50 protein-coding genes (2 of these 50 only partly in view) are annotated in these 57248 nt (G+C 70.4%); 15 read left to right on the forward strand and 35 right to left on the reverse strand.

Annotation, left to right across the window (positions count from 1 at the left end; genetic code table 11):
• Together ACZ7P3_RS30685 and ACZ7P3_RS30690 are read right to left on the reverse strand one after the other, a co-directional pair.
• Positions 1 to 1285 carry the 5' portion of an ABC transporter permease/substrate binding protein gene (locus ACZ7P3_RS30685; protein WP_472086580.1) on the reverse strand. The gene continues 530 nt to the left of window position 1, outside the view, so 1285 of the gene's 1815 nt are visible here — the first part of the coding sequence; it begins with the start codon at positions 1283 to 1285; the stop codon falls past the left edge of the window.
• Positions 1278 to 2354 carry a quaternary amine ABC transporter ATP-binding protein gene (locus ACZ7P3_RS30690; RefSeq protein ID WP_472086582.1) on the reverse strand — a complete coding sequence of 359 codons (1077 nt, stop codon included), beginning with the start codon at positions 2352 to 2354 and terminating at the stop codon, positions 1278 to 1280. The genes ACZ7P3_RS30685 and ACZ7P3_RS30690 overlap by 8 nt, the downstream gene beginning before the upstream one ends.
• Positions 2355 to 2493: 139 nt before the next feature.
• Here ACZ7P3_RS30690 and ACZ7P3_RS30695 point away from each other — a divergent pair, with 139 nt between their 5' ends.
• Positions 2494 to 3414 carry a 5'-3' exonuclease gene (locus tag ACZ7P3_RS30695; protein ID WP_472086584.1) on the forward strand — a complete coding sequence of 307 codons (921 nt, stop codon included), beginning with the start codon at positions 2494 to 2496 and terminating at the stop codon, positions 3412 to 3414.
• A gap of 112 nt (positions 3415 to 3526) precedes the next feature.
• Positions 3527 to 4375: a siderophore-interacting protein gene (locus ACZ7P3_RS30700; protein WP_472086586.1), complete on the forward strand. Its 849-nt coding sequence runs from the start codon at positions 3527 to 3529 to the stop codon at positions 4373 to 4375.
• A gap of 168 nt (positions 4376 to 4543) precedes the next feature.
• Here the strand turns inward: ACZ7P3_RS30700 and ACZ7P3_RS30705 are convergent, their stop codons facing one another.
• Positions 4544 to 5482, reverse strand: coding sequence for a 5'-nucleotidase (locus ACZ7P3_RS30705; protein WP_472086588.1), 939 nt, complete (start codon positions 5480 to 5482; stop codon positions 4544 to 4546).
• 102 nt (positions 5483 to 5584) lie between these two features.
• Positions 5585 to 6175 carry a GNAT family N-acetyltransferase gene (locus ACZ7P3_RS30710; protein ID WP_472086590.1) on the reverse strand — a complete coding sequence of 197 codons (591 nt, stop codon included), beginning with the start codon at positions 6173 to 6175 and terminating at the stop codon, positions 5585 to 5587.
• 45 nt (positions 6176 to 6220) lie between these two features.
• Here ACZ7P3_RS30710 and ACZ7P3_RS30715 point away from each other — a divergent pair, with 45 nt between their 5' ends.
• The gene (locus ACZ7P3_RS30715) at positions 6221 to 7174 is read left to right on the forward strand and encodes an RluA family pseudouridine synthase (RefSeq protein WP_472086592.1); all 954 of its coding nucleotides are present in this window, start codon (positions 6221 to 6223) and stop codon (positions 7172 to 7174) included.
• Between the two features lie 17 nt (positions 7175 to 7191).
• Here ACZ7P3_RS30715 and ACZ7P3_RS30720 read toward each other — a convergent pair whose 3' ends face one another.
• From ACZ7P3_RS30720 to ACZ7P3_RS30795, 16 genes are all read right to left on the reverse strand, one after another.
• Positions 7192 to 8667, reverse strand: coding sequence for a cytochrome P450 (locus ACZ7P3_RS30720; protein WP_472086594.1), 1476 nt, complete (start codon positions 8665 to 8667; stop codon positions 7192 to 7194).
• A 46-nt stretch (positions 8668 to 8713) separates the two neighbouring features.
• A complete protein-coding gene (locus tag ACZ7P3_RS30725; RefSeq protein ID WP_472086596.1) occupies positions 8714 to 9334 on the reverse strand; it encodes a GTP-binding protein in 621 nt (206 codons plus the stop codon).
• A complete protein-coding gene (locus tag ACZ7P3_RS30730; RefSeq protein WP_472086597.1) occupies positions 9315 to 9731 on the reverse strand; it encodes a DUF742 domain-containing protein in 417 nt (138 codons plus the stop codon). Before ACZ7P3_RS30730 ends, ACZ7P3_RS30725 begins: the two co-directional genes overlap by 20 nt.
• Entirely contained in the window at positions 9728 to 10132 is a 405-nt protein-coding gene (locus ACZ7P3_RS30735; protein ID WP_361124329.1) for a roadblock/LC7 domain-containing protein, read from the reverse strand. Before ACZ7P3_RS30735 ends, ACZ7P3_RS30730 begins: the two co-directional genes overlap by 4 nt.
• Positions 10129 to 11793 (reverse strand): ATP-binding protein, encoded by a 1665-nt coding sequence (locus ACZ7P3_RS30740; protein WP_472086599.1) that lies wholly within the window; start codon positions 11791 to 11793, stop codon positions 10129 to 10131. The genes ACZ7P3_RS30735 and ACZ7P3_RS30740 overlap by 4 nt, the downstream gene beginning before the upstream one ends.
• A gap of 412 nt (positions 11794 to 12205) precedes the next feature.
• Positions 12206 to 15058 (reverse strand): DEAD/DEAH box helicase, encoded by a 2853-nt coding sequence (locus ACZ7P3_RS30745; RefSeq protein WP_472086601.1) that lies wholly within the window; start codon positions 15056 to 15058, stop codon positions 12206 to 12208.
• A gap of 105 nt (positions 15059 to 15163) precedes the next feature.
• Positions 15164 to 16114 (reverse strand): twin-arginine translocase subunit TatC, encoded by a 951-nt coding sequence (gene tatC / locus ACZ7P3_RS30750; RefSeq protein ID WP_472086602.1) that lies wholly within the window; start codon positions 16112 to 16114, stop codon positions 15164 to 15166.
• Positions 16115 to 16161: 47 nt separating this feature from the next.
• A complete protein-coding gene (tatA, locus tag ACZ7P3_RS30755; protein WP_472086604.1) occupies positions 16162 to 16440 on the reverse strand; it encodes a Sec-independent protein translocase subunit TatA in 279 nt (92 codons plus the stop codon).
• 257 nt (positions 16441 to 16697) lie between these two features.
• A complete protein-coding gene (locus ACZ7P3_RS30760) occupies positions 16698 to 16892 on the reverse strand; it encodes a hypothetical protein (protein WP_472086605.1) in 195 nt (64 codons plus the stop codon).
• 20 nt (positions 16893 to 16912) lie between these two features.
• The gene (locus tag ACZ7P3_RS30765) at positions 16913 to 17173 is read right to left on the reverse strand and encodes a hypothetical protein (RefSeq protein ID WP_365717519.1); all 261 of its coding nucleotides are present in this window, start codon (positions 17171 to 17173) and stop codon (positions 16913 to 16915) included.
• Between the two features lie 242 nt (positions 17174 to 17415).
• Positions 17416 to 18447, reverse strand: coding sequence for a helix-turn-helix transcriptional regulator (locus ACZ7P3_RS30770; RefSeq protein WP_472086607.1), 1032 nt, complete (start codon positions 18445 to 18447; stop codon positions 17416 to 17418).
• Positions 18448 to 18465: 18 nt separating this feature from the next.
• On the reverse strand, positions 18466 to 19491 hold the full coding sequence (locus ACZ7P3_RS30775; RefSeq protein WP_472086609.1) for a helix-turn-helix transcriptional regulator: 1026 nt from the start codon (positions 19489 to 19491) through the stop codon (positions 18466 to 18468).
• Positions 19492 to 19653: 162 nt separating this feature from the next.
• Positions 19654 to 20037: an FKBP-type peptidyl-prolyl cis-trans isomerase gene (locus ACZ7P3_RS30780; protein WP_472086610.1), complete on the reverse strand. Its 384-nt coding sequence runs from the start codon at positions 20035 to 20037 to the stop codon at positions 19654 to 19656.
• Positions 20038 to 20129: 92 nt separating this feature from the next.
• Positions 20130 to 21140, reverse strand: coding sequence for an FKBP-type peptidyl-prolyl cis-trans isomerase (locus tag ACZ7P3_RS30785; RefSeq protein ID WP_472086611.1), 1011 nt, complete (start codon positions 21138 to 21140; stop codon positions 20130 to 20132).
• A gap of 142 nt (positions 21141 to 21282) precedes the next feature.
• A complete protein-coding gene (gene pafA, locus ACZ7P3_RS30790) occupies positions 21283 to 22644 on the reverse strand; it encodes a Pup--protein ligase (RefSeq protein ID WP_472086613.1) in 1362 nt (453 codons plus the stop codon).
• A 9-nt stretch (positions 22645 to 22653) separates the two neighbouring features.
• Positions 22654 to 23913, reverse strand: coding sequence for an MFS transporter (locus ACZ7P3_RS30795; RefSeq protein WP_472086614.1), 1260 nt, complete (start codon positions 23911 to 23913; stop codon positions 22654 to 22656).
• A 207-nt stretch (positions 23914 to 24120) separates the two neighbouring features.
• Here ACZ7P3_RS30795 and ACZ7P3_RS30800 point away from each other — a divergent pair, with 207 nt between their 5' ends.
• Complete coding sequence (locus tag ACZ7P3_RS30800) at positions 24121 to 25137, forward strand: LacI family DNA-binding transcriptional regulator (RefSeq protein ID WP_472086615.1); 1017 nt, start codon at positions 24121 to 24123, stop codon at positions 25135 to 25137.
• A gap of 119 nt (positions 25138 to 25256) precedes the next feature.
• On the opposite strand, the gene prcA is transcribed toward ACZ7P3_RS30800, so the two are convergent.
• From prcA to arc, 6 genes are all read right to left on the reverse strand, one after another.
• On the reverse strand, positions 25257 to 25997 hold the full coding sequence (gene prcA / locus ACZ7P3_RS30805; RefSeq protein ID WP_472086617.1) for a proteasome subunit alpha: 741 nt from the start codon (positions 25995 to 25997) through the stop codon (positions 25257 to 25259).
• A gap of 62 nt (positions 25998 to 26059) precedes the next feature.
• Positions 26060 to 26905 carry a proteasome subunit beta gene (prcB, locus tag ACZ7P3_RS30810; protein ID WP_472086619.1) on the reverse strand — a complete coding sequence of 282 codons (846 nt, stop codon included), beginning with the start codon at positions 26903 to 26905 and terminating at the stop codon, positions 26060 to 26062.
• Positions 26857 to 27462, reverse strand: coding sequence for an endonuclease VII domain-containing protein (locus tag ACZ7P3_RS30815; protein WP_472086621.1), 606 nt, complete (start codon positions 27460 to 27462; stop codon positions 26857 to 26859). Before ACZ7P3_RS30815 ends, prcB begins: the two co-directional genes overlap by 49 nt.
• A gap of 55 nt (positions 27463 to 27517) precedes the next feature.
• Positions 27518 to 27736, reverse strand: coding sequence for a ubiquitin-like protein Pup (locus tag ACZ7P3_RS30820; protein WP_020939002.1), 219 nt, complete (start codon positions 27734 to 27736; stop codon positions 27518 to 27520).
• A gap of 198 nt (positions 27737 to 27934) precedes the next feature.
• The gene (dop, locus tag ACZ7P3_RS30825; RefSeq protein ID WP_472086623.1) at positions 27935 to 29446 is read right to left on the reverse strand and encodes a depupylase/deamidase Dop; all 1512 of its coding nucleotides are present in this window, start codon (positions 29444 to 29446) and stop codon (positions 27935 to 27937) included.
• Positions 29447 to 29678: 232 nt separating this feature from the next.
• Entirely contained in the window at positions 29679 to 31445 is a 1767-nt protein-coding gene (arc, locus tag ACZ7P3_RS30830) for a proteasome ATPase (protein WP_472086624.1), read from the reverse strand.
• Between the two features lie 520 nt (positions 31446 to 31965).
• Between arc and ACZ7P3_RS30835 the strand changes: the two genes are divergently transcribed.
• The gene (locus ACZ7P3_RS30835) at positions 31966 to 32268 is read left to right on the forward strand and encodes a ferredoxin (RefSeq protein WP_472086626.1); all 303 of its coding nucleotides are present in this window, start codon (positions 31966 to 31968) and stop codon (positions 32266 to 32268) included.
• 22 nt (positions 32269 to 32290) lie between these two features.
• Here the strand turns inward: ACZ7P3_RS30835 and ACZ7P3_RS30840 are convergent, their stop codons facing one another.
• From ACZ7P3_RS30840 to ACZ7P3_RS30850, 3 genes are all read right to left on the reverse strand, one after another.
• Positions 32291 to 32869 carry a hypothetical protein gene (locus ACZ7P3_RS30840; protein ID WP_472086628.1) on the reverse strand — a complete coding sequence of 193 codons (579 nt, stop codon included), beginning with the start codon at positions 32867 to 32869 and terminating at the stop codon, positions 32291 to 32293.
• A 232-nt stretch (positions 32870 to 33101) separates the two neighbouring features.
• On the reverse strand, positions 33102 to 34004 hold the full coding sequence (locus tag ACZ7P3_RS30845; RefSeq protein WP_472086629.1) for a tRNA (adenine-N1)-methyltransferase: 903 nt from the start codon (positions 34002 to 34004) through the stop codon (positions 33102 to 33104).
• A 70-nt stretch (positions 34005 to 34074) separates the two neighbouring features.
• On the reverse strand, positions 34075 to 35868 hold the full coding sequence (locus ACZ7P3_RS30850) for a site-2 protease family protein (RefSeq protein WP_472086630.1): 1794 nt from the start codon (positions 35866 to 35868) through the stop codon (positions 34075 to 34077).
• A gap of 179 nt (positions 35869 to 36047) precedes the next feature.
• Here ACZ7P3_RS30850 and ACZ7P3_RS30855 point away from each other — a divergent pair, with 179 nt between their 5' ends.
• Together ACZ7P3_RS30855 and ACZ7P3_RS30860 are read left to right on the forward strand one after the other, a co-directional pair.
• A complete protein-coding gene (locus ACZ7P3_RS30855; RefSeq protein ID WP_472086631.1) occupies positions 36048 to 37085 on the forward strand; it encodes a RecB family exonuclease in 1038 nt (345 codons plus the stop codon).
• A 54-nt stretch (positions 37086 to 37139) separates the two neighbouring features.
• A complete protein-coding gene (locus ACZ7P3_RS30860) occupies positions 37140 to 37811 on the forward strand; it encodes a response regulator (protein WP_472086633.1) in 672 nt (223 codons plus the stop codon).
• A 107-nt stretch (positions 37812 to 37918) separates the two neighbouring features.
• On the opposite strand, the gene ACZ7P3_RS30865 is transcribed toward ACZ7P3_RS30860, so the two are convergent.
• The 4 genes from ACZ7P3_RS30865 to metH form a co-directional block, all read right to left on the reverse strand.
• Complete coding sequence (locus tag ACZ7P3_RS30865) at positions 37919 to 39499, reverse strand: ABC transporter substrate-binding protein (protein WP_472086634.1); 1581 nt, start codon at positions 39497 to 39499, stop codon at positions 37919 to 37921.
• Positions 39500 to 39670: 171 nt separating this feature from the next.
• Positions 39671 to 41275, reverse strand: a complete 1605-nt coding sequence (locus ACZ7P3_RS30870) for an ABC transporter substrate-binding protein (protein ID WP_472086636.1) — start codon at positions 41273 to 41275, stop codon at positions 39671 to 39673.
• A gap of 430 nt (positions 41276 to 41705) precedes the next feature.
• The gene (locus tag ACZ7P3_RS30875) at positions 41706 to 42407 is read right to left on the reverse strand and encodes an HAD family hydrolase (protein WP_472086638.1); all 702 of its coding nucleotides are present in this window, start codon (positions 42405 to 42407) and stop codon (positions 41706 to 41708) included.
• A gap of 141 nt (positions 42408 to 42548) precedes the next feature.
• Positions 42549 to 46064, reverse strand: a complete 3516-nt coding sequence (gene metH, locus ACZ7P3_RS30880; RefSeq protein WP_472086640.1) for a methionine synthase — start codon at positions 46062 to 46064, stop codon at positions 42549 to 42551.
• Positions 46065 to 46363: 299 nt separating this feature from the next.
• Between metH and ACZ7P3_RS30885 the strand changes: the two genes are divergently transcribed.
• The 8 genes from ACZ7P3_RS30885 to ACZ7P3_RS30920 all read left to right on the forward strand — a co-directional run bounded on the left by ACZ7P3_RS30885 (position 46364) and on the right by ACZ7P3_RS30920 (position 54950).
• On the forward strand, positions 46364 to 47128 hold the full coding sequence (locus ACZ7P3_RS30885) for an IclR family transcriptional regulator (RefSeq protein WP_472086642.1): 765 nt from the start codon (positions 46364 to 46366) through the stop codon (positions 47126 to 47128).
• A 368-nt stretch (positions 47129 to 47496) separates the two neighbouring features.
• A complete protein-coding gene (locus ACZ7P3_RS30890) occupies positions 47497 to 48291 on the forward strand; it encodes an MIP/aquaporin family protein (protein WP_472086644.1) in 795 nt (264 codons plus the stop codon).
• 78 nt (positions 48292 to 48369) lie between these two features.
• Positions 48370 to 49908: a glycerol kinase GlpK gene (gene glpK, locus ACZ7P3_RS30895; protein WP_472086646.1), complete on the forward strand. Its 1539-nt coding sequence runs from the start codon at positions 48370 to 48372 to the stop codon at positions 49906 to 49908.
• Positions 49909 to 49955: 47 nt separating this feature from the next.
• Positions 49956 to 51572: a glycerol-3-phosphate dehydrogenase/oxidase gene (locus ACZ7P3_RS30900; RefSeq protein WP_472086648.1), complete on the forward strand. Its 1617-nt coding sequence runs from the start codon at positions 49956 to 49958 to the stop codon at positions 51570 to 51572.
• Positions 51573 to 51729: 157 nt separating this feature from the next.
• Positions 51730 to 52269 carry an SMI1/KNR4 family protein gene (locus ACZ7P3_RS30905; protein ID WP_472086650.1) on the forward strand — a complete coding sequence of 180 codons (540 nt, stop codon included), beginning with the start codon at positions 51730 to 51732 and terminating at the stop codon, positions 52267 to 52269.
• Positions 52270 to 52378: 109 nt separating this feature from the next.
• The gene (locus ACZ7P3_RS30910) at positions 52379 to 52831 is read left to right on the forward strand and encodes a phospholipase (protein ID WP_472086651.1); all 453 of its coding nucleotides are present in this window, start codon (positions 52379 to 52381) and stop codon (positions 52829 to 52831) included.
• Between the two features lie 89 nt (positions 52832 to 52920).
• Positions 52921 to 53592, forward strand: coding sequence for a FadR/GntR family transcriptional regulator (locus tag ACZ7P3_RS30915; protein WP_472086653.1), 672 nt, complete (start codon positions 52921 to 52923; stop codon positions 53590 to 53592).
• Between the two features lie 176 nt (positions 53593 to 53768).
• A complete protein-coding gene (locus tag ACZ7P3_RS30920; protein ID WP_472086654.1) occupies positions 53769 to 54950 on the forward strand; it encodes a PAC2 family protein in 1182 nt (393 codons plus the stop codon).
• Positions 54951 to 55055: 105 nt separating this feature from the next.
• Here the strand turns inward: ACZ7P3_RS30920 and mshC are convergent, their stop codons facing one another.
• Positions 55056 to 56285 (reverse strand): cysteine--1-D-myo-inosityl 2-amino-2-deoxy-alpha-D-glucopyranoside ligase, encoded by a 1230-nt coding sequence (mshC, locus tag ACZ7P3_RS30925; RefSeq protein ID WP_472086656.1) that lies wholly within the window; start codon positions 56283 to 56285, stop codon positions 55056 to 55058.
• Between the two features lie 220 nt (positions 56286 to 56505).
• Positions 56506 to 57248: the 3' portion of an SCO1664 family protein gene (locus tag ACZ7P3_RS30930; RefSeq protein WP_472086658.1), read on the reverse strand. It continues 103 nt past the right edge of the window; the window shows 743 of its 846 coding nt (coding positions 104-846); its start codon lies beyond the right edge, outside the window; it ends in the stop codon at positions 56506 to 56508.

The raw sequence follows: 57248 nt of genomic DNA on the forward strand, positions 1-57248 counted from the left end.
TCACGTCCTTGACATAGGAGGGGACGGTCAGCTCCAGGGAGGTGGGGCCGAACCACTTGCCGAGGTCGTCGAGCTGCTTGCCGTACTTCTTCCAGTACTCGGCGTGCGTGGTGGGCAGCCAGGAGTCGGTCTCGAAGTCGAGCTGGCCGGTGGCGAGGCCGGTGTAGAGGGGGCCGGCGGCGTACTGGGTGGTGGTGACCTTGAAGCCGCGCCGCTCCAGCAGCTCCTTCCAGAGGAAGGTGGAGGCGATGCCCTCGTCCCAGGGGATGTAGCCGATCTTGATCTCCTTGCCCTTGCCGACGTTCGTGCCGGAGGCCTCGGAGGTGGAGGACGAGGAGCCGAAGATCCCCAGGCCGCCCGCGACGAGCGCGAGGACGACCACGCCGACGACGGCGACCGCCGGGCGGGGCCGGTACGACCAGGCGGTCGTCCGGGCCTTCGCCGCGGCCCTGCGGCCCAGCGGGGAGAGGTGGGTGCCGAGGGCTCCGGTCATCCGGTCCAGGTAGATGGCGAGGACGACGATGCCGACGCCGGCCTCGAAACCGAAGCCGATGTCGAGCTGGCCGATGGCCTCGTTGACGGCGCCGCCGAGGCCGCCGGTGCCGACCATGCCGGCGATGACGACCATGGACAGGCCCAGCATGATCACCTGGTTGACGCCGGCCATGATGGTCGGCAGGGCGAGCGGCAGCTGGAGGCGCAGCAGGATGTCGCGCGGGCTGGTGCCGAACGCCTCGGCGGCCTCGACCAGTTCGGGGTCGACCTGGCGGATGCCCAGCTCGGTCATGCGGACGCCGGGGGCGAGCGCGAAGATCAGGGTGGCGATGACACCGGCCGCGGTGCCCAGGCCGAAGAAGAGGATCGCCGGGATCAGCAGGACCATCGAGGGCATCGTCTGGAGCAGGTCCAGGACCGGCCGCACCGTGGCGCTGACCGCCCTGGAGCGGGCGGCCCAGATGCCCAGCGGGATCGAGATCACCAGGGCGATGACGGTGGCGACGAGGACCAGGGCCAGCGTGGACATGGCCCGGTCCCACAGGGCGAGCGAGTCGACGAGCGCGAACCCGGCGAAGGCGAGGACGCCCGCGCCCAGCCCGCGCAGCCACCAGGCGGCGACCGCGAGGATGCCGGCCAGCAGCAGCGGCGCGGGCGCGGTGAGGACCGCGTCGATGCCGTCGTACATGCCCTCCACGACCGCGCGGATCGCGTCGAACAGCCAGGACAGGTGGGCGACCAGCCAGTCGACACCGGAGTCGACCCAGTCGCCGAGGTGCAGCCTAGGCACGGTTGACCACCTTCTTCCCGCCGTTGTCGCACGCGGTGGGTTCGCCCTGTTCGTCGCCGAGGAGGCCGACGAGGCGCTGCCGGGGTACGACGCCGACGAGCGCGCGGTCGGCGTCCAGGACGGCGACCGGGTGGGTGAGGCGGGCGCTGATCGCGCACAGCTCGGCGAACGGCGTGCCGGGCGCGGCCGTCTCGCAGCCGCAGTCGGCCTCGTCGCCGCGGACCTCGGTGTCCATCACGGCGGCGGCGGTCAGCACGCGGGAGCGGTCGACGTCCTGGATGAAGGAGGCGACGTAGTCACCCGCCGGGCGCAGCAGGATGTCCTCGGCGGTGCCGGTCTGCACGATGCGCCCGTCGCGCATGACGGCGATGCGGTCGCCCAGGCGCATGGCCTCGTTGAGGTCGTGGGTGATGAAGACGATGGTCTTCTTCAGCGTCTTCTGCAGTTCCAGGAGCTGGTCCTGCATGTCGCGGCGGATCAGCGGGTCCAGGGCGCTGAAGGACTCGTCCATCAGGAGCAGGTCGGCGTCGGTGGCGAGGGCGCGGGCCAGGCCCACGCGCTGCTGCATGCCGCCGGACAGCTCGTCGGGCCAGGAGTCCTCCCAGCCGGCCAGACCGCACAGGGCGAGCGCCTCGTCGGCGCGGCGTTCGCGCTCGGCGCGGGGCACGCCCTGCACGGCCAGGCCGTAGGCCGCGTTGTCGCGGACACTGCGGTGCGGGAAGAGCGCGAAGTGCTGGAAGACCATGCTGATCTTCTTCGAGCGCAGCTCACGCAGCGCACGGTCGGTGAGCGCGGTCAGGTCCTGGCCGTCGAAGCGGACCTGGCCCGCGGTCGGCTCCAGCAGACCGTTGAGCATGCGCAGCAAGGTGGACTTGCCGGAGCCCGACAGGCCCATGACCACGAAGATCTCGCCGGCCTCGACGGCGAAGGACGCGTCGATCACGGCGGCCGTGGTGCCGTCGGCGCGCAGCTCCTCACGGTCGGCGCCCTGCCGCAGCCGTTCCACTGCCTGGTGCGGTCGTCTGCCGAACACCTTGAACAGATGCTCGGCCTCAAGCCTGGATGACACGCGTACCTCTCGTCGGACGGGACAGGACAGAGGCCGCGCCTTTCCAGAACCTTCTTGGTCAAACTTTTAAGTGGCCCACCTCACAGCGTCCGGACTCCCGCGACCGGTGACTGTCAGTGCCGTGCGGCATGATGCGAGCGTGACCGGACGACTGATGCTTCTCGACACCGCCTCGCTGTACTTCCGCGCCTACTTCGGCGTGCCGGACTCCGTGAAGGCGCCGGACGGCACGCCGGTGAACGCCGTGCGGGGTCTGCTGGACTTCATCGACCGGCTGGTCAGGGACCACCGGCCGGGGCAGCTGGTGGCCTGCATGGACGCCGACTGGCGGCCGCAGTGGCGGGTGGACCTCATCCCCACCTACAAGGCGCACCGGGTCGCGGTGGAGCACGAGGGCGGCCCGGACGAGGAGCAGGTGCCGGACACGCTCTCCCCGCAGGTGCCGGTCATCGAGTCCGTGCTGGACGCGGTCGGCATCGCCCGGGTCGGGGTCGAGGGGTACGAGGCCGACGATGTGATCGGTACGTTCACCGCGCGCTCGGACGCTCCCGTGGACATCGTCACCGGCGACCGCGACCTCTATCAGCTCGTCGACGACGAGCGCGGGATCCGGGTGCTGTACCCGCTCAAGGGGGTCGGCACGCTGCAGCTGACCGACGAGGCGGTGCTGCGCGAGAAGTATGGGGTCGACGGCCGGGGGTACGCGGACCTGGCACTGCTGCGCGGCGATCCGAGCGACGGCCTGCCGGGCGTGGCCGGCATCGGCGAGAAGACGGCCGCCAAGCTGCTCGCCGAGTTCGGCGATCTGGCCGGGATCATGGCGGCGGTCGACGATCCGCGGGCGAAGCTCACGCCGTCGCAGCGCAAGCGGCTGACCGAGGCACGGCCGTATGTGGCCCTCGCGCCGAAGGTGGTGCGGGTGGCGGACGACGTGCCGCTGCCGGCCGTCGACACCACCCTGCCACGCGCCCCGCGCGACCCGGCGGGTCTGGAGTCACTGGCGGCGCGCTGGGGGCTGGGCGGCTCCCTGCAGCGCCTGCTGGCGACGCTCGGGGAGTGATGCACAACGGAATCTTCCGGTAAAACGCGTTCATCCTGCCCCCGTGAAACCCCTGTCCACCGAAGAGAGATGCTAACTTAGGTAAACCTAACCAATGCAGCAGGAGGCCGTGATGGCAGAGCGTCCGGGACGACAGCCGCGCAAGCCCCGTACCGCCCGGGTGGTGCGCACCGAGCGGCTGACCCCGCACATGCAGCGTGTGGTGCTCGGTGGCGGGGAACTCGCCGGTCTCGCGGCGGACACCTGCACCGACCACTATGTGAAACTGCTGTTCGGCCCACCCGGCGTGAGCTATCCGGAGCCCTTCGACCTGGAGCGGATCCGCGCGGAGTTCCCCAGGGAGCAGTGGCCGGTCACACGGACGTACACGGTGCGCGCCTGGGACCCGGAAACCCTGGAGCTGACCCTGGACTTCGTGATCCACGGCGACGAGGGCCTGGCGGGGCCGTGGGCCACCCGGGTGCAGCCGGGAGAGGTCGTGCGCTTCATCGGTCCCGGAGGCGCGTACGCGCCCGACCCGAGCGCGGACTGGCATCTGCTCGCCGGTGACGAGAGCGCGCTGCCCGCGATCGCCCGCGCCCTGGAGTCGCTGCCCGCCGGTGCCCTCGCGCACGCCTTCGTGGAGGTGTCGGGTCCCGAGGAGGAGCAGAAGATCGACTCCGATGTGGAGGTCGTCTGGCTGCACCGTGGGGAGCGGCCGGTGGGCGAGGCCCTGCTGGAGGCCGTGCGCGCGCTGGAGTTCCCGGCGGGCCGGCCGCACGCGTTCGTGCACGGTGAGGCGGCGTTCGTGAAGGAACTGCGCCGGATGCTCCGGATCGAACTGCAGATCCCGCGCGAGGACCTGTCGATCTCCGGCTACTGGCGCCTGGGCCACAACGAGGACGGCTGGCAGGCCTCCAAGCGGGAGTGGAACGCCCGCATCGAGGCCGAGCAGGAGAGCAGCGGCGCGGCGGCCGCCTAGGTCTGCGTTCCTCAAGCGTGTTCCGCGGGACCGCGTCTCCGAAGGACCGCGTCTCCGAAGGACCGCGTCTTCGAAGGACCGCGTTGCCGAAGGACCGCATCCCTGAGGGCCGCATCCCTGAGGACCGCGTCGCCGAAGGCGAAGGCCGTCGCTCTCGGGCGGCCTCGCTCAGGACGCCGCTTCGTTGATCTTGCCGAAGGGGACGTGCACGCTGGGCGTCGTCCGGGACGTGCGCTCCAGGTGGGTCACCTGGTCGTCGAAGAAGATGTGCGGGTTCAGCACCTTCATGACGGCGCCCTTCTCTATGCCGCCGAGGAAGAACGCGTCGTTGACGGTGACGCCCCACTTCTTGAGGCTCGTCACGGCACGCTCGTGCGTCGGCGCGCTGCGCGCGGTCACGAGGGAGACGTGCACCCGGATCCTGTAGTCCGGGTCGTCCCGCCGCCGCTGCTCCTCGCGGCGCTGTATCCGGTTCACGCCGGCCAGGAAGTCGCGCAGCGGTCCGGGATCGTGCGGAGTCGCGGCGTTGCGGGCCTCATGGGCGCGGAACTCCTCCAGACCGCCCGCCTGGTACACCTGCTCCGAGGCGTCGCCGGCCAGCACGCCGTCGAAGTCGAAGGCGATGCGCAGATCCGGGTCGGCGGGATCGTCGGCGTAGGGGGAGCCGAGGACATGCCCCGCGGGCAGGCCCGCGGCGACGGCTTCCCGCACGTCGTCCCCGTTCGCCGACAGGAACAGCGACATGTTGAACGCGGTCATGAACGGGTAGGGCGAACGCCCCTGCATGAAGACGGCCCGGGTGATCGGCAGCTCATGGGTCTGGATGGACCGCATGACCCGCAGACCGGTGTCGGGGTCGTTGCGCGAGAGGATGATGACCTCGACGAGCGGATCCCCCAGATCGCCGAGGTCGTTGAGCGAGAGCAGCCGCTGGATGAACGCGAACGCGGCTCCGGGACGCAGCGTGGTGCCGAGATTCTCTTCCTGGTGGGCCCGGTAGGCCTCCTCCCCCTGATCCCGGAACACCGCGTCCGACTCTTCCAGATCGAACAGGGCGCTGGAGGCGACGCCGATGACGAGTCGGTCCGCAAGCTCATAGGGGGGCATGGGCTTCACCTCGGGGCAGGAGAGTTCGACCCCCCATCATCTCATCGGTCACACGGCAGCCCCGGGCCGGGAGTTGGCCGCCCCGGCCGGTGCGCGTGGGGGTCAGTCTCCGTGCACGCGCGCGTGGAGGTGCAGGTCGTGCCAGCCGTCCGGGTGCAGGAAGGCGCTGCGCTTGACGCCCTCCAGGGCGTAGCCGCACTTGGCGGCGACCCGGCAGGACGCCTCGTTGGCGGTGGCGTGCAGGAGTTCGAGGCGGTGCAGGCCGATCGCCTCGAAGGCCCAGCGGGTCAGGGTGGTCGTGGAACGGGCGGCGACGCCCCTGCCGCGGGCCCGCGCCACCGTCCAGTACGCGACCTCGGCCACACCCTCGCCGAGCAGGATCTGCCGGAGGGCGACCCTGCCCAGCAGCTCGTCCGTGTCCGCGTCCACGACGGCCCACTGGGCGTTGTCCTCGCCCTCCCAGGACGCCTGCCACTGCGCGATCCAGCCGGCCGCCTCCTCCTCGGAGTCGCTGGACCGGATGTGCCACTGGTGCAGGACCGGGTCCTGGAAGGCGGCGTGCACGGCGGGCGCGTCCCCGGCCCGCCAGGGGCGCAGGACCAGGCCGTCACCGGTCGGGAGGGTGGGCTGCGGGGTGCGGGCGAGGGCTCCGGCGGTCAGTACCGGGCGGGTGAGGAAGGGCACGGTCGACATCCTGCCGAGGGCCGGGCCGTCGGCTCAACCGTATTCTGGGTGGCGATGAGACGCCGTACGCCGCCCCCGCCCGCCCCGCTCCCCCAGCGCGACGGTGTCGACCCGGTCCGGGTGCGGCTGCCGTCCGGCGGGGAGTGGGCCACCGTGCGCGACCATCTCGTACAGCGGCTGTCGGGCGCCGGGCCCGGCGTGATCGAGGGGATGTTCGAGCAGGGGCTGGTGGTGGCGGCCGACGGGCGGCCGGTGGCGCCGGACGCTCCGTACGAGCCGGGGATGTTCGTGTGGTTCCACCGGGAGCTGCCCGCCGAGGTGCCGGTGCCGTTCCCGCTGGAGGTGGTCCACCGGGACGCGCACATCGTCGTGGCCGACAAACCGCACTTTCTCGCCACGACCCCGCGTGGCAGCCATGTCGCCGAGACCGCGCTGGCCCGGCTGCGCCGCGAGCTGGATCTGCCGGCGCTGACCGCCGCACACCGGCTGGACCGGCTCACGGCCGGTCTGGTGCTGTTCACGGTGCGGCCCGAGGAACGCGGGGCGTACCAGACGCTGTTCCGGGACCGGCAGGTGCGCAAGGAGTACGAGGCCGTCGCGCCGTACGACCCCGCGCTCGCCCTGCCCCGGACCGTGCGCAGCAGGATCGTCAAGGAGCGCGGGGTGCCGGCCGCCCGGGAGGTCGAGGGCGAGCCGAACGCGGTGACGCGGGTGGAGCTGGCCGAGCACCGGGCCGGGCTGGGCCGCTACCGGCTCGTCCCCGAGACCGGGCAGACCCATCAGCTGCGCGTGCATCTGAACGCGCTGGGCGTGCCCATCCTCGGCGATCCGCTGTACCCGGAGGCGAGCGCCCCCGTGCCGCCCGGTGACTTCCGGCGTCCATTGCAACTGCTCGCGCGGAGGCTGGAGTTCACCGATCCGGTCACGGGGGCGGAGCACAGGTTCAGCAGCGGGCGGGCGCTGTCGGCGTGGTCGGCCCCGGCACAGTGGGCCGACCGGCAGCCGTGACGGCGCCGCCCCTGTGCTCAGTCGCCGCGCCACCAGCGCAGCATGCGCCGCCACAGGTTCTCCCGGCGGGCCGGCTGCGGTGCCACGGGTTCGGGGGCGGCCGGCGCCGCCGGCCTGGGTTCGACGACAGGTGCCGGGTCCGTGGCCGGGGTGCCGATCTGCCAGGTGGCGCGCTGCGACGGGACGGGTGAGGGGCTGGGCGGACGCTGCACGTCCTGCTGGGGCTTCGGTTCGAAGCGCACCGGCAGGGCCACCAGGTGCCGGGAGGCGATGGACGACCTCCAGCGCAGCTCCTCCTCGGCACAGTCCAGCTGGATGTCCGACAGCCGCATCAGCAGGGCGTCCACGCCGACGTCGGCGATGGCACGGCCGATGTCCTGGCCCGGGCACTCGTGCGGGCCGCCGCCGAAGGCGAGGTGGGAGCGGTTGCCCTGCATGTTGGCGGACAGGTCGGGCCGCACCCGCGGGTCGACGTTGCCCGGTGCGGGCGCGAAGAGCAGCCCGTCGCCCTTGCGGATGCGCTGTCCGCCCAGCTCCGTGTCCTGCTTGGCGAAGTAGCCGAGAACGGTGCTGAACGGCGGCTCGTCCCACAGGGACTGCTCGATCGCCTCGGGCACGGTCATCTGGCCGCCGTTGAGCTGGGCGCGGAACCCGGGCTCGGTGAGGACCATGCGCAGTGCGTTGCCGAGCAGGTTGGTGGTGGCCTCGTAGGCCGCGAACAGGACGAGGCGCAGGTGTTCGCGTACCTCGTCGTCGGTCAGTCCCGCGGGGTGGGTGATGAGGTGACTGGTGAAGTCGTCCTCGGGCCGGGTGCGGCGGCGGGTGGTGAGCCGGCTCAGCGCGTCCATGACGTAGGCATGGCTCTGGATGGCGGTCTCGGTGCCCTTGAGCGCGTCACGGGCCGCCTGCACCATCCGGTCGTTGTACTCCTCGGGCATGCCGAGGATCTCGCACATGACGGCCATCGGCAGGTGCTCGGCGAACTGGGAGACCAGATCGGCCCGGCCCCGCTCGCAGAAGCCGTTGACCAGTTCCTGGGTGTAGCGGCCGATGTGGCGGCGCATGCTGCGGTGGTCGATGGTCGACATGGCGCCGGTGACCGCCGCGCGCAGCCGCTGGTGCTCGTCGCCCTCGGCGTGCGAGCAGATGGGCTGCCAGGCGATGTGCGGCATCAGCGGGTGGTCGGGTTTGACCATGTCCTCCTGGAGCGGGGTCCAGAGCCTGCTGTCGCGGGTGTACTGGGAGGGGCTGCGCACCAGGTGCAGGTTCTCGGCGTGCCCGAGGACCACCCACATCGGTACGTCGTCGTGCAGCAGCACGGGCGCCACGGGGCCGTGCTCCTCCCGCAGGCGCTCATAGAGGTCGCCCAGCTCGGCCGCGTCGGGGCCGTAGAGCCGGTGCAGTCCCCCGGGGCCCCGGCCGTGCGCCGGGCAGCCCGGCGGCGGGCCGGAGGTGGGGTCTGTGCCGGTCAGGTATTGGGGTTCAGACGTCACGGTGTCGCTCCGGAACGGAAGGGTGTGGGGGCAGAACGGATGGGGGTCAGGTGAGGGCGCCGGACAGGGCGAGCGAGTGCAGGAAGCGCATCAGGGTCATCAGCACGTCCTTGCTGGACGCCCGGCGGCGCACATCGCAGTCCATGATCGGGATGTCCGGGGTCAGGTCCAGCGCGGTGCGCAGTTCCTCGGCCGGGTAACGGGGCGCGTCGGGGAAGGAGTTGATGGCCACGACGAAGGGCACCCCGCGCTCCTCCAGGCGTCCCATGACGTCGAAGCTGACTTCCAGGCGCCGGGTGTCGACCAGGACGACCGCGCCGAGCGCCCCTTCGAACAGGCCGTTCCACAGGAACCAGAAGCGCTCCTGGCCGGGGGTCCCGAAGAGGTAGAGCACCAGCCTGTCGGTGATGCTGATGCGGCCGAAGTCCATGGCCACGGTGGTGGCCGTCTTGGAGTCGGAGCCGTAGTTGTCGTCGACCCCGATGCCGGCCTGGGTCATGGTCTCCTCGGTGGTCAGCGGCCTGATGTCGCTGACCGAACCGACCATGGTGGTCTTGCCGACGCCGAAGCCGCCCACGATCACGATCTTCGCCGCGGACTGTGCCGTGTGCGGCAGATGGTCCTCGGCGCGTGGTCCGGGGAGGGTGTCAGAGCCGTTGAAGTCCATGCATCACCGCTTCGAGGAGTGAACGGTCGGCGACCGCCTGCCGGACGATCGGGGCGCGGGCCTGTACCAGTTCGTTCGTGATCAGCTCGGTGATCAGGACGGTCATCGCGCTGAACGGCAGATTGAGGTAGGCCGAGAGCTCGGCCACGGACAGGGGGGCGGAGCAGAGCCGGAGCACGGCCGCCTCCTCCGGTGAGGAGGACGGCGGCGGCGCGGAGCGCGCCACGATCAGGGTGACCAGGTCGAGTTCGGCCCGGCCGCCGTCGGCGGTGCCGGCGATGGTGTACAGCCGTTCGGGGTACCTGCGCGGCTGCTCGCCTTCCGCCGGTCGAGGGGGCGGCGGTGGCGGTGGCGGCAGTTGCTGCGGCTGGCGCCGTTTGCGTCGCGGAGGAGTCATACGGTCTGCCCGTTCCGCCGGGGCGGACTGGTGAGATGGGCGCCCACCCGGACGACGAGGTCACGCATCATGCCGCTCATCCGGCCCGGCTCGCAGGTCACGTCGGCGAGCACGGCGAGGTAGGCGTTGGCACCGGCGTTCATGAGGTAGAAGTAGCCGCCGTCGATCTCGATGACGACGAGCTTCATCTCGCCGGCGCCGGGGATCTCCTGGATGATGGCACCGGCGAGGCTCTGTACGCCCGCGCAGGCGGCGGCGACCCGGTCGGCGGCGTCGGGGTCGCCTCCGTGACGGGCGATGCGCAGTCCGTCGGCGGAGAGGACCACGATCATCTCGATGCCCGGTACGCCGTCGTTCAGCTGCTTGAGCATCCAGTCGAAGTTGCCTCGCTGCTGGATCACTTGAGGTCCCCCTCGTCGTCGGCCTCGGTGACGGCCTCGGTAACGGTGTCCGAATCGTTGAGCAGGTGCTGGTACGCGGCGGGGTTCAGCGTGAAGTCGGTGAGCTCGGCCGCGGTGGCGTCCTCGGGCATGCCCTTCCTCAGGCCGTTCCAGAAGTCGTCCACCCACATGCCCGGCGGCCGCTCGCGCAGCTTCTTCAGCTCGGGGTCCATCTCGGGCTCGGGTGCGGGCTTGTGCTGGGACCAGATGGTCGGCCTGCCCTCGCGCTCGGCGCGCTCGATGGCGGCCTGCTCGGCGATCCGCTGACTGAGCGGGGTCTTCACGCGGCTGCGGCGCTGCGGCAACCCGCCCGCCGTCCACTCGGTGACCTCGGGGACGTCGTCCTCCATGGAGATCCCGGCGGGGATGCGGGGGCTGGTGGGGCGGCGCTTCTTGGGCGGGCGCTTCGGGCCCTCCACCGCGCCGAGTTCGGCCTTCGGCACGGCGGTGGCACCGATGCCGTGGGCGGCGCCGACGCCGGGCTCGGTGGTGGTCATGACGCCCGGTACGACGAGGATCGCGCGGACGCCGCCGTAGGCGGAGGCGCGCAGCGAGACCTGCATGTCGAAGGCCTTGCAGAGCCGGCCGACGACGGCGAGGCCGAGGCGGGGGCTCGAGCCCAGGTTCTCCGCGTCGTCGCCCGCCATGGCGTCCGTGATCGCCTTCTCGATGCGGGCGCGGGACTCCTCGCTGAGGCTGACGCCGGCGTCCTCGATCTCGATGACGACGCCGGTCTGCACCTCGGCGGCGGTGACGTGCACCTTGGTCGACGGAGGCGAGTAGCGGGTCGCGTTGTCGAGGAGCTCGGCGGCCGCGTGGATGATCGGCTCGACCGAGGTGCCCTTGATGTTGATGTTGACGATGGAGTTCAGCTCGATGCGCCGGTACTCCAGGATCCGGGACATGGCACCGCGCAGCACGCTGTAGAGCGACACGGGCAGGGGCCACTGGCGGCCGGGGCGGCCGCCGCCGAGCACGGAGATGGTGTCCGCGAGACGGCCGATCAGCGCGCTGCCGTGGTCCAGGCGCAGCAGGTCGTCGAAGACCTCGGGGTTGCGGCCGTGGTCCTCCTCCATCTCGCGCAGTTCGTTGGCCTGCTGGTGGACGATGGCCTGGATGCGGCGGGCGATGCTGACGAAGGAGCGCTCGGTCGCGTCGCGCATCGAGATCTCGTGGTCGGCGCCGCGCAGCGCGCAGTGCAGCAGGGTGCGCTGCGACTCGGGCATGTGACGCAGTTCGGGGTCGAGGTCGACGACCTTGCGCATCACCTCCCGGAGCGGCTCTCCGTAGCGCAGCCGGTGCAGCGCGTTCGGCATGACCTCGGTGCTGAGGCGGACGATCTCCTCGTCGTGCGCGGCGAGGCGGCGTTCCAGATACGCGGTGTGACGGGCGTGCTCGGCCTGCGCCTCGCGGAGCTTGCGTCCGCGGCGGAGGGCTTCGGCGCCCGTGGCGAGGACCAGCAGCACGGCAACGGCGCCGCATCCGCCGACGGCGATCCGGGCCGTGGCCGGTACCAGGGCGGCGGCGGCCCCGGTCGCCGCGGCCATCACTATGGCCGGGAGCAACAGCACGCGGGCATAAGGACGTTCACGGCCGCCGGGAGGCTTTCGAACACTCACCATGGATGCCTTCTGAGACGAATCGGCTGGGTGTCAGAGGAGCTTTTGGGGGGAAGGTTCATGGAACCGAAGGGATCTTCCGGGTGTTTGGGAACAGGCGCACGAATTCACCTCAACTCGGTGCGCCGCGGGCGAGCTTAGTCCGACCGGATCATCGCCGTGTCATATTCGGCAAGCACCTGAAATCGCCCGCGCAACAGGAGTACGCTCGGCCACATTTGCACGCTCGGAGATCATTCGAACACGGTGCGTGACGGTGTACGCGCGTGCGAGAGTCACTCACCGTGATGAGTGAAATGGGGGCTCCTCGGCAGCCCGGACAGCTCGGGGCCGGGCGCCTGGTGTGCACCCAAAAAAAGAGGGCGCGGGGAACTGCGCGATCAGCGACAGTTCACCCGCGCCCGCAGGCTCAGGGTCAGCCCACCGAGGAGTAGGCGACCACACCCCGCAGCAACTGTTCGACGGCCTTGCGGGCGGCCTTCGCCACCGTCGAGCCCTCCACAGGAGAAGCCGCCGAGATCTGCCCGAGCACGTCGATGACCTGCTTGCACCAGCGCACGAAGTCACCGGCCGGCATCTCCGCCTCGCGCAGCACCTCGTCCAGGCCCTTGCCGGAGGCCCACATGTAGGCGGCCCAGGCGAAGCCGAGGTCCGGCTCGCGCTGGCCTACTCCCTCGGTCTGGTTGATCCGGAAGTCCTCCTCCAGAGCATCGAGTCGGCCCCAGATCCGGACCATCTCCCCCAGCGCGGCCTTCGCCTTGCCGGAGGGCAGCTTGGGCGCCATCGCGTCGTCACCGACCCGCGCCTCGTACACCAACGCCGAGACGCAGGCCGCGAGTTCGGCCGGGCCGAGGCCCTCCCAGACGCCTTCGCGCAGGCATTCGCTGGCCAGCAGGTCGAGTTCGCCGTAGAGCCGGGCGAGCCGCTTGCCGTGCTCGGTGACCTCGTCGCCGCGCAGGTAGTCGAGTTCGGTCAGCAGCGCCACGATCCGGTCGAAGGTACGCGCGATCGTGTTGGTACGGCCCTCGATCCGGCGCTCCAGCTGCGAGGTGTCACGCAGCAGCCGGTGGTGGCGCTCGGCCCAGCGGGCATGGTCCTCACGGTCGTCGCAGCCGTGGCAGGGGTGGGCCCGGATCGCCGTGCGCAGCCGTGCGATCTCCCGGTCGTCGGCGGCCTGCGACCGCTTCTTGCGGGCCCGCTCCGGCGGGATGTGCCCGGCCTTGCTCCGCAGCGCGGAGGCGAGGTCCCGGCGGGACTGCGGCGAGCGCGGGTTGAAGTTCTTCGGGATCCGCATCCGGTCCAGCGGCTCGACCGGCACCGGGAAGTCCATCGACGCCAGCCGCTTGACCTGCCGTTCGGCGGTCAGCACCAGCGGGCGCGGACCGTCGTGGTGGTCGAAGCCCCGGTGCCCGTTGGACCGGCCGGCGGGCAGGCCCGGGTCCAGGACCAGGGCCAGGCCCGCGTACTTGCCGGTGGGCACGTGGATGACGTCGCCCGGCTTGAGCCGCTCCAGGGCGACGGCGGCCTCGGCGCGCCGCTCGTGCACGCCCTGCCGGGCCAGCTCGGTCTCCCGGTCCTTCAGCTCGCGGCGCAGCCGCGCGTACTCCTCGAAGTCGCCGAGGTGGCAGGTCATGGAGGCCTTGTAGCCCTCCAGGCCCTCCTCGTTGCGCTGCACCTGCCGGGAGATCCCGACGACCGACTTGTCGGCCTGGAACTGCGCGAAGGAGGTCTCCAGCAGCTCGCGCGAGCGGTGCCGGCCGAACTGCTCGACCAGGTTGACCGCCATGTTGTACGACGGCTTGAAGCTGGAGCGCAGCGGGTAGGTGCGCGTGCCCGCGAGACCGGCGAGGTGCTCGGGGCTCATGCCGCGCTGCCAGAGCACGACCGCGTGCCCCTCGACGTCGATGCCGCGCCTGCCGGCCCGGCCGGTCAGCTGGGTGTACTCGCCCGGCGTGATGTCGGCGTGCTGCTCGCCGTTCCACTTGACGAGCTTCTCCAGCACCACCGAACGGGCGGGCATGTTGATGCCGAGCGCCAGGGTCTCGGTCGCGAACACGGCCTTGACCAGTCCGCGCACGAACAGCTCCTCGACGACCTCCTTGAAGGTCGGCAGCATGCCCGCGTGGTGGGCGGCGATGCCGCGTTCCAGGCCCTCCAGCCACTCGTAGTAGCCGAGGACGTGCAGGTCCTCGGTCGGGATGGCGGCGGTGCGCTCCTCGACCAGCGCGCGGACCTGCTCCCGCGCCTCCTCGTCGTTGAGCCTGAGGCCCGCGTACAGGCACTGCTGGACGGCGGCCTCGCAGGCGGCACGGCTGAAGATGAAGGTGATCGCGGGCAGCAGCCCCTCGGAGTCGAGGCGCTCGATGACCTCGGGCCGGCCCGGCGTCCACACGCGCGAGCGCTGTCTGCGCTCCCGCTCGCGGTCGGCCTCGCGCATCGCCCGGCCGCGTCTGCGGTCCTGGTACGAGGGCCGGGTCGCCTCCATGCGGGCGAGGCGGGCGAGGTCGGGATTGACGGCCTTCTTGTGGCCCTCGCCCTCCTCGAACAGGTCGTACATCCGGCGCCCGGCGAGCACATGCTGGAACAGCGGCACCGGCCGGTGCTCGGAGACGATCACCTCGGTGTCGCCGCGGACGGTGTCCAGCCAGTCACCGAACTCCTCGGCGTTGGACACGGTCGCCGACAGTGACACCAGGGTCACCGACTCGGGCAGGTGGATGATCACCTCCTCCCATACGGCGCCGCGGAAGCGGTCGGAGAGGTAGTGCACCTCGTCCATGACCACATGGCCGAGGCCGAGAAGGGTCTGGGAGCCCGCGTACAGCATGTTCCGCAGCACCTCGGTGGTCATCACGACCACCGGGGCATCGGAGTTGACGCTGTTGTCGCCGGTGAGCAGGCCGACCTTCTCCGTGCCGTAACGGCGGCACAGGTCGGTGTACTTCTGGTTCGACAGCGCCTTGATGGGTGTCGTGTAGAAGCACTTCTTGCCCTGCTGCAGGGCGAGGTGGACGGCGAACTCGCCCACGATCGTCTTGCCCGAACCGGTGGGGGCGGCCACCAGCACACCCTTCCCCGCTTCGAGCGCCTGGCAGGCCTCGATCTGGAAGGGGTCGAGGCCGAAGTCGTACATCTCGCGGAAGGACGCGAGCGCGGTGGCCTGCTCGACTGCCCGCCTCCGGGCTGCCGCGTACCGCTCGGCCGGTGAGAGGTCCTCTGTCATCGTGCTTTCGAGCGTACCGGGCGCCACTGACAACAGGACGATCATTATCCGGATCTTGGGCTGATCCACAACGCCGCGATGCCCCCGTCCTCGGGGGACGGGGGCATCGCGGCGTCGGTGAGCGGCCGGTCCGGCTCACGGCGGGGGACGTCAGGTGATGTCGTCGTAGCCGTTGACCCGGTCGGTGCTCGTCTGCTCGGGCAGGGCGCGGGTGGCGGAGACGGGCTCGATGCCGCCGATGTCCTCGGGCGTCAGGTCCAGTTCGGAGGCCTCGTCGTCGGCCGGGCCCGCCTCTTCGCGGCGCCGCCTGCGCCGGTCGTTGAGCAGCGAGAAGACGACCGCGCCGAAGTACAGCACCCAGATCGGCCCGGCGAGCATCAGCATCGTCAGCGGATCCGTGCTCGGTGTGGCGACGGCCGCGAAGACCGTGATGCCGAGGATCATGCCCCGCCACCAGCCGAGCATGCGCCTGCCGGTGATGGCACCGGTCAGGTTCAGCATGATCAGCAGCAGCGGCAGCTCGAAGGAGAGGCCGAAGACGACCACCATGCGGGTGACCAGGTCCAGCAGGTCGTCCAGCGGCAGCAGGTTGTTCACGCCGTGCGGTGTGAAGCCGATCAGGACCTTCGCCGTGGTGGGGAGCACCTTGTAGGCGAAGTAGGCGCCGGCGAGGAAGAGCGGCACGCCCGTGCCGACGAAGCCGTAGGCGTACTTCTTCTCGTGCCGGTGCAGGCCGGGGGCGATGAAGCCCCACAGCTGGTACAGCCACACCGGCGAGGCCAGCACCACACCGGCCATCAGGGAGATCTTCAGCGCCAGGGTGAACGGCGTCAGCAGACCGTTGATGGTGATCTGCGCGCACTGGTGCGTCTTCTCGTGCGACTTCGCCAGCTGCTCGAAGGTCTGGGCGCAACCGACCGAGTCCAGCACCGGCTTGGTGATGAAGTTGACGATGTCGTTGTAGAAGAAGGCGGCCACACACGTCACGACGACGATGGCCAGCATCGCCTTCGCGAGCCGGTTGCGCAGCTCACGAAGGTGATCCGCGAGGGGCATCCGCCCCTCGGGATCTCTCTCCTTCTTGCGGGCAGGCTTGAGCAACCCACGTCCTCATCTCGTGCGGCGGGCCGGGATACTCCGGCCCTGCGTCAGCGCTGGGTGGTGTCCGTCGGCTCGTTGACCGGCCGCGAGCTGGTCACATCGCCGGGGGCCGCCTGGATGGTGCGCTGGGCCGCGGGCTGCTCGTTGGATGCGGGCGCCTGGGCGGAGGTGCTGCCCTCCTCCTTCATCGCCTTGGCCTCGCTCTTGAGGATGCGCGCGGACTTGCCGAGGGAGCGGGCCATGTCCGGAAGCTTCTTCGCGCCGAACAGCAGCACGATGACGACGAGGATGAGAATGATCTCGGGGGCTCCGAGCCTTCCGAACATAAGTCTTTACCTTCTCACCGAGGCGGCTGGGTGGGGTGCTGTCCGACGAGTCGGACATGTGTCTGAGTGGTCGTGCTGCCAGCGATCGTAACGCTCGGGGGTAAACGTGAGGCAATCCCCGTGCGTACTCCCGGTCCGCGGCACGCGCCTCGTTCTTCGCACCGCGATCAGCAGCGTACCTGCCCCGGCGGGCAGCATGACAGGGCGAAGTGACGCAAACCGCTTCAGTCGGGGCCCATCGGCCTCGCCCGGCGTCGCTACAGCGTGTCCACGGCACGGGCCGCACTGACCGACGCCCGCTCCAGATCCTCGGCCGCCCTGTTGATACGGCGCGCGGAGTCCGTGACCTGCTGTCCGAGGCGCCGCGCCTCCAGGAAGACCCGGACGGCGAGCACACCCAGAACGGCGAGACCCAGGAAACCCACGGCAACCGCGAACATCGGCCAGAACATGTCCCCGAGCCTAGACCGTCCTACACCGTGGAGTGCAGCCGCAGGGTCCTGACCCCGCCGCCGGTGAGCAGTTCGACGATGCGCTCGCCGGCCGGCTTGCGCACGGCGGCGCCGCACTCGGGGCAGGTGAAGGAGTAGAAGGTCGTCCGGCTGGTGGCACCGATGGCCAGGCGCAGGGCGCTCGCGGCGAGCTCGAAGCGGCCCCGGCAGTCCGGGCAGCCCGCCTTGAACACCACGGGGACCACTCTCTTCATCCCGGCGAAGGCGGCCGCCACCGTCATTTCCCTCGCACCGGACACCGGAGACTCGCTCACAGCCCTCGCTCCTCGTTTCTGGTCGTTCGCCGTCGGGGCGCCGCGGCCGATGCCGAGGGGCCGGTCGGCCCTGCCCGGCCCCGGGGCCGGTCGGCCCCGGATCTGCACGCCCCGGCCCTGCCCAGCCCTGACCTGCGCACCGGCCCGCTCTCGACGTCGCTCGAACGGCTGCCGCCCGTGACCCTGCGGCACCGGCGCGCCGCGGCGGCTCACTGCTGACTGTCGTCCTGCCCGTCGTGCACCCCGTGCACCGCGCCCGGCGGTATGTCGTACGCCGCCAGTGCCTCGCGGGCCGCCCGGCGGGCGCTGTCGGCCAGCTCGGGCGGTGAGACGATCCGGCCGTCGCGGCCCAGCCGCAGCACCAGCCGCCTCAGGGAGGCCGGATCCGGGGTGCGCAGAGTGATACGCAGCCCGCCGTCGGAAAGCTCATCGGCGCTGTCGTGCGGGTAGTACTCGGCCACCCAGCGGCCGCCCGGGCCGACCTCGATCACGACCTCCGGGTCCTCGGCGGCCGGCTGCACCAGGGCCTCCGAGAGGTCCCGCAGCTCGATCTCCGGCGGCGCCGACGGCTCGTCCAGGATTCTGATCTCGGCGACCCGGTCGAGCCGGAAGGTGCGGCGCGCCTCGGAGCGGCGGCACCAGGCCTCGACATAGGTGTGCCCGACACTGACCAGACGGATGGGGTCGATCTCGCGCTCGGTGACCTCGTCACGGGCCGGCGAGTAGTAGCGGATCCACAGCCGGCGTCGCTCGGCGATCGCCCGGTCGACATCGGCGAAGACACCGCCCTCGGACTCGAAGGTCACCGACAGGCGGGAGCTGGCGCCCGCCGCCTCGCCGGCCGCCGTCTCCACCTTGGCGGTCGCCCGCAGCAGGGCCTGGCGGTCGCCCTCCCTGAGGCCCGGCAGCGTGGAGACCGCACGGGCGGCCACCAGCAGGGCGGTGGCCTCGTCGGCGGCGAGCCGCAGCGGCTCGGCCGCCTCCTCGCCGAGCGCGGCCGGGTTGTGCCACCAGATGCGCTCGCCGTCGGTGTCGATGTCCAGCAGATCGCCACCGCGGAAGCTGGTGCCGCACATGGGCAGCAGATCGAGGTCGGAGACCAGCTCGTCCTCGGTGATGCCGAAGGCGCGTGCGACATCGGCGATCCGCGCGCCGGGCCGCTCCCTGAGGTAGGTCACCAGGGAGAGCATCCGCCGGGTCTGGTCGATGGCGTTCACGGGCCTGACCGGTTTGCCTGCCACAGTCCTGCTCCCTCCCCCTCAGCCCTTGGCCACGGCACGCAGCCGGTCCACCACGTCGGCCCGCAGCTCGGCCGGCTCCAGGACCACCACGTCCGGTCCGAACTCCACCAGCCACGCGTCCAGGCCGTGCCCGTACGGAATTTCCAACTCGTCCCAGCCGTCGCCGAGTTCCCGGACCCTGGTGGCCTTCGCCCGAAGGGGGTACCCCGCACCGGCCCGCAGCCGGATCAGCGCCGACCCGTCGGCGATCTCGCCCGCCCAGCCGGCCACGGTCTCGCGCACGGTGACGACATCGGGCACGGGAGCGGTGAAGCCCGTACCGCGCGAGCGGACCCTTCCCGTGATCCGGGAGAGCCGGAAGACGCGCTCGGCGCCCCGGTCACGGTCCCAGCCGGCCAGGTACCAGTGGCCGCGCCAGCACTCCAGCGCCCACGGCTCGACGTGCCGCGGTTCGGGGCGGGCGGCGGTGGCCTTGCGGTAGTCGAAGACGACGGGCCGGCGGTCGCGGCACGCCAGCATCAGCGGCTCGAAGGCGGCCTCGTGCACGGGGATGCGCGGTTCCAGGGCACCGTGCGCCTCGTACGGATCGACGTCCTCGGGCAGTCCGGCCGCCCGCAGCTTCTGCAGGGCGCCGCTGGCGGCGCCGGCCAGCCGGGCCTGCTGCCAGACCTTGGCGGCCAGACCCAGGGCGGCCGCCTCCTCGGCGTCCAGCGTGATGGGAGGCAGTCGGTTGCTGTCACGGCGGGCGAGATAGCCGACCTCGCCGTCGAGGTTCTCCACCGTCGCGATGACCAGGCCCAGCTCGCGCAGGTCGTCCTTGTCCCGCTCGAACATCCGGTTGAAGGAGTCGTCGCTGCCCGCCGCACCCCTGTCCGGCCTGGAGGCCGCACCCCTGTCCGGCCTGGAGGCCGCACCCCTGTCCGGCCTGGAGGCCTCGACATACGCCTCAATGGAATCGCGCAGCTCGCGCTTGCTGAGCGGCCGCCGCGTCCCGAGCAGACACAGCGCGAGGTTCATCAGCCGCTCGGCCTTGGCAATGGCCATCGACGCCCTTCGCCTTCCTCATGGTGCTTCCGACCGTTGACCGTACCGCTCCGGAGTGTCGGGGCAAAAGCCGATGCAGAGAAGGAGGGGCCATACGAACACCATCGGCCCAGGAAGAAGGGCCCGTGCGGACAGCACGGGCCCTTGTCCGACCAGAATCGGTCAGCGCTTGCCGACGCCCACCAGGTCGCAGACGAAGATGAGCGCCTCACCCGGGGCGATCCGGCCGCCACCGGCGCCGCGGTCGCCGTAGGCGAGGTGCGCGGGGATGGTCAGCTTGCGGCGGCCGCCGACCTTCATGCCCTGCACGCCCTTGTCCCAGCCCTGGATGACCTGGCCGACGCCGAGCTGGAACTCCAGCGGCGTGCCGCGGTTCCAGGAGGCGTCGAACTCCTCGCCGGTGGAGAACGCGACGCCCACGTAGTGGACCTTGACGAGGTCGCCGGCCTGCGCCTCCTGACCGTCGCCCTCCCAGATCTCCACGATCTCGAGGTCGGCCGGGACCGGACCTTCCGGGAAGTCGATCTCGGGCTTGTCGATGTTCACGTCAAAAGCTCCTGCTGTGTACGACACAAGACACGGACAGTCTGTCATCCTCGCAGGTCTGTCACCCGCCAGGTCACCGCGGCACGGACCCGCTACATCGCCGCCAGGATGTCCACCGAGAACACCAGCGTGGAGTCCTTCTTGATGGGGCTGCCGCTCGGCGGGTTGTTGCCGTAGCCCAGGTCCGGCGGTACGACGACGAGCACCCTGCTGCCCACCTTCTTGCCGGTCAAACCCTGGGAGAGGCCCTTGACGACCTGCTGCATCTGCTCCAGCGAGAACTGGCTGAGCCGCCCGGAACCGTACGTCTGCTGAAACGTCTTGCCGCCGTCCCAGACCACGCCCTTGAACTGGCACAGGATCGTCTGGTCCGCCTTGAGCTCCGCGCCGTCGCCCTCCAGGACGTAGCTCGACACCAGCTTCTTGGGCGGGGCGGACGCCGGCACGGTGATCTTGGGTTCGGCACCGTCGGTGTTGGTACCGACCTTCGGCAGCGAGGCGTCGCTCTGCGGGACCGGCGTGCCCTTGGCCGAGCTCTTGGAGTTGAAGGAGTCGATCAGGTCGATGACGAAGACCAGGGTGTCGGTGCCCTTGATTCCCGCCTGGGCGTTGCCCTCCTTGCCGTACCCCCACGTGGGCGGGACGGCGATCTCCACCCGGCTGCCGGTCTTCTTGCCCGCGAGCGCATACCGCCAGCCGTCGATGATGCTGCCCTGGGCGAGCTGCATGACCAGCGGACGGTGGCGGTCGTAGGAGTTGTCGAAGACCTTGGCGGTGCTCCAGATCTGGCCCAGGTAGTTCGCCTGGATGAAGTCGTTCTCCGCGATGGTGCGGCCGCCGCCCGCGATGGCCGTCTTCACCGCCAGGTCCTTCGACGGCTCCCCCGATCCCTTGGCCACGGTCGGCTTCTCACCGAACTTCGTGCCCGCCGTGATCGCCGGCAGCGGACCGTCCACGATCTTGGGCGGGGGCGCGGCCGACGCCGAGGCCGACGGCGACGCGCCGGGCTTGCTCTTGCTGGAGTCGGACTTGTCGTCGCCGCATCCGGCGAGCGTGACCAGTCCTGCGGGAACGGCGGCAAGGAGGAGTGAACGTCGGCGCACGGAGATGCCTCGTAATCGGTCGATCTTGTGGTTGGCGTGCGCGCAACTCTACGACGCGAGAAGGGCGCCGTACGGGAAACGTACGGCGCCCGTGTGGCGTTCCGGCATTTCGGTGCCGAAACACTTGACTCGCGCAGTTTCGTCACATTCCGGCGATGAGCTTCTCCACCCGATCGTCCACCGAACGGAACGGGTCCTTGCACAACACGGTGCGCTGCGCCTGGTCATTGAGCTTGAGGTGCACCCAGTCCACCGTGAAGTCCCGGCGCTGTTCCTGTGCCCGGCGGATGAAGTCGCCGCGCAACCGGGCCCGAGTGGTCTGCGGAGGAACCGACTTGCCCTCGAAGATCTTCAAGTCGTTGCAGATCCGAGCGGCCTGACCCTTCCTCTCCAGCAGGTAGTACAGCCCACGACGGCGGTGGATGTCGTGATAGGCGAGGTCTATCTGGGCGACCCGCGGATGCGACATCGTCATGTTGTTCTTGGCCCGGTACCGCTCGATGAGCTTGTACTTCATCACCCAGTCGATCTCGGTGCCGATGCGGTCGAGCTCCTCCGTCTCGATCGCCTCCAGCGTGCGGCCCCACAGCTCCAGGACCTGCGCGACCGTGCCGGTGCGGATACCGCGGCGGTCGCAGAAGTCGACGGCCTTGTCGAAGTACTCGCGCTGCACCTCCAGCGCCGAGGCCTCACGGCCGCTGGCCAGCCGCACCTTGCGCCGGCCGGTGATGTCATGGCTGACCTCGCGGATCGCCCGGATCGGGTTCTCCAGGGTGAGGTCCCGCATCACCGTGCCCGCCTCGATCATGCGCAGCACCAGGTCGGTGGCGCCGACCTTGAGCAGCATGGTCGTCTCGGACATGTTCGAGTCACCCACGATCACGTGCAGCCGGCGGTAGCGCTCGGCGTCCGCGTGGGGTTCGTCGCGGGTGTTGATGATGGGCCGGGAACGCGTCGTCGCCGAGGAGACGCCCTCCCAGATGTGCTCCGCGCGCTGGCTGACGCAGTAGACGGCACCGCGCGGCGTCTGCAGGACCTTGCCCGCACCGCACAGCAGCTGCCTGGTCACCAGGAAGGGGATGAGAATGTCCGCGAGACGGGAGAACTCCCCGTGCCGGGCCACCAGGTAGTTCTCGTGGCAGCCGTAGGAGTTGCCCGCCGAGTCGGTGTTGTTCTTGAAGAGGTAGACGTCGCCCGCGATTCCCTCCTCGTGCAGGCGTCGTTCCGCGTCCACCAGGAGTCCCTCGAGAATGCGCTCGCCGGCCTTGTCGTGGGTGACCAGTTCGGTCACGTTGTCACATTCGGGTGTTGCGTATTCCGGATGTGACCCCACGTCGAGATAGAGCCGGGCGCCGTTTCGCAGAAAGACATTGCTGCTGCGGCCCCATGACACGACACGGCGGAAGAGGTACCGCGCCACCTCGTCAGGCGACAGGCGGCGCTGTCCCCTGAACGTGCACGTGACGCCGTACTCGTTCTCCAGCCCGAAAATGCGGCGGTCCATGACTGAACATTACGCCCGATCCCCTGAGCTGAAACGGGGTTCGACAGCACGATTTGGATCAGTTTCCGATGAAGCCGCAACAACCCCGCCCGGCACGGGAGCTGCGAGGACCCGTCCGGTGGCGAGCAGGACCAGCAGGGACACGGCCCCCGCCGCACCCGGCAGCGCGAAACCCCACAGGGCACCACCGCCCTGGACGACCGGCCCCGCCAGGCCCGTTCCGACCGAGGCACCCACGGTGAACGTCGTCACAAGCCAGGAGAACGCCTCGGTGACGGTGCCGCGCGGCGCGTGCCGGTCGACGATGATGAACGCACAGGCGATGCAGGGGGCGAGGAACACCCCGGAGACCACCGTGAGCAGCACCATGGCCACCGCGCCCGGCATCAGCATCAGCGGCAGGTAACACACCGCCAGAAGTGCCACCAGGACCCGCAGTCGCCGCTCCGGCGTACCGCTCCACTGCCGCGCCCCGTACACCGTGCCGCCCGCCAGGGCACCGAGACCGAGCGCGGCCATCAGCCAGCCGTAGACCGCGTCACCGCCGTGCGCGTCGGCGTACGACATCGAGGCCACCGTGATGGAGCCGAGCGCGATCCCGACGAACAGGAAGGAGCCGAGCAGCGCCAGCAGGCCGGGCGAGCGCAGGGCACCCAGCCAGTGGGCCTCGCGCGGCGCCGACCGCCACGCGCGCGAGGGAGCGGAGACGACCACCGAGAGGGCACCGAGAACACCGACGGCGTTCAGCACCAGCAGGGCCGCCCGCTCCGACCACAGCGACACGCACAGGGTGACCAGCAGCGGCCCGACGGTGAACATGACCTCCTGCGCCACCGCGTCCATGGCGTACGCCGTGTGCACCTGCTCCTCGCGGCGCAGCACGGACGGCCACAGGGCACGCAGACCGCCCTCCAGGGGCGGGGTGAACAGGCCCGCGGCCGCGACGGCGGCGTACGCGAACGGCAGCGGGTCGGTACCCGAGAGGGCGAAGGCCGTCATGGCGAGCGCGGAGAGCACGGCCGCGGGCAGCTGCACCCGCGGCTGCCCGTACAGGTCCACCAGCCGGCCGAGGACGGGCTGGCCCACGGCGTTGGCGACGCCGTACACGGCCGCGAGGACACCCGCCAGGCTGTAGCTGCCGCCCTCCGCGCGGACGAACAGCACGAGCGCGATCGCGGCGGTCGCGTTGGGGAGCCGGCCCACCAGGGTGCCGGTCAGCAGGCGCGCCGCGTGTCTCGCCCTGAGGATCTCCAGGTATCCCGCGGCCATGTCCTGCCTCCTAGTGTTACGTATAACGTCCCTTCCCATACGTACCATGTGCGCTGTTCACACGTCCAGACGACCAGGGCGAGCCACAGGGCGCACCGGCGTCGGGGCGTGACCGCGCTCAGCCCTCCGGGCCTGTGCCCGCTCGCGCCCCTGCACCGGCCGCGGCGCCCGCAGGCGAACGGCCCGACACAGAGGAGCAGGCCCACGGTGGCACCCAGCAGCACGCGCCCGACCAGCCGTGACGTCGCCCAGGCGGCCGGAGTCTCCCAGGCCGCCGTCTCCCTCGTCCTGGGCGACAAGTGGCGCGGCCGAGTCTCCGAGGCCACCGCCGAGCGGGTCCGCGAAGCCGCACGGGAGCTGGGCTACCGGCCCAACCTCGCCGCCCGCAATCTGCGCCTGGGCCGCACCCGCACGGTCCTGCTCGTGGTGCCGGCGCTCACGACCGAGTTCTTCGCCGGCGTCTACACCGGCGCCGCACGCGTGGCCGCCCGGCACGGCTTCGGCGTGGTGCTCTACCCCTCCCCCGAGGGCATCGGCCCCGCCCGCGACCCCTTCGCCTCCGCCCAGGCCGCCCTGGACGGCGTCATCGCCTCCTCCATGGCCGCCGACGCACTCACCGCGATCCGCGGCGACCAGCTCCCCCTGGTCATGCTCGACAGCGACCCCGAGGGCAGCCTCGGCGCGGCGACCGTGAACCTGGACATCGCCGACGGCGTCCGGCAAGTCACCGAACACCTGCTCGACCTCGGCCACCGCCGCATCCTGCACCTCGCCGCCGACGTACCCTCCTGGACCTTCGAGATGCGCGCCCGGGAGCTCGCCGCACGCCTGTCCGCCGCACCGGGCACGGAGATCCGTACGGCCCGCGCGCCGATCTCCATCGAGGACGCCCTGGCCGCCACCGAAGCGGCGCTCACCCGGCCCGGCCCACGGCCCACGGCGGTCGTCTGCGACGACGACAAACTGGCCGCCGGCGCCTACAAGGCCCTGCGTCGCCTCGGCCTCAGGGTCCCCGACGACGTCTCCGTCACCGGCCTCGACGACCTCGCCCTGGCCACGGCCCTCGACCCCGAGCTGACGACCGTACGACTGGACGCCGAACTCTTCGGGGAACGCGGCATGGAGGCCCTGCTGGCCGTTCTGGAGGGCCGGGAGCCCGAAGCCGGGGACATCCCCGTGGAACTGGTCGTCCGGGGCTCCACCGCACCGCCTCGCACGCCTTGAAAGCGCCGGCTCGGACCCCCTGGACACGCCCTTGAACACGCCTGTGCCCCGGCCGGAGAACCGGCCGGGGCACAGCGAGCGGGGAAGAGCGAGCGAGGCAGGGCGGCGCAGGGCGGGGCCTACTCCTCCTCCTCGGAGCTCTCCGCCTCCGTGGCCGCGCCGTCCGCCTCCAGAAGACGGGAGAGCTGACGGCCGACGATGCGCTTGAACTTGCGCTTCTGCGGGCGCGTACGGTCCAGCACCGCGACCTCCAGGCGCTCGGCGGGGATCTCCCGCTCGCTGCCGTTGGTGTCACGGGACAGGGCCTGCACGGCCAGCTTCAGCGCCTCGGCGAGGCTCATGCCGTCCTGGTGACGCTGGTCCAGGAAGCTGCTGATCTGCTCGGCGTTTCCGCCCACCGCGACCGAACCGTGCTCGTCCACGATGGAACCGTCGTGCGGCAGCCGGTAGATCTGGTCGCCCTCCGGGGTCTCCCCGACCTCGGCCACGACCAGCTCCACCTCGTAAGGCTTCTCGGCGGCACTGGAGAAGATCGTGCCCAAGGTCTGGGCGTAGACGTTCGCGAGACCGCGGGCGGTCACATCGTCCCGGTCGTAGGTGTAGCCCCGCAGGTCGGCATAGCGGACGCCGCCGATACGGAGGTTCTCGTACTCGTTGTACTTGCCGGCGGCCGCGAAACCGATCCGGTCGTAGATCTCGCTGAACTTGTGCAGCGCACGGGACGGGTTCTCGCCGACGAACACGATGCCGTCGGCGTACTGCAGCACGACCAGGCTGCGGCCCCGGGCGATGCCCTTGCGGGCGTACTCGGCCCGGTCGGCCATGGCCTGCTGAGGTGAGACATAGAACGGCGTCGACACCGGTTATCCGTCCCTTTCTGTCATGGTCACTGGGATCACCTTCACAAGGAGCGGGCCCGCGCTCAGAGCAGGGCGGCCTTGGGGCCGTCGGGCTCCTCCAGACGCCGCTGCAGCACCGAACGGGAGAGCTCGGAGGTCTCCTGCTCGGTCAGCCTGCGGAAACCGTCCTCGGTGATCACGGTGATGATCGGGTAGATCCGGCGGGCGACATCGGGACCACCGGTCGCCGAGTCGTCGTCTGCCGCGTCGTACAGGGCCTGGACCACCAGGGTCGTGGCCTGTTCCTCGGTCAGGTCGTCACGGAACAGCTTCTTCATGGCACCGCGCGCGAAGATCGAGCCCGAACCCGTCGACGCGAAGTTGTGCTCCTCGGAACGGCCGCCCGTGACGTCGTAGGAGAAAATGCGGCCCCTCTCCCGGTCCACGTCGTACCCGGCGAACAGGGGCACCACGGCCAGGCCCTGCATGGCCATGCCGAGGTTGGAGCGGATCATGGTCGACAGCCGGTTCGCCTTGCCCTCCAGCGACAGCTGGGCGCCCTCGACCTTCTCGAAGTGCTCCAGCTCCAGCTGGAAGAGCTTGACCATCTCGACGGCCAGGCCGGCGGTGCCTGCGATGCCCACGGCCGAGTACTCGTCCGCCGGGAACACCTTCTCGATGTCCCGCTGGGCGATGACATTGCCCATGGTCGCCCGGCGGTCACCGGAGAGCACCACGCCACCGGGGAAGGTCACCGCCACGATCGTCGTGCCGTGCGGCGCCTCGATCACCCCCTGCGTGGGAGGCAACTGCCGGTTGCCGGGCAGCAGCTCCGGCTGGTGCTCCGACAGGAAGTCCATGAACGAAGAGGACCCAGGCGTCAGGAAGGCAGCTGGTAGACGCCCGGTGCTACGAGTGTTGGCTTCCACGCGTTTCCTTCCACGTATGCAGCAGCCCGCCTTATGGCCTCGGGCTGATCCTTGAACTGCCCCAGTGCAGCGTTGCAGCTGAAGCACAGTACGCCACGGACCCTACCCGTCTCATGGCAGTGATCCACATGTGCCGGCGGAGCCACCAAACATATGCAGCAGACGCCTCCTTGAGAGGCGATCAACTCGTCTCGTTCGGCTTCGGTGAGGCCGTACGTGCGCTTCAGGTGGTCCTTCCGCCCGCGGGTGGCCCGGCACGCCCTGCACCGGGTCGACAGCCCATCGGAAGCGGATGCGTTGCGATGCCATTCGCTGTGCGGCTTGACCTCGCCGCACGTCCGACAGAGCTTGTGTGCGTCCGGGACATCCTCCTTCTCCCGGACGGACTTGCCCAGGGCCTCCCGGCGGCGCCGGTAGTGCGCGGCGCTGTACTCCGCCACGCACTCCCGGCAATGCACCTGGAGGCCATCGCGCCGGTTCCTGTCCCGCGCGAAGGCCGCAAGAGGCAGGTCACGCCCGCATTTCCTGCGTTCCTTCGCGTTCGGCTCCTCAGCCACTCGACTCCCCCGCAGCCTTCACTTTCACTTCGAAGGTGAAGTAGCCAACCTGCCTCTACTCTCCACCTTTTTGCACGAAGGACCTCACGAAATCCTCGGCGTTCTCCTCGAGTACGTCGTCGATCTCGTCCAGCACGGAGTCCACGTCGTCACTCAGCTTCTCGTGCCGCTCCTTGAGGTCCTCGGAGGCCTGCGCGTCCTGCGCCTGCTCCTCGACCTCCTCGGTGGAACGCGTGGCCTTCTGCTGGCCGCCGCCGGTGTCCTTGGTTGCCATATACCTCACCCCGCTCAGTTCGCCCGACATGGTCGACGGGTCGGCATTCCTGCCGATCGGTGATGATCAGACCCTACAAGCCGGGTCCGACATCGGCCCCGCAGTTTCGACAACGTGCGGGGGCCATCTCGATGATTCCCGGACGGTGGGTTTTCCACCCTGTCCGCCCGGGACGGTACGCGTGCCCGCTGATCGCGCTCAGCCGCCCGAAAGGACCCTGACCAGGTCTTCTGCGGTGCGGCAGCGGTCCAGCAGTTCCTTGACGTGATTTCGCGTTCCGCGTAGTGGTTCGAGGGTTGGAACGCGCTGGAGGGAGTCGCGGCCCGGGAGGTCGAAGATGACCGAGTCCCAGGAGGCCGCGGCCACGTCGTCCGCGTACTGCTCCAGGCAGCGGCCGCGGAAGTAGGCCCGGGTGTCCTCCGGTGGCTTCGTACGGGCCTGGTCGACCTCGGACTCGTCCAGGAGCCGCTTCATGCGCCCGCGGGCCGCCAGACGGTTGTAGAGGCCCTTCTCGGCGCGTACGTCGGCGTACTGGAGGTCGACCAGGTGGAGCCGGGCGGCGTCCCAGTCGAGGCCGTCGCGGCGGCGGTAGCCCTCCATCAGTTCTCGCTTGGCGACCCAGTCGAGTTCGCCGGCGAGGCTCATGGGGTCGTTCTCGAGCCGGTTGAGGGTGTCCTCCCAGCGGGAGAGGACGTCCTTGGTCTGGTCGTCGGCGTCGGCCCCGAAGCGTTCCTCGACGTACTTGCGGGAGAGTTCGAAGTACTCCATCTGGAGCTGGACCGCGGTGAGTGTGCGACCGCTGCGGAGCGTGATCAGCCGCTTCAGCGAGGGGTCGTGGGATACCTGGTGGAGAGTGCGGACGGGCTGGTCGACGGCGAGGTCCACGGCGATGAAGCCGTCCTCGATCATGGACAGGACCAGGGCGGTCGTGCCCAGCTTGAGGTAGGTCGAGATCTCGGAGAGGTTGGCGTCGCCGATGATCACGTGCAGACGGCGGTACTTCTCGGCGTCGGCGTGGGGCTCGTCGCGGGTGTTGATGATCGGGCGCTTGAGGGTGGTCTCCAGGCCGACCTCGACCTCGAAGTAGTCGGCGCGCTGGCTCAGCTGGAAGCCGTGTTCGTGTCCGTCCTGGCCGATGCCGACGCGGCCCGCTCCGGCGAAGACCTGACGGGAGACGAAGAAGGGCGTGAGGTGGCGCACGATGTCCGAGAAGGGGGTCTCCCGCTTCATCAGGTAGTTCTCGTGCGTGCCGTAGGAGGCGCCCTTGTTGTCGGTGTTGTTCTTGTAGAGGTGGATCTGCTGGGCGCCGGGGAGCTGGGCGGCCCGTTCGGCGGCCTCCGCCATGATGCGCTCGCCGGCCTTGTCCCACAGGACGGCGTCGCGGGGGTTGGTGACCTCGGGGGCGCTGTATTCGGGGTGGGCGTGGTCCACATAGAGGCGAGCGCCGTTGGTGAGGATGACGTTGGCGAGGCCGATGTCCTCGTCGGTGAGCTGGCTGGCGTCGGCGGCCTCCCGGGCGAGGTCGAAGCCTCGTGCGTCGCGCAGCGGGTTCTCTTCCTCGAAGTCCCAGCGGGCCCTGCGGGCCCGGTGCATCGCCGCCGCGTAGGCGTTGACGATCTGGGATGAGGTGAGCATGGCATTGGCGTTGGGATGGCCGGGGACGGAAATCCCGTACTCCGTCTCGATGCCCATTACTCGCCGTACGGTCATGCGGCCCTCCTTGCCCGGCGGCGCCCTCGGTCGTGGGCGCCGCTCACGTACCGCTGGCGCTCCGGTGCGTGTGCGGTGCCCGTCCCCGCACTGCGCGACTCGGCGGTAGGAAAGAGCCTAGAACGCCTTTGCGCTGGTGGGGAGATCATTTGCGTCATTGCCTGCTCCGGTCGTGGCCGGAAAAACAGTCGGCTGCGGGTACCCGGTGAGGGCACCCGCAGCCGCCCTGCCTTTACAGGTACTGTCCGGTGTTCGCCACCGTGTCGATGGAGCGTCCGGTGTCCGCTCCCTGCTTTCCGGTGATGAGGGTACGGATGTAGACGATCCGTTCGCCCTTCTTTCCGGAGATCCTGGCCCAGTCGTCGGGGTTGGTGGTGTTGGGCAGGTCCTCGTTCTCCTTGAACTCGTCCACGCAGGCTTGGAGCAGGTGGGAGACGCGGAGGCCCTTCTGGTTCTTCTCCAGGAAGTCCTTGATCGCCATTTTCTTGGCGCGGCCCACGATGTTTTCGATCATGGCTCCGGAGTTGAAGTCCTTGAAGTAGAGGACTTCCTTGTCGCCGTTGGCGTAGGTGACTTCCAGGAAGCGGTTTTCCTCGGATTCGGTGTACATGTGCTCGACCGCCGTCTGGATCATGCTCTGGACGGTCGTCTCCTTGCTGCCGCCGTGCTCGCCGAGGTCGTCGGCGTGCAGCGGAAGCCGCTCGGTGAGGTACTTGCCGAAGATGTCCTTGGCGGCTTCGGCGTCCGGGCGCTCGATCTTGATCTTCACGTCGAGCCGGCCGGGGCGCAGGATGGCGGGGTCGATCATGTCCTCGCGGTTGGAGGCGCCGATGACGACCACGTTCTGCAGGCCTTCCACGCCGTCGATCTCGGCAAGGAGCTGGGGGACGATGGTGTTCTCCACGTCCGAGCTGACGCCGGAGCCGCGGGTGCGGAAGAGGGACTCCATCTCGTCGAAGAAGACGATCACGGGGGTGCCCTCGCTGGCCTTTTCGCGTGCACGCTGGAAGACGAGGCGGATCTGCCGCTCGGTCTCGCCGACGTACTTGTTGAGCAGCTCGGGGCCCTTGATGTTGAGGAAGAAGCTCTTGCCGGCGGCCTGGCCGGTGACCTCGGCGACCTTCTTGGCGAGCGAGTTGGCGACGGCCTTGGCGATGAGCGTCTTGCCGCAGCCGGGGGGCCCGTAGAGCAGGACGCCCTTGGGCGGGCGCAGCTCGTGCTCCTTGAAGAGGTCGGGGTAGAGGTACGGGAGCTCGACCGCGTCGCGGATGGCCTCGATCTGGTTACCGAGGCCGCCGATCTGCTCGTAGCCGATGTCGGGGACCTCTTCGAGGACGAGTTCTTCGACCTCGCTCTTGGGCACGACCTCGTAGACGTATCCGGACCGGGGTTCGAGCAGGAGGGCGTCGCCGGGACGGATGGTGACGTCCAGCAGCGGCTCGGCGAGCCGTACCACCCGTTCCTCGTCGGTGTGCCCCAGTACGAGGGCGCGCTCGCCGTCCTCGAGGATCTCCTTGAGGGTGACGATGTCGCCGACGCGCTCGAACTCCATGGCCTCGACCACGTTGAGCGCTTCGTTGAGCATGACTTCCTGGCCGCGCCTGAGGTCGTCGACCTCGACGCTTGGGCTGACGTTCACCCGCAGTTTGCGGCCGCCGGTGAAGATGTCGGCGGTGCCGTCTTCGATGGCCTGCAGGAAGACGCCGAAGCCGGCCGGCGGCTGGGCGAGGCGGTCGACCTCTTCCTTGAGGGCCACGATCTGGTCGCGGGCCTCGCGGAGGGTGTTGGCCAGTCGCTCGTTCTGCGCGGAGACGCCGGCCAGGTTCGTCTGCAGCTCGACGATCCGCTCTTCGAGAATCCTCGTGTGCCGCGGAGAGTCGGCGAGCTTGCGTCGCAGGACGGCGATCTCCTGCTCAAGGTAGGCGATCTGCCCGGCCGGGTCGTCGGACCCTCGTCCCGGGCGGATGCCGCGGTTCATGTCGTCGTCGTGGGCTGCCACGGTCCTCACCTCCTCCAAGGGGAGCTGGACGCTTCCAGACCCTACCTGGGTGGGTGTCGATTGAAACCCCTAGATCACAAAGACTGTCAAGGTGTGTCGTCGGTCACCCGGTGCGCTCCCTCTCGCACGGAGGGGATACCCACTCAACGTGATTCGGAAGCCGCTTGTTCCTTGTCGGGGACGGTCAAAACCCTTCAGGAGTGGCTGGAGTTGTCCGTTCCGGGCCGGTCGGCCGGTACGCGGGCAGGAGTGAGAGCGCTCGCACGACCATCACGCTGAGCAACGGTCCGAGCGGTGGGTGTCACCGTGGGATGGCCTGAAGTGTTCGCCTGCGGGTCCCGGGGCTCCCTTCCCCGGTCGGGCGCGTGTACCCGGGAGGGCGGGGCGGGAAACCCCCCGTGCCCGCCGAAGACGGCCGGAATCCGGGCAGAGGTAGGGTCGAGGTGTTCAACAGCCGCTGGAGCGGACCCGGCTGGCCTTGGCGCCGGGCGTACCGCACGGCGAACCGACGGCAGGAGAGATGACCGTGCAGCAGGAGGCCCCGGGCGGCGAGGCGCTGGAGGTCTGGATCGACCAGGACCTGTGTACCGGCGACGGCATCTGCGTCCAGTACGCCCCGGAGGTGTTCGAGCTGGACATCGACGGGCTGGCGTATGTGAAGGGCGCGGACGACGAGCTGCTGCAGGAGCAGGGGGCCACGACTCCGGTGCCGCTGCCGCTGCTCATGGACGTGGTGGACTCGGCGAAGGAGTGTCCCGGCGAGTGCATCCACGTGCGCCGGGTTTCGGACAGGGCCGAGGTGTACGGGCCCGACGCCGGGTGAGTCCGGGTCGGGCCCCGGTGGGTCAGACGCTGTGGTCCCCGGCCGGGGTGGAGCGGAGGAACGCGCTGCCGTTCCACTGCCACTTGGCCGGGGTTTTCACGTCGGGGCAGCAACTGGGTACGTCGGCCGTGGAATAGCCGAGCAGGGTGGCGCTGACGGCTCCCGCGTGCAGGGCGAAGTCGGTGACGGTGAGCCGGTCCTTGGGATCGACGAGGGTGGCGACCACGCGGGCCTTGCCTCCGGTGCCGCGGGTCAGGACGTAGACGCCGTCCGGCGGGGTGCCCATGGGGGCGTCGCAGTGCACGACGGCGACGGTTTCCGGTCTGCCGTCCCCGTCCAGGTCTCCGGTGGCCTGCTTCACCACCAGCGCCTTCACCGGACCGCACGTGAGGGGGAAGGTCACACCGGTCGTGCTGGGCGCGGCGACGGCGGCGGGGGCCGATCTGACCTCGGCGCCGGGGACCGGCTGGGCGGCCGTGGCCGATCCGGGCTGGAGCAGGGAGGACAGGGCCACGACGCCGGAGAGTGCGGTGGCGGTGGCGAGCCAGTGGATGGGGCGGGTGTGCGTGTGGGCGAGCTCCGGAACGGCGGATTGCTGCACTAGGAGTGTCTCCTGTGAGGGCTGTGCCGGTGGGGGGGGTGGCCAGCATGGTGCCACACGTCACGGAGCGGGGGAACGGCGGGGTCGCCATGGATTTCCGCAGGCGAGGAGCACGCGCGCGGGGGCGTGCGCTCCTGGTGTCCGTTCAACGGACGGGCGCCGTGACCGGGTTCCCGGGGTCGGTGGGGAACTCGGGCACGGCGCCCTTGTGTTGCGATCGGTGGGGAACCGGTCAGCGGCCGGCGCCGCCGTCGGCGTTGGGTCCCGCGTAGTCCTCGCCGTAGGCGCCCTTGGCGGGGCGGCGACGGCGCATGGGCGGCTCGACCCCGTCGGCGAGGCGGCGGGCAGTGAGCAGGAAGCCGGTGTGGCCGATCATCCGGTGGTCCGGGCGGACGGCCAGGCCCTCGATGTGCCAGTTGCGGATCATCGTCTCCCAGGAGGTCGGCTCGTTGAAGCAGCCGATCTCGCGGATGGATTCGACGGTGCGGGCGAGCTGGGTCGTGGTGGCCACGTAGCAGCACACGATGCCGCCGGGGACCAGTGCCTTGGAGACGGCCTCCAGGCACTCCCAGGGGGCGAGCATGTCGAGGATGACGCGGTCGACGTCGGTGTCGGACAGGTTGTCCTGGAGGTCGCCGACGGTGAGCTGCCAGGCGGGGTGGGGGCCGCCGAAGTAGCGCTCCACGTTCTGCTGGGCGATCTCGGCGAAGTCCTCGCGGCGCTCGTAGGAGTGCAGCATGCCCTGGTCGCCGATGGCGCGCAGCAGGAAGCTGCTGAGCGAGCCGGAGCCGACGCCGGCCTCCACGACGCGGGCGCCGGGGAAGATGTCGGCGAAGGCGAGGATGTGCCCCGCGTCCTTCGGGTAGACGACGGCTGCCCCGCGGGGCATGGACAGGACGTAGTCGGGGAGCAGGGGGCGCAGCGCGAGGTAGGCGACGTTGCCGGTGGTGCGGACAACGCTGCCCTCGGGAGCGCCGATCAGTTCGTCGTGCGGGAAGGAGCCCTTGTGGGTGTGGAAGTTCTTCCCGGCTTCGAGCGTGAACGTGTAGTGGCGGCCCTTGGGGTCGGTCAGCTGAACCTGGTCCCCGACCTTGAAGGGCCCGCGCCTGCGGGCGGCACCGGTCGGTTCGGACATGTGACCAGCCTACCGGCACCTGAAGGGGGCGCCGACCACGCCGACCGCACGGGGCGCGTGGCCGTGGGGGTCAGCTCGGCCGGGCCATCGCCCGCACGAAGGCGCGCTCGACGTCGGCGGCGGACAGGACGCCGTAGATCTCGCCGCTCTCCTCGACGACGAGGTACTCGGTCGCCGGGGTGGCCCGCAGGGTGTCGAGCAGTGCCTCTCCGGCCAGCTCGGCGGAGACGCGCATGCCGTCGGTCAGGTCCTGGGCGAGGCCGCTGACGGAGACCCAGGGACGGCGGTGCTCGGGTACGCCGACGATGGCGGCCTCGCGGACGAGGGAGAGGGGGTTGCCGTCGGCGTCGACGACGACCAGGGCGCGGGCGCCGGCGGCGTTGGCGCGGCGCAGGGCCTCGGAGAGGGGGGTGTCGGTCTCCACGGGGACGGCGCGGCGGGTGAGGGTGCGGGCCCGCAGCTCGGGGAGGTGTTCGCGCAGGCGGGCCATGCGCAGGCTGTTGCCGGCGCCGGTCCAGATGATCGCGGCGAGGATGGCGGCGAGCAGGGCGTCGGTGACGGTGTCCATGCCGCTGACGTCCTGGTTGCCGCCGCCGAAGGTGCGGGACTGGTTGAGCAGCGGGAGGCCGATCAGGACGGAGACGGCGAGGGCGCGGCCGACCCAGGCGGCGGCGACGGTGCCGCTCATGGGCTTGCCGGTGATCTTCCAGACCACGGCGCGGAGCATGCGGCCGCCGTCGAGGGGCAGGCCGGGCAGGAGGTTGAAGGCGGCGACGATGAGGTTGGAGATCATCAGGCCGGCCAGCAGGACACCGGGGACGGTGTCGGGTTCCACCGGTTGCATGGCCAGGTAGAACAGCCCGGCGAGGACGAGCGAGAGCAGCGGGCCGACGAAGGCCAGGACGAACTCCCGTCCCGGGGTCTCGGCCTCCTTCTCGATCTCGGAGACACCGCCGAAGAACTGGAGCTGAATGCGGCGGACGGGGAGTTTGAAGCGGATCGCGGCGACCGTGTGGGCCAGCTCGTGGACGAGGACGGAGGCGTAGAAGGCGACGGCGAAGAAGAGGGACACCAGGTAGCGGGCGGCGCCCAGTTCGGGCAGCACGCGGTCGAGCTGGCCGCCGAAGACCCAGGTGATCAGGGCGGCGACGAGGAACCAGCTGGGCGCGACGTACACGGGTACGCCGAAGGGGCGGCCCATCAGCAGCCCGCCGCCGGGCTCCTTGGGGCGCGGCTGCGGCGGTTCGCCCTTGGCGATCCCGGAGTGGGCGAGCGAGCGGTGCTCACTGGACTCCGGCCCGCTGCCCGAGGAGGGCGCGCCCTCGCCGGTCTTCGGCTCCGGGCCACTGCCCGAGGCGGGAGTGCCGGCACCGTCCTTCGACTCCGGGCCACTGCCTGCCGTGGGCGTGCCCTCGCCGTCCTTCGACTCCGGACCGATGCCCGAGGCGGGAGTGGCCTCGCCGGTCTTCGGCCCCGGACCGCTGCCCGAGGCGGGAGTGCCCTCGCCGGTCTTCGGCTCCGGGCGGGCCGTCGGGTCGGCCTCAACGGGCTCGTCGGGCTTACCAAGCTCACCGGGTTCGTCGGGCTCACCGGGTTCGTCGGCCGTCGGCCGCGGGCTTGTCCGTCGGGGCCGTTCGTCGGGATTCGGTGACGGGCTCGGGGCCTGCCGCGGGGTCTCGGGGTCCGGGCTCGGGTGGGGGTCCCGGTCCGGGTGGGGTGGGTTCGGCGGGGATGCTTCGGCATCGCGAGGCTCCGGCCCGGGGCGGTCGGTGGGGCCGCTCGCCGGGGCCGTAGCCGCCGCAGGGTGCTCGGCCCGCTCGTCGTTGCCGGACCGCGGCTGCCCGCTCCCGCCGCTCACGTCCACGGTGTCCCCTCGTTCGAAGCGTCTTCCGTACCGTCCCGGCCGGAAGGGTCTCTGGTCGATGGTATGCGGCCGTGGTGACGCGTTCCGCCCCGGCACCCCTTGTGTTTGCCCCGCCGTCGCACGGCCGGTGCGGTCCGCGGCTGGGTCACTGTCAGTGCCGGGCCGTATGGTCTGTGGTCATGGACAGCAGCATGGAGGACGCGGCGGCGGCCGCGGCGGCGGACGGCGCGGGACCGCCGGCGGGCGAGGCGAAGACGGACGCGGGCGCGTCCACCAGCAGTGGTGCGACCGGGCCGGCCAGCGGGCGCGCGGCCATGGCGCCCACCTCGCTGTCCCCCTCCCGCGCCAGTGACTTCATGCAGTGCCCGCTGCTGTACCGGTTCCGGGTGATCGACCGGCTGCCGGAGAAGCCGAGTGAGGCGGCGACCCGGGGCACGCTGGTGCACGCGGTGCTGGAGCGGCTGTTCGACGCGCCCGCCGCGGAGCGGACCGCGCCGCGGGCCAAGGCGCTGATTCCGGGGCAGTGGGACCGGCTGCGGGAGAGCAGGCCGGAGATCACGGAGCTGTTCACGGACGACGCCGACGGGGAGCGGCTCGCCCGCTGGCTCGGTGAGGCGGAGCAGCTCGTGGAGCGCTGGTTCACGCTGGAGGATCCCTCGCGGCTGGAGCCGGCCGAGCGGGAGCTGTTCGTGGAGACCGAGCTGGAGTCGGGGCTGCGGCTGCGCGGGATCATCGACCGGGTGGATGTGGCACCCACCGGCGAGGTGCGGATCGTCGACTACAAGACGGGCAAGGCGCCGCGGGCGGAGTACGCCGAGGGCGCGCTGTTCCAGATGAAGTTCTACGCCCTGGTGGTGTGGCGGCTGAAGCGGGTCGTTCCGCGCCGGCTCCAGCTGGTCTATCTCGGCAGCGGGGACGTGCTGACGTACGACCCCGTCCTGGCCGACCTGGAGCGTGTGGAGCGCAAGCTGCTCGCCTTGTGGGAGGCCATCGAGTGGGCGACGGAGTCCGGTGAGTGGCGGCCGCGCCCGACCAAGCTGTGCGGCTGGTGCGACCACCAGGCGCACTGTCCGGAGTTCGGCGGCACTCCCCCGCCCTATCCGCTGCCGGTGAGGGCGGCCGACGGGCATGCGGCCGGGGAGCCGGCGGGCGGCGCGGCCGCGGTCGAGTCCGGTGCCCGCGGTGAGCCGCAGTCGCTGCCGACCGAGGGCGGCTGAGTCGGGGGGCGTGCCGCAGGGCAGAATGAGGCCGGACTAGCTAAGGAGTGTCACGTGGCCATCCGCGTCCTACTGGTCGACGACCAGCCGCTGCTGCGTACGGGTTTCCGGATGATCCTGGAGGCCGAGCAGGATCTCGCGGTCGTCGGCGAGGCCGGTGACGGCCTGCAGGCCCTCGATCAGGTACGAGCGCTGCAGCCCGATGTCGTGCTGATGGACATCCGGATGCCGCGGATGGACGGGGTGGAGGCGACCCGGCAGATCACCGGGCCCGGGCGGGACGGTCCGGCGAAGGTGCTGGTGCTGACCACGTTCGACCTGGACGAGTACGTGGTGGAGGCGCTGCGCGCGGGGGCGAGCGGGTTCCTGCTGAAGGACGCACCCGCTCATGAGCTGGTGCAGGCCATCCGGGTCGTGGCGGGGGGCGAGGCGATGCTTGCGCCGAGCATCACGCGGCGGCTGCTGGACAAGTACGCCACGCATCTGCCCTCGGGTGAGGAGCCGGTGCCGGACACCCTGCACACCCTCACCGACCGTGAGGTGGAGGTGCTGAAGCTGGTGGCGCGCGGGTTGTCCAACGCGGAGATCGCCGCCGATCTGTTCGTCAGCGAGACCACCGTGAAGACGCACGTCGGGCATGTGCTGACCAAGCTGGGTCTGCGGGACCGGGTGCAGGCCGCGGTGTACGCGTACGAGAGCGGGCTGGTGCGTCCGGGCGCGCAGTAGGCCCACGACGCCCCCCCGTACGACGCGCAGGGCGCCCTTCTCCGGCGGAGAGGGGCGCCCTGCGTGGCACCGGGCCCAGGGCGTTGCCGGCCGGGCCCGGGCGGCCGTCAGCCCTTGCTCAGTTCCCAGAACCGGAACACGGTCGAGGCGTCCAGGCAGTACTCCAGGCCGTAGACGCCGTCGCGGGCGACCGCGTACTGCTTGGCCTGCCAGACGGGCAGCACGGGCAGTTCGTCGGCGACGATGTTCTGCAGCTTGCCGAAGTCCTGGTCGGTGGCGCCGCGGTCGCTCTGTGCGGCCGTGCCCGGGATGAGGGTGCCGGTGATGGTGCTGTTGCGGTAGTGGTTGCCCAGCACGTTGTCCTTGCCGAAGAACGGTGCGGTGAAGTTGTCGGCGTCCGGGTAGTCGGGCACCCAGCCCTTCACGTAGACGCCGTACCGGTCCTGGGCGATGTCCTTCTCGTACTGGCCGAAGGCGACCGACCTGACGTCGGCCTGGAAGAGTCCGCTGGCGTTGAGCTGGCCGGCGATGGCCTTCAGTTCCTGGTCGGTGGCGGGGCCGTAGCGGGAGGGCGTGGACCAGAGGGTGAGCTTCACCCTGCCGGTGATGCCGTCGGCACGCAGTGCGGCGGCGGCCCTGTCCCTGGAGGGGCGGGCGCCGTAGGTGTCGAAGAAGGCCGTGTTGTGGCCGGCGATGCCGGCCGGGATGATCGAGTACAGCGGGGTCGCGGTGCCCTGGTAGACGTTCTTGACGAGGGCGTCGCGGTCGATGAGGTAGGCCATGGCCTTGCGGACGCCGAGTTTGCCGGCGACCGGGTCCTTCATGTTGAAGACCAGGTGCTGGACCTCGGCGCTGCTGCCCTCGACGACGTCGATGCCCTTGGTGTCGTCCTGCCGGTCGAGCTGGGCGATGTCGGTGGCGGTCAGGCCGCGGTAGGCGAGGTCGATGTCGCCGTCTTCGAGGGCCTTCTTCAGTGCGGTGCGGTCGCCGTGGAAGAACTTCAGGGTCACGCCGGAGTTCTTGGCCTTGGCGGTGCCCTGGTAGTCGGGGTTGACGGAGAAGACCGCCTGGTCCCCGTCGAAGGAGTCCAGCTTGTAGGGCCCGGAGCCGACGGCCTTGTCGTCGGTGCGCAGGCCGTTCGCGTCGTACTGCCGGTGGTCGACGATGGAGCCGGCGCCGGAGGCGATCTTGCTGGGGAAGGTGGCGTCGGGGACCTTCAGCCTGAAGACGACGGTCCTGGCGTTGGGGGTCTCGACCTTGTCCAGCGTGGGGAACATGATCGCCGGGCCGGCGGGGTCGTTGATCTTCAGCATGCGGTCGAAGGAGAACTTGACGTCCTCGGCGGTGAGCGAGTCGCCGTTGCTGAACTTCAGGCCGGGCTTGAGTTCGCACTGGTAGACCGTGGCCCGGTCGTCGCTGAAGGAGCAGTCCTTCGCCGCCTCCGGTGCGGGCTGGGTGGCGCCCCTGGGGAAACTGAGCAGCGACTGGAAGACGTTGTTGAACAACAGCCAGGAGCCGGGGTCGTAGCCGGAGGCGGGGTCTGTGGCGAGGACGTCGTCGGACATCCCCATCACCACGGAGGAGCCGGTTCCCCCGGAAGTCCCGTTCTCCGTGCCGCAGCCGGTCAACAGGCCTGAGGCCAGCCCCGCCACGATGGGCAGGACCGGCCACTGATTGCGCATGTTCACTGCATGTGCCTTTGTCGTCGGTTCGTCGATCCGAGGCCCCCGTTTCGTGCCCCGGACGGAGGGTGCCGTGTGGGTCCGGCCGACGATGCGGGACCGGCACGCCCCGCTGGTCGGGCGAAGCGCGCCGTCAGTTCCCGCCGGCCGGCCCGGCGACACCCCGTGCTGGAGACGTCAGTCGCTCGCACCGCGGCTGAGCGTCCACAGCTGGAGCGTCGAGGAGGAGTTGAGGGCGTAGGAGACGCCCGTGATGTCGTCCCGCGCGGCAACGTACTGCTTGCCCTGCCACAGCGGCAGCACGGGGACGTCCTCGGCGACGGTGTCCTGGATCTCGGTCAGGCTCTTGGCTGCGTTGAGCCGGTCGGCCTCGCGGCGGGACTCGGGGATCAGCGTGCGCTGGATGTTGCTGTTCGAGTACGGCGAGCCGAGGAAGTTGTCCTTGTCGAGGAAGGGCGCGAGGAAGTTGTCGGCGTCGGGGAAGTCGGGGAACCAGCCCATCCCGTAGACGTCGTACTGGCCCTTCTGCTCGGCGGGCCGGAAGGCCGACCAGGGGTGGCCCTGGATGGTGACGTCGAACAGGCCGCTGTTGTTGAGCTGCTTCTGCAGGATCTGGAACTCCTGCTTGGTGGCCGAGCCGTAGTGGTCGGTGGTGTAGTGCAGCGTCAGCTTGACCGGGGTGGTGATGCCGGCCTTGCTGAGCACGTCCTTCGCCTTGGCGGCGCTGGGGTTGCCGTACTTGTTGAAGAACGAGTTGGAGTGGCCCGTCAGGGTGGCCGGGACCAGCGAGTACAGCGGCTCGGCCTGGGTGCCGTACACCTTGGAGACGATCTCGCCGCGGTCGATGAGCTGGGCCATGGCCTGGCGGACGGCCTTGCTCTTCACGGTGGGCGCGTTGGTGTTGAAGGCCAGGTAGCGGATTTCCAGGCCCGGCATGTCGACCAGGTCGACGTTCGGGTCGGAGCCGCTGTCGAGCTTCTGGATCTGCGCCGGCGACATGGTGCGGGTCATGACGTCGATGTCGCCCTTGTCGATCGCGCTGCCCATGGCCTGCGCGTCGTCGTAGGAGCGCATCACGACCTTGTCGTTCTCCAGCTGCACATACCCCTTGTAGGAGGGGTTCTTGGTGAAGGTGGCGGAGACGATCGCGTTGTCCTTGACGTCGGCCTTGAAGGTGTAGGGGCCGGAACCGTCGACGTCGAAGCCGTCGCGCAGCTTGTCCTTCGCGTAGTCCTTGGGGTTGACGATGCCCGCGACCGGGGTGGACAGCTTGTACGGGAAGGTGGCGTCGGCCGTCTTGAGGTGGAAGATGACCTCGCGCTCGCCCTGGGTCTCGACCGTGTCCACGGTGTTGAGCAGGGCGGCGACGCCACTGTCGGCCTTGATGCGCAGCGCACGCTCGATGGAGTACTTGACGTCCGCGGCCGTGACGTCGTCGCCGTTGGCGAACTTCAGGCCCGCGCGCAGCTTGCAGGCGTAGCGCTCGCTGCCGCTGTCGGTGAAGGCACAGCTCTCGGCGGCGTCCGGCACCGGCTCGCCCTCGCCCTTGGGCTGGGTCATCAGGGTCTGCACGGTCTGGCGCAGGATGTTCCAGGTGCCGACGTCGTAGGCGTAGGCGGGGTCGACGGGGGCGGGGGCGTCGCTGGTGGCGGTGAACCGGTCCGTGGTGCCCACGACGATGGCGTCGCTGCTCTTGCTCCCGCTGTCGGATCCGCCGCACGCGGCGAGAACCGGCGTGAGCAGGCCGGCCACGGCCGGCAGCACCAAAGTCTTGCGGTTCATGCGGGAGTTTCTCCAGAGCTGTTCGTGTCCGTGTACCCGGCATGCAGGGGTGGCGCGGCGGTCCACGGGGGTTGCGGCGATGTTCTCGCGACGAGATTAGTCCGCGCCCGCAGGACGGTTCACAGCCCCGTGAGTTGAGGCCCCATCACGCAGTGAAACCGGGTGTGGACACACCGAAAACCCGACAGCGGCAGGATTAGTGCAGCGTCCCACCAATCGGGACACAAGGGCACGCCGATTCACCCCGAACGAGGGTGGCCCGCACACTTGGGTCGCATTGTCGAGATCTATGGACGTGGGGAATGTCACACTTCCAACTGGGTTGGCGGTTACCGGAATTCAGCCGCGGCCCACGTCGAATTCCACCTGGGTGTACTGCCCGGGATTTTTGTCCAACCGGACCAATGCGCTTTGCACGCTGGGTGAACGGCTAGCGCATTTCCGTCATCAGGCCGCGCAGAAATGCCAGGTCGACCTCTTCCAGAGAGGTCACGACGGTGCGCCGGCCGGTCGCTGCGATGGGCGCCACGGAGGGTACGGCGACGACCCGGCACCCCGCGGCCTCCGCGGCCTCGACGCCGGTCGCGGTGTCCTCGATCACCGCGCACCTGGCCGGATCGGCGCCGAGCCCGGCGGCGGCCAGCAGATACGGGTCCGGGTACGGCTTGGTGCGCGAGACCTCGTCGCCCGCCACGGTCAGGGCGAAGTGCCGGGGCCCGAGCGAGGCCAGCACACGGTCGATGATGCGCCGGTGCGAGGCGGAGACCAGGGCGGTCGGGATCTCGTGCTCGTAGAGCTCGGCGAGCAGCCGGGCGGCGCCCGGCATCAGCGGCAGAGCGCGGCCGATACGGGCCTCGAACCCCTCGTTGAGCAGGATCGTGAGCTCGGCGAGGGTGATGTCGGCGCCGGTGGCCTCGATCAGGAACCCCGCGCTGCGCGTCATGGGACCGCCGACCACGACATGACGCCAGGTCTCGTCCAGGGTGTGGCCGAGGGCGGCGAAGATCTCCACCTCGACGTCCCACCAGAAGCCCTCGGTGTCCACCAGGGTGCCGTCCATGTCGAGGAGCACGGCCTGCAGGGCTGAGCCTTCGGCCGTACGGGTTCCGAGCGCGGGGACCGTGCTGGTCATCCTGGCGCACCTCCTTGAGGGACGACCAGGCCGGTTCCCGGGAAGGAAACCGGCCTGCGGTGGACCGACCAGTGTACGACTCCCGGCGGGCAAACGCCTCCTGCGGCCGGCGCGGGCGTGGCGGCCGCCCGCGCCACCGGCTCAGCGTGCGTTGAAGTACTTCGCCTCGGGGTGGTGGATCACGATGGCGTCGGTGGACTGTTCCGGGTGCAGCTGGAACTCCTCGGACAGGTGGACACCGATCCGCTCCGGCTGGAGGAGCGCGGCGATCTTGGCGCGGTCCTCCAGGTCGGGGCAGGCGCCGTAGCCGAGGGAGAAGCGGGCGCCCCGGTACTTCAGGGCGAACATGTCCTCGATGCCGGCCGGGTCCTCGCCGGCGAATCCGAGCTCGGCGCGGACGCGGGCGTGCCAGTACTCGGCGAGCGCCTCCGCCAGCTGCACGGACAGTCCGTGCAGCTCGAGGTAGTCGCGGTAGGAGTTGGACTCGAAGAGCTTGGCGGTCTCCTCGCCGATGCGTGAGCCGACGGTGACCACCTGGAGGCCGACGACATCGGTCTCGCCGGACTCCTCCGGGCGGAAGAAGTCGGCCAGGCACAGCCGGCGGCCGCGGCGCTGGCGCGGGAAGGTGAAGCGGGTGCGCTCGTTGCCGCGCTCGTCCAGGATGATCAGGTCGTCGTCCTTGGAGACACAGGGGAAGTAGCCGTAGACGACGGCGGCCTCCAGGAGGTTCTCCGTCTGGAGCCGGTCGAGCAGGCCGCGCAGGCGGGGGCGGCCCTCGGTCTCCGCGAGCTCCTCGTAGGTCGGCCCCTCGCCGGTGCGGGCCTGCTTCAGGCCCCACTGGCCCTTGAACAGCGCGCCCTCGTCGAGCCAGCTCGCGTACTCCTTGAGCTGGATGCCCTTGATGACCCGGGTGTCCCAGAACGGCGGGGTCGGCACGGGGTTGTCGGTGGAGACGTCGGAGCGGACGTGGCCCTCCTCGGGGCGCTCCTCGATCTGGACCGCGGCCGCCGCACGGACCCGGCGCTGCTTGAGTTCGGGCAGCTGTGCGCCGGGCACGCCCCGCTTGACGCCGATCAGGGCGTCCATCAGGCGCAGGCCCTCGAAGGCGTCGCGGGCGTAGCGGACCTCGCCCTCGTAGATCTCGTACAGGTCCTGCTCGACGTAGGCCCGGGTGAGGGCGGCGCCGCCGAGGATGACCGGGAAGCGGGCGGCGAGGCCGCGCTGGTTCAGCTCCTCCAGGTTCTCCTTCATGATCACCGTGGACTTGACCAGGAGACCGGACATGCCGATGACATCGGCCCGGTGCTCCTCGGCGGCTTCCAGGATCGCGGAGACCGGCTGCTTGATGCCCAGGTTGACGACGTTGTAGCCGTTGTTGGACAGGATGATGTCGACGAGGTTCTTGCCGATGTCGTGCACGTCGCCGCGCACGGTGGCCAGCACGATGGTGCCCTTGCCCTCGGAGTCCGACTTCTCCATGTGCGGTTCGAGGTAGGCGACGGCCGCCTTCATGACCTCGGCGGACTGGAGGACGAACGGCAGCTGCATCTGGCCGGAGCCGAACAGTTCGCCGACGACCTTCATGCCGTCCAGGAGGGTCTCGTTGACGATGTCGAGCGCCGGGCGGTCCTGGAGGGCCGCGTCCAGGTCGGCCTCGAGGCCGTTCTTCTCGCCGTCGATGATGCGGCGCTTGAGGCGCTCCTCCAGCGGGAGGGCGGCCAGTTCCTCGGCCTTGCCGGCCTTCAGCGACTTGGCGGTGGCGCCCTCGAAGAGGGCCATCAGCTTCTGGAGCGGGTCGTATCCCTCGGTGCGGCGGTCGTGGACGAGGTCGAGGGCGGTCTGCACCTCCTCCTCGGAGAACCGGGCGATCGGCAGGATCTTGCTCGCGTGCACGATCGCCGAGTCCAGGCCCGCCTTGACGCATTCGTCGAGGAAGACGGAGTTCAGCAGGATGCGGGCGGCCGGGTTGAGGCCGAAGGAGATGTTGGACAGGCCGAGCGTGGTCTGGACGTCCGGGTGGCGGCGCTTGAGCTCGCGGATCGCCTCGATGGTGGCGATGCCGTCGCCCCGGGACTCCTCCTGGCCGGTGCAGATGGTGAAGGTCAGGGTGTCGATGAGGATGTCCGACTCGTGGATGCCCCAGTTCCCGGTCAGGTCGTCGATCAGCCGTTCGGCGATCTCGACCTTCTTCTCGGGGGTGCGGGCCTGGCCCTCCTCGTCGATGGTCAGCGCGATGAGGGCCGCGCCGTGCTCCTGGGCGAGCTGGGTGACCTTCGCGAAGCGGGACTCGGGACCGTCGCCGTCCTCGTAGTTGACGGAGTTGATCACCGCGCGGCCGCCGAGCTTCTCCAGGCCGGCCTGCAGGACGTCGACCTCGGTGGAGTCGAGGACGATCGGCAGGGTGGAGGCGGTGGCGAAGCGGCCGGCCAGCTCCTCCATGTCGGCGACGCCGTCCCGGCCCACGTAGTCCACGCACAGGTCGAGCATGTGCGCGCCCTCGCGGATCTGCTCGCGCGCCATCTCCACGCAGTCGTCCCAGCGGGCCTCCAGCATGGCCTCGCGGAACTTCTTGGAGCCGTTGGCGTTGGTGCGCTCGCCGATGGCCAGGTAGGAGGTGTCCTGGCGGAACGGCACCGACTGGTAGAGGGAGGCGGCGCCCGGCTCGGGCCGCGGGTTCCGCTCGGGCGGGGTGAGGTCCCGGACGCGCTCCACGACCTGGCGCAGGTGCTCGGGGGTGGTGCCGCAGCAGCCGCCGACCAGCGAGAGGCCGTACTCGTGGACGAAGGTCTCCTGGGCGTCGGCCAGCTCCGGCGCGCCGAGCGGGTAGTGGGCGCCGTCCTTGCCGAGGACCGGCAGGCCCGCGTTCGGCATGCAGGACAGCGGGATGCGGGCGTTGCGGGCGAGGTAGCGCAGGTGCTCGCTCATCTCGGCCGGGCCGGTGGCGCAGTTCAGGCCGATCATGTCGATGCCGAGCGGCTCCAGCGCGGTGAGGGCCGCGCCGATCTCGGAGCCGAGCAGCATGGTGCCGGTGGTCTCGACGGTGACGGACACGATGACCGGCAGGTCGAGGCCGAGGGCGGCCAGGCCGCGGCGGGCGCCGAGGACGGCCGCCTTGGTCTGCAGCAGGTCCTGGGTGGTCTCCACGAGCAGCGCGTCGGCGCCGCCGCCGACCAGGCCCTCGGCGTTGCGCTGGTAGGCGTCGCGCAGGGTGGTGTAGGGGGCGTGGCCGAGGGTGGGCAGCTTGGTGCCGGGGCCGATGGAGCCCAGGACCCAGCGGGGCCGGCCGTCCTTGGCGGTGAACTCGTCGGCGACCTCGCGGGCCACCCGGGCGCCGGCCTCCGACAGGTCGTACACGCGCTCGGGGATGTCGTACTCGCCGAGGGCGGAGTGGTTGGCCCCGAAGGTGTTGGTCTCGACGCAGTCGACGCCCACGGCGAAGTACGCCTCGTGGACGGAGCGGACGATGTCGGGGCGGGTGAGGTTGAGGATCTCGTTGCAGCCTTCGAGGTGCTCGAAGTCCTCGAGGGTCGGGTCCTGGGCCTGGAGCATGGTGCCCATGGCTCCGTCGGCGACCACCACACGGGTGGCGAGCGCCTCTCGGAGCGCGGACGCCCGGGTCCGGCTGTCGGCGTGAGGGGACGTTGGCAACGAGGCCATGAAGGAGCTCCCTGAGGTGCGACGGCTGTCGGCTATGCGGCTTCCCCGGCGAGGACCGGGCAAGGGGCACGGCGTCAGGGTAACCGGGAGTGGGCTTTGATGGGCACCGGCGTCCACGAGGCGGACGCAGCGGACGGACCCGGATGGCCGAGGCACTACGGGTGGGCCGCCGCAGATGTAACAAGTGTCGTCCGTCCATTAGCGGGGGGTCGACATGGACCGGTAGTGTTCGACATTGCCGAACAGCGGGTGTTCCATGCTGTTCGTCGACGGTCGAAGGGGACGGAGACAGAACGGCGATGGCACGGAACATCCAGTCGCTCGAACGGGCGGCCGCAATGCTGCGCCTGCTCGCGGGCGGCGAGCGGCGGCTCGGCCTCTCGGACATCGCCTCGTCACTGGGCCTCGCCAAGGGCACCGCCCACGGCATCCTGCGCACCCTCCAGCAGGAGGGTTTCGTCGAACAGGACGACGCCTCCGGCCGCTACCAGCTGGGCGCCGAGCTGCTGCGCCTGGGCACCACCTATCTGGATGTGCACGAGCTGCGGGCGCGGGCCCTGGTGTGGACCGACGATCTGGCCCGTGCGAGCGGGGAGAGCGTGCACCTGGGCGTCCTGCACCAGCAGGGCGTACTGATCGTGCACCACGTCTTCCGGCCGGACGACAGCCGGCAGGTGCTGGAGATAGGGGCCATGCAGCCGTTGCACTCCACGGCCCTGGGCAAGGTGCTCTCGGCGTACGACCCGGTGGCGCACAGCGAGGCCATGGAGGCCGACCGCAAGCCGTTCACGGACCGCACGGTGTGCGACGCGGTGGACTTCGAGCGCCTCCTGGACATCACGCGCGCGCGCGGGTACGCGGCGGACGTGGAGGAGACCTGGGAGGGCGTGGCCTCGGTCGCCGCCCCCATCCATGACAGGCGCCGCATGCCCGTGGGCTCGGTCGGCATCACGGGCGCGGTGGAGCGGCTGTGCCGCGACGGAGAGCTGCGCCCCGAGTTGATCGCCGCGGTGCGGGACTGCGCCCGCGCGGTCTCCCGGGACCTGGGCGCCGGGCGGTTCTGAGCGGCCCCGGCCAGGGGCCGCTCCCTGCGCCACTTCATACGGTGACGACCGGGACGCGAGGCGGCGTCCCGGTTCTCGCCCTACCCTGAAATGGACATATAGGGCGAGAACGTACGTGCGCGGACGAAGAACGATAAGCGGCAGCGATCAATAACGATCCTGTTTTCGATAACAGAACTCTTGACGCACGCGTAACGCCGAAGCAAGACTCCCGTCCATCGGTCGGCATTGTCGAACACCTACCGGCAATACGCGTTAGAGTGTGACAACGCCAAGGGCCAGCACATCGCTCTCACCCCCGAGGGCAGCTCGAACTCCCGGAGGGACCCGGGGTTCGGTCCCCTGGACGAAGGACAAAGGAGTCGCGGGTGTCCAGCTCCGACATCTTCATCGGCGAGACCATCGGTACCGCCATACTCATCCTGCTCGGCGGAGGCGTCTGCGCCGCCGTGACCCTGAAGGCCTCCAAGGCCCGTAACGCCGGTTGGCTCGCCATCACCTTCGGGTGGGGCTTCGCCGTTCTGACGGCCGTCTACACCTCGGCGCCGCTCTCCGGTGCCCACCTGAACCCGGCCGTGACGCTCGCGCTCGCGATCAAGGACAAGGACTTCAGCAACCTCCCCGTCTACTGGGGCGGCCAGCTGCTCGGCGCCATGATCGGCGCGGCCCTGGTCTGGGTGGCCTACTACGGCCAGTTCCACGCGCACCTCACCGACAAGGAGATCGTCGGCGGTCCGGGTGCGCAGGCCACGACGGCCAAGGCCGTCGAGGCCCAGGAGAAGGGCGCCGGGCCGGTCCTCGGCATCTTCTCCACCGGTCCGGAGATCCGGCACGTGGTGCAGAACCTCCTCACGGAGATCATCGGCACCGTGGTGCTGGTGCTCGCCGTCCTCACGCAGGGCCTGAACGACAAGGGCAACGGCCTCGGCACCCTGGGCGCCCTGATCACCGCGCTGGTCGTCGTCTCCATCGGCCTCTCGCTCGGCGGCCCGACGGGATACGCGATCAACCCGGCCCGTGACCTGGGCCCGCGCATCGTGCACGCCCTGCTCCCGCTGCCCAACAAGGGCGGTTCCGACTGGAGCTATGCCTGGATCCCGGTGGTCGGCCCGCTGCTCGGCGGCGCGATCGCTGCAGGCATCTACAACGTCGCATTCGCTTAAGAAGCTCACCGAAGCACGAGTGGCCAAGCACGCGCCGTACGTACAGCCCCATCACCACGGAACTTTCAGGAGCACACAGTGACCGACGCCCACACCACCGGCCCGTTCATCGCGGCGATCGACCAGGGCACGACCTCCTCGCGCTGCATCGTGTTCGACCGGGACGGCCGCATCGTCTCCGTCGACCAGAAGGAGCACGAGCAGATCTTCCCGAAGCCGGGCTGGGTCGAGCACAACGCCAACGAGATCTGGACCAACGTCCAGGAGGTCGTCGCCGGAGCCATCCAGAAGGCCGGCATCACCCGCGACGACATCAAGGCCATCGGCATCACCAACCAGCGCGAGACCACCGTGCTGTGGGACAAGAACACCGGTGAGCCCGTCCATAACGCCCTCGTCTGGCAGGACACCCGCACCGACGGCCTCTGCAGGGAACTCGGCCGCAACGTCGGCCAGGACCGCTTCCGCCGCGAGACCGGTCTGCCGCTCGCGTCGTACTTCTCCGGTCCGAAGGCCCGCTGGCTGCTCGACAACGTCGAGGGCCTGCGGGAGCGCGCCGAGACGGGCGACATCCTCTTCGGCACCATGGACACCTGGGTCATCTGGAACCTCACCGGTGGTGTCAACGGCGGCAAGCACGTCACCGACGTCACCAACGCCTCCCGCACCCTCCTCATGAACCTGCACACGATGCAGTGGGACGAGAAGATCGCCGAGTCGATCGGTGTGCCGCTGCAGATCCTGCCCGAGATCCGCTCCTCCGCCGAGGTCTACGGCGAGGTCACCGGCGGCAAGCTGGGCGACCTGCTGGGCGGTATCCCGGTCGCCTCCGCGCTCGGCGACCAGCAGGCGGCCCTGTTCGGCCAGACCTGCTTCTCCGAGGGCGAGACCAAGTCGACCTACGGCACCGGCACCTTCATGGTGATGAACACCGGTGACAAGATCATCAACTCGTACGCCGGTCTGCTGACCACGGTCGGCTACAAGATCGGCGACCAGCCGACGGTGTACGCCCTGGAGGGCTCGATCGCCGTCACCGGCTCCCTGGTGCAGTGGATGCGCGACCAGATGGGCCTGATCTCCACCGCCGCCGAGATCGAGACGCTCGCGCTCTCGGTCGAGGACAACGGCGGCGCCTACTTCGTACCGGCCTTCTCCGGTCTGTTCGCCCCGCACTGGCGCTCCGACGCCCGCGGTGTGATCGCCGGTCTGACCCGGTACGTCACCAAGGCGCACCTCGCGCGCGCCGTTCTGGAGGCGACCGCCTGGCAGACCCGGGAGATCGCCGACGCGATGGTCAAGGACTCCGGCGACGAGCTGGTGGCCCTGAAGGTCGACGGCGGCATGACCTCCAACAACCTGCTGATGCAGACCCTCTCGGATGTCCTGGACGCACCGGTGGTGCGCCCGATGGTCGCCGAGACCACCTGCCTCGGCGCCGCCTACGCCGCCGGTCTCGCCGTCGGCTTCTGGTCCAGCACCGACGAACTGCGCGCCAACTGGCGCCGGGCCGCGGAGTGGACCCCGAACATGGACGCGGACACCCGCGACCGTGAGTACAAGAACTGGCTCAAGGCCGTCGAGCGGACCATGGGCTGGATCGAGGACGAGGACTGAGCGGCTCAGACCGCTCAGACAGCTCTGACGAGGAGTAAGTACCCGACATGACCAGTCAGTCCACCCTGAAGTCCGTGCCTGCCCTGGGGACGCACCCGGCCTCCGGCTCCAACCCGAGCCGGGCCGAGACCAGGGAGCAGCTCGCCAAGGCGTCGTACGACCTTCTTGTGATCGGCGGCGGCATCCTGGGCATCTCCACCGCCTGGCACGCCGCGCAGTCCGGACTCAGGGTGGCGCTGGTCGACGCCGGCGACTTCGCCGGCGCCACCTCCTCCGCCTCCTCCAAGCTGCTCCACGGCGGTCTGCGCTACCTGCAGACCGGCGCGGTGAAGCTGGTGGCGGAGAACCACTTCGAGCGCCGTGCGGTCTCCCGCCAGGTGGCCCCCCACCTGGCGAACCCGCTCACCTTCTACCTCCCCGTGTACAAGGGCGGGCCGCACGGCGCGGCGAAGCTCGGCGCGGGCGTCTTCGCCTACTCCGCGCTCTCCGCCTTCGGTGACGGCGTGGGCCACCTGCTCTCCCCCGCCAAGGCGGCGCAGGACGTGCCCGAGCTGCGCACCGAGAACCTCAAGGCCGTCGCCGTCTACGGCGACGACCAGATGAACGACGCGCGCATGGCGCTGATGACGGTCCGCGCGGCCGTCGAGGCGGGCGCGGCCGTCCTCAACCACGCCGAGGTCACCGGCCTGCGCTTCACCAAGGGCCGGGTGACGGGTGCCGACCTGAAGGACCGTACGTCCGGCGACGAGTTCGGCGTCAACGCCCGTCTCGTGCTGAACGCGACCGGCCCCTGGGTCGACCACCTGCGCCGGATGGAGGACCCGAACGCGGCGCCGTCCATCCGCCTGTCCAAGGGCGCGCACCTGGTGCTCAAGCGCACCTCCCCCTGGAAGGCCGCGCTCGCGACGCCCATCGACAAGTACCGCATCACCTTCGCCCTCCCCTGGGAGGACATGCTGCTGCTCGGCACCACCGACGAGGAGTTCGAGGGCGACCCGGCGGACGTCACTGTCACCGAGAAGGACATATCCCAGATCCTGGACGAGGCCGCGTTCTCCGTCCGGGACCAGCAGCTGCAGCGCGACCTGATCACCTACTCCTTCGCCGGACTGCGGGTGCTGCCGGGCGGCCCCGGCGACACCGCCAAGGCCAAGCGCGAGACCGTCGTCACCGAGGGCCGCGGCGGCATGCTGTCCGTCGCGGGCGGCAAGTGGACCACCTTCCGGCACATCGGCCGCACGGTGATGCAGAAGCTGGAGGAGCTGCCGGGCCACCCGCTCGGCGACGACTTCGAACCGATCTCCTCGCTGCCGAAGAAGCTGCCGCTGCCCGGTGTCGCCAACCCGCGCGCGGTCGCCCACCGGCTGCTGGTGGACCACCCGGCGCCCGGCCCGCGCATGGCCGCCGACACCGCCAGGCACCTGGCCACCCACTACGGCTCGCTGGCCTTCGACATCGCCCGTATGGCCAACGAGAACCCGGAGCTGGCCGAGCGTGTCCACCCGGACGCCCCGGAGATCTGGGCGCAGGTCGTCTGGGCCCGCGACCACGAGTGGGCCGAGACGCAGGACGACGTGCTGCGCCGCCGCACGACGCTGACCATCCGGGGCCTTGCCACGGACGAGGTCCGCGCGAAGGTCCAGGACCTGCTCGACAAGAAGTGAGCCCGGCCGCCGGCCCCACTCCCTGACCAGGGCCGGCGGCATCGAGGACCGGCCCTTTCCGCACCGGGGCCGGTCCGCGGGAGGGGGCGGCTCCACGCCGATGGAGCCGCCCCTTTCGTGTGTCCGGCTGTCGGTGCCGCCTGATAGTCATGACCGCATGAACCATGAGGTTGCGGATCCCGGTGAACTCGCGGCGCTGCGGTCCGCGTTCGGCGTCGACGACGGCGGCGAGTCGGCCCTCGGCCGGGACGCGGTGCACGCCTTCGAGGCGGAGCACGGGATCGTGCTGCCCGAGCCGTACCGGACGTTCGTGGCGGAGATCACCGACGGGTCCTTCCACGGGCCGCCGGAGTACGGGCTCGTGGGACTCGGGGAGGGCGGCGAGGACCGAAGGCCCGGCGAGCCGTTCCCGCTGACGCGGATGTGGCTGTGGGAGGAGGACGACGGGCCGTACGAGGACCCCGAGGCCGTCATCGGCCAGGTCCACCGCCACGGTTCGGTCATGCTCGGGACCGACGGCTGCGGGATGAACTGGCACCTCGTCGTCACCGGCCCCCAGCGGGGGCACATCTGGCTGATCAGCGGCGAGGGTGCCGTCCCCTTCGGAGCCCCCTTCGGCCACACGACCGCCGAGCCGGGCTTCGCCGGCTGGGTCATGCACTGGGCGGCCGGCAGGGAGTGGTTCGACGCGTCCTGACGGCATTCAGGATTCCGCCATGTACATGAAAGAAGAATCATGGCCGGCACCTCCATTGTCATGAACCTGCGGTCCGATGGCCGGATCGCAGGTCTCACGGAGGTGTGGAATGCACCGCAGACTTGCCACCGGCCTCGCCGCCTCGGCGCTGGCCCTCATCACCGTCGCCGCCACCGCCACCGCCGCCGGAGCGGCTCCGGCCGACAAGCCCCAGGTGCTGGCCGGCTTCACCCAGACCAGCGCGTCCAGCTACAACGCGTGGGCCGCCGCCCGCGCGAACCAGTCGGCCTGGGCCTCGTACGATTTCGACTGGTCCACCGACTACTGCTCCGACTCGCCGGACAACCCGTTCGGCTTCCCCTTCGCCATGTCCTGCGCCCGCCACGACTTCGGCTACCGCAACTACAAGGCGGCCGGCACGTTCAGCGCCAACAAGGCACGCCTCGACAGCGCCCTGTACGAGGACCTCCAGCGCGTGTGCAACACCTACAGCGGCGCCACCAGGACCACCTGCGACGGCACGGCGTGGACGTACTACCAGGCCGTCAAGGTCTTCGGCTGACGGGCTTTCCGCGCTCGCCCGAACAGCATCCGGCCGTGCCCGCATAATGTGCTGAGACATCCGATGTCTGGGCGACAGGGAGGCCGGTCATGGCAGTCACCGACGAGGCGATCGAGAAGATCAAGGACATGATCGTCTCCGGCGCTCTGCGCCCCGGTGACCGGCTGCCCAAGGAGAGCGAACTCGCCGCCGGGCTCGGCCTGTCCCGCAACTCGCTCCGCGAGGCCGTACGCGCCCTGTCGCTGATCCGGATCCTGGATGTGCGGCAGGGCGACGGCACCTACGTCACCAGCCTCGATCCGCAGGTGCTGCTGGAGGCGATGAGCTTCGTGGTGGACTTCCACCGCGACGACACGGTGCTGGAGTTCCTGGCGGTACGCCGGATCCTGGAACCGGCCGCGACGGCGATGGCCGCCGTACGCATCAGCGAGCAGCAAGTGGACGCGCTCTCCGCCCAGTTGGACGCGCTCGGGGCCGCGCCCTCGGTGGAGGAACTGGTCGCCTGCGACCTGGAGTTCCACCGGGGCATCGTGCAGAGCGCCGGGAACTCGGTGCTCTGCTCGCTGCTGGACGGCCTGTCGGGGCCGACCACCCGGGCCCGGATCTGGCGGGGACTCACCCAGGAGGACGCGGTCGCCCGCACCCTGCGCGAGCACCGGGCGATCCTCGCCGCGCTGCGCGACCGGGACGCGGAGGCGGCCCGCTCCTGGGCGACCGTGCACATCGCGAGCGTGGAGCAGTGGCTGCGCAGCACGCTGTGACGTCCCGTGAAGTCCCCTGCGGAACCGGCCGGTCACCCCGTTCGCGGGCGGGGTGTTCCGACCCGGAGATCGGGGCAGTGATCCGGTCATCCCCCGGGTCAGGGGGCTGCGGGCGCTCCCGCCGGACGCCGTAAGGTGGGGACGTCAGGCGAGGGCACGTCGGAAGGAGGCACTGGGTGATCGAGCTGGAGGGGGTTCCCGAGCTGATCGACCCAGTCATGGTGGCCGCGTTCGAGGGCTGGAACGATGCCGGCGACGCCGCCTCCACGGCGGTCGCGCATCTGGAGCGCGAGTGGAAGGGCGAGGTGTTCGCGGCGCTGGACGCCGAGGACTACTACGACTTCCAGGTGAACCGCCCCACGGTGTTCATGGACGGCGGAGTGCGCAAGATCACGTGGCCGACGACACGGTTGTCGGTGGTCCGGGTCGGCGGCGACAAACCGCGCGACCTGGTGCTGGTCCGCGGCATCGAACCGTCCATGCGCTGGCGCTCGTTCTGCAACGAGCTGCTCGGCTTCGCGCACGAGCTGGGCGTGGAGCTGGTGGTCATCCTGGGCGCCCTGCTCGGTGACACTCCGCACACGCGTCCGGTGCCGGTCAGCGGGGTCACGTCCGACCCGGACCTGGCCGAGCGCATGGATCTGGAGGAGACCAAGTACGAGGGCCCCACGGGCATCGTCGGTGTCCTGCAGGAGGCGTGCGCGCACGCGGGCGTCCCGGCGGTGTCGCTGTGGGCGGCCGTACCGCACTACGTCTCCCAGCCGCCCAACCCCAAGGCCACGCTGGCGCTGCTGAACCGCCTGGAGGACCTGCTGGACCTGCGCGTCCCGCAGGGCGAGCTGCCCGAGGACGCGCGCGCCTGGCAGGTGGGCGTGGACCAGCTGGCGGCGGAGGACAGCGAGGTCGCCGAGTACGTCCAGACGCTGGAGGAGGCCCGGGACACCGCCGAGCTGCCGGAGGCGTCGGGCGAGGCGATCGCCCGCGAGTTCGAGCGGTATCTGCGGCGCCGGGACGTCAGCCCGCCGGGCGGGCACGCGACGGCGGACGGCGGGGACGCCTCGTACCTGCGGGACAGCCCCAGCGGCAGGACCCGGCCGCCGAAGCCGCCGAAGCCGGGAGCGTCCGGGGCCGCGGAAGGCTCTCCGGAAGGTTTCGCTGAAGGGGCTTCCCCCGGCGGCCCCGGGAGTTCCCCGGGCGGCTTCGCCGAAGGGGCTTCCCCCGGCTCGCCCAAAAGCCCCCCGGAAGGCTCCTCCGGTGCTTCTCCGGAAGGCTCCTCCGGTGCTTCTCCGGAAGGCCCCTCCGGAGGGTCCTCGGAAGGCACCCCCGAAGGCGGCGACGAGGACACGTCGGAGGACTGAGCAGCGAAAAGGGGCGGTTCCCGGAGGGGAACCGCCCCTTGGTGCATCCGGGCCTGCAGTGCCGGGGACGTACCCGGGCCTGCAGTGCCGGGGGCCTACCCGGGCCTACAGCGCCACGCCGAGCAGTGCGTCCACCGCCCGGCTCACGAGGCCGGGGGCACCGATGTCCGTGCCGCCCTCCGCCTCCTGGCGGGCCGCCCAGCGGTCCACGGCGGCGAGCGCCGCGGGGGCGTCCAGGTCGTTCGCGAGGGCCTCGCGGATCTCCTCGACGAGCGCGTCCGCGGACGGGCCGTCGGGCCGGGAGACGGCCGAGCGCCAGCGGTCCAGACGGCCGAGCGCGTCCTGCAGGACCTGGTCGGTCCACTGCCAGTCGGAGCGGTAGTGGTGGGAGAGCAGGGACAGCCGGATCGCGGCCGGGTCGACGCCGTCGCGGCGCAGCCGGGACACGAAGACGAGGTTGCCCCTGGACTTGGACATCTTCTCGCCGTCCAGGCCGACCATGCCGGTGTGCACATAGGCCTGGGCCATCGGGAACTCGCCGGTGAGCACCTGGGCGTGCGAGGCGCCCATCTCATGGTGCGGGAAGGCCAGGTCGGAGCCGCCGCCCTGGACGTCGAAGCCCATGCCGAGGTGGTCCAGGGCGATGGCCACGCACTCGATGTGCCAGCCGGGGCGCCCCGGGCCGAGCGAGCCGCCGTCCCAGCTGGGCTCGCCCTCGCGGGCCGCCATCCACAGCATCGGGTCGAGCGGGTTCTTCTTGCCCGGGCGGTCCGGGTCGCCGCCGCGCTCGGCGGACAGCAGCCGCATGGCGGCCGCGTCCAGGTTCGAGACCTGGCCGAAGTGCGGGTCGGACTCGACGGAGAAGTAGATGTCACCTTCCAGCTCGTAGGCCGCGCCGGTCTCGCGCAGCCGCTCCACGAGCGGGACGATGCCGGGTATCGCCTCGACGGCGCCTATGTAGTGCTGGGGCGGGAGCATCCGCAGGGCGGTCATGTCCTCGCGGAAGAGGGCCGTCTCCTTCTCGGCGAGGGCGACCCAGTCGACGCCGTCCCGCTCCGCGCGCTCCAGCAGCGGATCGTCGACGTCGGTGACGTTCTGGACGTAGTGAACCTGCCGCTTGGTGTCGAGCCACACGCGCTGAACGAGGTCGAACGCGTTGTAGGTCGCCGCGTGACCCATGTGGGTCGCGTCGTACGGCGTGATGCCGCAGACGTAGATACGGGCGACGGGACCGGGGTCGAGGGTGACGAGGCCGCCGGTCGCGGTGTCGTGGATCCTCAGGTCGCGGCCCTGACCAGGCAGGGCGGGGACCTCGGAAGCGGGCCAGGCATGCATGTACATGAGCCTAACCGGCCGCGAGCTGCGTATACGAACGGGATCGGCCCGGATGGCCGGTTGGGCGCTGTTGCGCATCCGCCGCCGGTGTGCTCAGGGCAACGCGTCCGAGCCGATGCCCCTACGCCGATATATGCCCGCACCGACGCGTCTGCGCCGGTATGCCCGTGCCGATGTGTTTACGCCGATATGTCCGTGCCGATGCGTCTGCGCGGTGTGATCACACCGGCGGCCACGGGATGGCCGGCCACTCTCCGGCCGGCTCCGGATGCCGGCCGGAGGCGAGCAGCGCGTCGACCCTTGCGCGCGTGGCCCCGATCTCGGCCGGGGTGATCAGACCGGCCAGCCGCGCGGCCAGCTCCCCGCCCTCGGCGAGGACCTCGCCCAGCCCCTTGAGCACCTCGACGGCCTCCGCCGTCAGGGGCTCCCCGGCCCAGCCCCACAGCAGCGTGCGCAGCTTGTTCTCGGCGTTGAAGGCGACCCCGTGGTCGATGCCGTAGAGCCGTCCGTCCGTGGTGGGCAGCAGGTGGCCGCCCTTGCGGTCGGCGTTGTTGATCACGGCGTCCAGGACGGCGAGGCGGCGCAGCCGCTCGTCGTCGGCGTGCACCAGCAGCGCGGTGCGGCCCTCGCCGACCTCGGCGAACCCGATCGCCTTCCAGCCCGGCTCGGGCTCCTCCCCGTCGACCAGGGCGAGCAGCTCCGCCTCGGCGCTGACGTCGATCCACAGCTGGCACATGCCCTCGCCGTACGGGCCGTCGCGCAGCACGGTCGGCGGGACGAGCCCCCAGCCGGTGGCCTCGGAGACCTCGTAGGCGGCCACCTCACGGCCCGCCAGGGTGCCGTCGGGGAAATCCCACAGCGGGCGCTCCCCGGCCACGGGCTTGTACACACAGGAGGCTTCCCGGCCGTCGTGCGTGACCGTGCAGAACAGCGCCGCGTTGGACGCTTCGCGGATCCGGCCGC

The organism is Streptomyces sp. NPDC107581 (assembly GCF_055657175.1).

What these genes read in the sequence shown, in the direction of transcription:
- ACZ7P3_RS30700 (WP_472086586.1), top strand. Translation starts at nt 3,527, where the DNA reads ATGGCAGAGCGTCCGGGACGACAGCCGCGCAAGCCCCGTACCGCCCGG.
- ACZ7P3_RS30705 (WP_472086588.1), bottom strand. Translation starts at nt 5,482, where the DNA reads ATGCCCCCCTATGAGCTTGCGGACCGACTCGTCATCGGCGTCGCCTCC.
- ACZ7P3_RS30710 (WP_472086590.1), bottom strand. Translation starts at nt 6,175, where the DNA reads ATGTCGACCGTGCCCTTCCTCACCCGCCCGGTACTGACCGCCGGAGCC.
- ACZ7P3_RS30715 (WP_472086592.1), top strand. Translation starts at nt 6,221, where the DNA reads ATGAGACGCCGTACGCCGCCCCCGCCCGCCCCGCTCCCCCAGCGCGAC.
- ACZ7P3_RS30725 (WP_472086596.1), bottom strand. Translation starts at nt 9,334, where the DNA reads ATGGACTTCAACGGCTCTGACACCCTCCCCGGACCACGCGCCGAGGAC.
- ACZ7P3_RS30730 (WP_472086597.1), bottom strand. Translation starts at nt 9,731, where the DNA reads ATGACTCCTCCGCGACGCAAACGGCGCCAGCCGCAGCAACTGCCGCCA.
- ACZ7P3_RS30740 (WP_472086599.1), bottom strand. Translation starts at nt 11,793, where the DNA reads ATGGTGAGTGTTCGAAAGCCTCCCGGCGGCCGTGAACGTCCTTATGCC.
- ACZ7P3_RS30745 (WP_472086601.1), bottom strand. Translation starts at nt 15,058, where the DNA reads ATGATCGTCCTGTTGTCAGTGGCGCCCGGTACGCTCGAAAGCACGATG.
- tatA (WP_472086604.1), bottom strand. Translation starts at nt 16,440, where the DNA reads ATGTTCGGAAGGCTCGGAGCCCCCGAGATCATTCTCATCCTCGTCGTC.
- ACZ7P3_RS30760 (WP_472086605.1), bottom strand. Translation starts at nt 16,892, where the DNA reads ATGTTCTGGCCGATGTTCGCGGTTGCCGTGGGTTTCCTGGGTCTCGCC.
- ACZ7P3_RS30765 (WP_365717519.1), bottom strand. Translation starts at nt 17,173, where the DNA reads ATGACGGTGGCGGCCGCCTTCGCCGGGATGAAGAGAGTGGTCCCCGTG.
- ACZ7P3_RS30775 (WP_472086609.1), bottom strand. Translation starts at nt 19,491, where the DNA reads ATGGCCATTGCCAAGGCCGAGCGGCTGATGAACCTCGCGCTGTGTCTG.
- pafA (WP_472086613.1), bottom strand. Translation starts at nt 22,644, where the DNA reads ATGGACCGCCGCATTTTCGGGCTGGAGAACGAGTACGGCGTCACGTGC.
- ACZ7P3_RS30795 (WP_472086614.1), bottom strand. Translation starts at nt 23,913, where the DNA reads ATGGCCGCGGGATACCTGGAGATCCTCAGGGCGAGACACGCGGCGCGC.
- ACZ7P3_RS30820 (WP_020939002.1), bottom strand. Translation starts at nt 27,736, where the DNA reads ATGGCAACCAAGGACACCGGCGGCGGCCAGCAGAAGGCCACGCGTTCC.
- dop (WP_472086623.1), bottom strand. Translation starts at nt 29,446, where the DNA reads ATGACCGTACGGCGAGTAATGGGCATCGAGACGGAGTACGGGATTTCC.
- ACZ7P3_RS30835 (WP_472086626.1), top strand. Translation starts at nt 31,966, where the DNA reads ATGACCGTGCAGCAGGAGGCCCCGGGCGGCGAGGCGCTGGAGGTCTGG.
- ACZ7P3_RS30845 (WP_472086629.1), bottom strand. Translation starts at nt 34,004, where the DNA reads ATGTCCGAACCGACCGGTGCCGCCCGCAGGCGCGGGCCCTTCAAGGTC.
- ACZ7P3_RS30855 (WP_472086631.1), top strand. Translation starts at nt 36,048, where the DNA reads ATGGACAGCAGCATGGAGGACGCGGCGGCGGCCGCGGCGGCGGACGGC.
- ACZ7P3_RS30870 (WP_472086636.1), bottom strand. Translation starts at nt 41,275, where the DNA reads ATGAACCGCAAGACTTTGGTGCTGCCGGCCGTGGCCGGCCTGCTCACG.
- ACZ7P3_RS30875 (WP_472086638.1), bottom strand. Translation starts at nt 42,407, where the DNA reads ATGACCAGCACGGTCCCCGCGCTCGGAACCCGTACGGCCGAAGGCTCA.
- metH (WP_472086640.1), bottom strand. Translation starts at nt 46,064, where the DNA reads ATGGCCTCGTTGCCAACGTCCCCTCACGCCGACAGCCGGACCCGGGCG.
- ACZ7P3_RS30885 (WP_472086642.1), top strand. Translation starts at nt 46,364, where the DNA reads ATGGCACGGAACATCCAGTCGCTCGAACGGGCGGCCGCAATGCTGCGC.
- ACZ7P3_RS30900 (WP_472086648.1), top strand. Translation starts at nt 49,956, where the DNA reads ATGACCAGTCAGTCCACCCTGAAGTCCGTGCCTGCCCTGGGGACGCAC.
- ACZ7P3_RS30905 (WP_472086650.1), top strand. Translation starts at nt 51,730, where the DNA reads ATGAACCATGAGGTTGCGGATCCCGGTGAACTCGCGGCGCTGCGGTCC.
- ACZ7P3_RS30910 (WP_472086651.1), top strand. Translation starts at nt 52,379, where the DNA reads ATGCACCGCAGACTTGCCACCGGCCTCGCCGCCTCGGCGCTGGCCCTC.
- ACZ7P3_RS30915 (WP_472086653.1), top strand. Translation starts at nt 52,921, where the DNA reads ATGGCAGTCACCGACGAGGCGATCGAGAAGATCAAGGACATGATCGTC.
- mshC (WP_472086656.1), bottom strand. Translation starts at nt 56,285, where the DNA reads ATGCATGCCTGGCCCGCTTCCGAGGTCCCCGCCCTGCCTGGTCAGGGC.